The organism is Rhizorhabdus sp. P4_G5, assembly GCF_056401065.1.
Genome location: NZ_JBFUKB010000006.1, coordinates 166,837 through 219,976, shown reverse-complemented (window position 1 = coordinate 219,976; position 53,140 = coordinate 166,837). Strand labels below are relative to the sequence as shown.

The 53,140-nt window shown below is 65.9% G+C and carries 62 protein-coding genes, 1 tRNA gene and 1 pseudogene (2 of these 64 running past the window's edge); 36 read left to right on the top strand and 28 right to left on the bottom strand.

Features of this window, described 5'->3' with window-relative positions:
- Positions 1-1,573: the 3' portion of an FtsK/SpoIIIE family DNA translocase gene (locus AC1DQK_RS13505; protein WP_477871292.1), read on the top strand. It extends 806 nt beyond the left edge of the window; 1,573 of the gene's 2,379 nt are visible here — the last part of the coding sequence; the start codon falls outside the window, past its left edge; the stop codon is at positions 1,571-1,573.
- Between the two features lie 59 nt (positions 1,574-1,632).
- Here the strand turns inward: AC1DQK_RS13505 and AC1DQK_RS13500 are convergent, their stop codons facing one another.
- Positions 1,633-2,556 carry an EamA family transporter gene (locus AC1DQK_RS13500; RefSeq protein ID WP_477871290.1) on the bottom strand — a complete coding sequence of 308 codons (924 nt, stop codon included), beginning with the start codon at positions 2,554-2,556 and terminating at the stop codon, positions 1,633-1,635.
- Between the two features lie 83 nt (positions 2,557-2,639).
- On the opposite strand from AC1DQK_RS13500, the gene AC1DQK_RS13495 reads away from it, so the two are divergent.
- Positions 2,640-3,122: an Lrp/AsnC family transcriptional regulator gene (locus AC1DQK_RS13495; protein WP_477871288.1), complete on the top strand. Its 483-nt coding sequence runs from the start codon at positions 2,640-2,642 to the stop codon at positions 3,120-3,122.
- A 12-nt stretch (positions 3,123-3,134) separates the two neighbouring features.
- Here AC1DQK_RS13495 and AC1DQK_RS13490 read toward each other — a convergent pair whose 3' ends face one another.
- Both AC1DQK_RS13490 and AC1DQK_RS13485 read right to left on the bottom strand, forming a co-directional pair.
- Positions 3,135-3,353, bottom strand: a complete 219-nt coding sequence (locus AC1DQK_RS13490) for a hypothetical protein (protein ID WP_477871286.1) — start codon at positions 3,351-3,353, stop codon at positions 3,135-3,137.
- Positions 3,350-3,550: a hypothetical protein gene (locus tag AC1DQK_RS13485; protein WP_477871284.1), complete on the bottom strand. Its 201-nt coding sequence runs from the start codon at positions 3,548-3,550 to the stop codon at positions 3,350-3,352. The genes AC1DQK_RS13490 and AC1DQK_RS13485 overlap by 4 nt, the downstream gene beginning before the upstream one ends.
- Before the next feature lie 241 nt (positions 3,551-3,791).
- Here AC1DQK_RS13485 and AC1DQK_RS13480 point away from each other — a divergent pair, with 241 nt between their 5' ends.
- From AC1DQK_RS13480 to AC1DQK_RS13450, 7 genes are all read left to right on the top strand, one after another.
- A complete protein-coding gene (locus AC1DQK_RS13480; RefSeq protein WP_477871282.1) occupies positions 3,792-3,962 on the top strand; it encodes a hypothetical protein in 171 nt (56 codons plus the stop codon).
- 71 nt (positions 3,963-4,033) lie between these two features.
- The gene (locus AC1DQK_RS13475; RefSeq protein WP_477871280.1) at positions 4,034-4,318 is read left to right on the top strand and encodes an SWIB/MDM2 domain-containing protein; all 285 of its coding nucleotides are present in this window, start codon (positions 4,034-4,036) and stop codon (positions 4,316-4,318) included.
- 44 nt (positions 4,319-4,362) lie between these two features.
- Positions 4,363-4,875 carry an NAD-dependent epimerase/dehydratase family protein gene (locus AC1DQK_RS13470; protein WP_477871278.1) on the top strand — a complete coding sequence of 171 codons (513 nt, stop codon included), beginning with the start codon at positions 4,363-4,365 and terminating at the stop codon, positions 4,873-4,875.
- 140 nt (positions 4,876-5,015) lie between these two features.
- Positions 5,016-5,783 carry a Crp/Fnr family transcriptional regulator gene (locus AC1DQK_RS13465; RefSeq protein ID WP_477871276.1) on the top strand — a complete coding sequence of 256 codons (768 nt, stop codon included), beginning with the start codon at positions 5,016-5,018 and terminating at the stop codon, positions 5,781-5,783.
- Positions 5,783-6,487 (top strand): HWE histidine kinase domain-containing protein, encoded by a 705-nt coding sequence (locus tag AC1DQK_RS13460; protein WP_477871274.1) that lies wholly within the window; start codon positions 5,783-5,785, stop codon positions 6,485-6,487. Before AC1DQK_RS13465 ends, AC1DQK_RS13460 begins: the two co-directional genes overlap by 1 nt.
- Positions 6,488-6,608: 121 nt before the next feature.
- A complete protein-coding gene (locus AC1DQK_RS13455; protein WP_477871272.1) occupies positions 6,609-7,151 on the top strand; it encodes a hemerythrin domain-containing protein in 543 nt (180 codons plus the stop codon).
- A gap of 40 nt (positions 7,152-7,191) precedes the next feature.
- Positions 7,192-7,503 (top strand): hypothetical protein, encoded by a 312-nt coding sequence (locus AC1DQK_RS13450; RefSeq protein ID WP_477871270.1) that lies wholly within the window; start codon positions 7,192-7,194, stop codon positions 7,501-7,503.
- Between the two features lie 18 nt (positions 7,504-7,521).
- Here the strand turns inward: AC1DQK_RS13450 and AC1DQK_RS13445 are convergent, their stop codons facing one another.
- Both AC1DQK_RS13445 and AC1DQK_RS13440 read right to left on the bottom strand, forming a co-directional pair.
- Complete coding sequence (locus AC1DQK_RS13445; protein WP_477871268.1) at positions 7,522-7,890, bottom strand: response regulator; 369 nt, start codon at positions 7,888-7,890, stop codon at positions 7,522-7,524.
- Positions 7,883-9,229 (bottom strand): sensor histidine kinase, encoded by a 1,347-nt coding sequence (locus tag AC1DQK_RS13440; RefSeq protein ID WP_477871426.1) that lies wholly within the window; start codon positions 9,227-9,229, stop codon positions 7,883-7,885. Before AC1DQK_RS13440 ends, AC1DQK_RS13445 begins: the two co-directional genes overlap by 8 nt.
- Here AC1DQK_RS13440 and AC1DQK_RS13435 point away from each other — a divergent pair.
- On the top strand, positions 9,116-9,652 hold the full coding sequence (locus tag AC1DQK_RS13435) for a hypothetical protein (protein ID WP_477871434.1): 537 nt from the start codon (positions 9,116-9,118) through the stop codon (positions 9,650-9,652). The two genes, AC1DQK_RS13440 and AC1DQK_RS13435, sit on opposite strands and share 114 nt — an antisense overlap.
- Before the next feature lie 60 nt (positions 9,653-9,712).
- On the opposite strand, the gene AC1DQK_RS13430 is transcribed toward AC1DQK_RS13435, so the two are convergent.
- The gene (locus tag AC1DQK_RS13430) at positions 9,713-9,904 is read right to left on the bottom strand and encodes a hypothetical protein (RefSeq protein ID WP_477871432.1); all 192 of its coding nucleotides are present in this window, start codon (positions 9,902-9,904) and stop codon (positions 9,713-9,715) included.
- Between AC1DQK_RS13430 and AC1DQK_RS13425 the strand changes: the two genes are divergently transcribed.
- The 5 genes from AC1DQK_RS13425 (at position 9,833) to AC1DQK_RS13405 (ending at position 12,144) form a co-directional block, all read left to right on the top strand.
- Positions 9,833-9,988, top strand: coding sequence for a hypothetical protein (locus AC1DQK_RS13425; protein WP_477871424.1), 156 nt, complete (start codon positions 9,833-9,835; stop codon positions 9,986-9,988). The two genes, AC1DQK_RS13430 and AC1DQK_RS13425, sit on opposite strands and share 72 nt — an antisense overlap.
- A 161-nt stretch (positions 9,989-10,149) precedes the next feature.
- Complete coding sequence (locus AC1DQK_RS13420; protein ID WP_477871266.1) at positions 10,150-10,434, top strand: hypothetical protein; 285 nt, start codon at positions 10,150-10,152, stop codon at positions 10,432-10,434.
- A 103-nt stretch (positions 10,435-10,537) separates the two neighbouring features.
- Complete coding sequence (locus tag AC1DQK_RS13415) at positions 10,538-11,623, top strand: ATP-dependent DNA ligase (RefSeq protein WP_477871264.1); 1,086 nt, start codon at positions 10,538-10,540, stop codon at positions 11,621-11,623.
- 119 nt (positions 11,624-11,742) lie between these two features.
- Entirely contained in the window at positions 11,743-11,946 is a 204-nt protein-coding gene (locus AC1DQK_RS13410) for a hypothetical protein (protein ID WP_477871262.1), read from the top strand.
- Positions 11,947-11,958: 12 nt separating this feature from the next.
- Positions 11,959-12,144, top strand: coding sequence for a DUF465 domain-containing protein (locus AC1DQK_RS13405; RefSeq protein ID WP_477871260.1), 186 nt, complete (start codon positions 11,959-11,961; stop codon positions 12,142-12,144).
- Positions 12,145-12,180: 36 nt separating this feature from the next.
- On the opposite strand, the gene AC1DQK_RS13400 is transcribed toward AC1DQK_RS13405, so the two are convergent.
- Positions 12,181-12,483 carry a hypothetical protein gene (locus tag AC1DQK_RS13400; protein ID WP_477871258.1) on the bottom strand — a complete coding sequence of 101 codons (303 nt, stop codon included), beginning with the start codon at positions 12,481-12,483 and terminating at the stop codon, positions 12,181-12,183.
- 132 nt (positions 12,484-12,615) lie between these two features.
- On the opposite strand from AC1DQK_RS13400, the gene AC1DQK_RS13395 reads away from it, so the two are divergent.
- The 4 genes from AC1DQK_RS13395 to AC1DQK_RS13380 all read left to right on the top strand — a co-directional run bounded on the left by AC1DQK_RS13395 (position 12,616) and on the right by AC1DQK_RS13380 (position 15,559).
- On the top strand, positions 12,616-13,137 hold the full coding sequence (locus tag AC1DQK_RS13395; RefSeq protein ID WP_477871256.1) for a hypothetical protein: 522 nt from the start codon (positions 12,616-12,618) through the stop codon (positions 13,135-13,137).
- Positions 13,138-13,395: 258 nt separating this feature from the next.
- Positions 13,396-13,920: a hypothetical protein gene (locus AC1DQK_RS13390; RefSeq protein ID WP_477871254.1), complete on the top strand. Its 525-nt coding sequence runs from the start codon at positions 13,396-13,398 to the stop codon at positions 13,918-13,920.
- Between the two features lie 84 nt (positions 13,921-14,004).
- Positions 14,005-14,190: a hypothetical protein gene (locus AC1DQK_RS13385; protein WP_477871252.1), complete on the top strand. Its 186-nt coding sequence runs from the start codon at positions 14,005-14,007 to the stop codon at positions 14,188-14,190.
- Positions 14,191-14,338: 148 nt separating this feature from the next.
- Complete coding sequence (locus tag AC1DQK_RS13380) at positions 14,339-15,559, top strand: UbiH/UbiF/VisC/COQ6 family ubiquinone biosynthesis hydroxylase (RefSeq protein ID WP_477871250.1); 1,221 nt, start codon at positions 14,339-14,341, stop codon at positions 15,557-15,559.
- 30 nt (positions 15,560-15,589) lie between these two features.
- On the opposite strand, the gene AC1DQK_RS13375 is transcribed toward AC1DQK_RS13380, so the two are convergent.
- The 3 genes from AC1DQK_RS13375 to AC1DQK_RS13365 are packed head-to-tail and all read right to left on the bottom strand — an operon-like array spanning position 15,590 to position 17,285.
- On the bottom strand, positions 15,590-15,763 hold the full coding sequence (locus tag AC1DQK_RS13375) for a Trm112 family protein (protein ID WP_477871248.1): 174 nt from the start codon (positions 15,761-15,763) through the stop codon (positions 15,590-15,592).
- Positions 15,760-16,386, bottom strand: a complete 627-nt coding sequence (locus tag AC1DQK_RS13370) for an LON peptidase substrate-binding domain-containing protein (protein ID WP_477871246.1) — start codon at positions 16,384-16,386, stop codon at positions 15,760-15,762. The genes AC1DQK_RS13375 and AC1DQK_RS13370 overlap by 4 nt, the downstream gene beginning before the upstream one ends.
- Before the next feature lie 2 nt (positions 16,387-16,388).
- Positions 16,389-17,285, bottom strand: coding sequence for a tetratricopeptide repeat protein (locus tag AC1DQK_RS13365; RefSeq protein WP_477871422.1), 897 nt, complete (start codon positions 17,283-17,285; stop codon positions 16,389-16,391).
- A 175-nt stretch (positions 17,286-17,460) separates the two neighbouring features.
- On the opposite strand from AC1DQK_RS13365, the gene AC1DQK_RS13360 reads away from it, so the two are divergent.
- A tRNA-Gly gene (locus AC1DQK_RS13360) sits at positions 17,461-17,535 on the top strand.
- Between the two features lie 391 nt (positions 17,536-17,926).
- Here the strand turns inward: AC1DQK_RS13360 and AC1DQK_RS13355 are convergent.
- Complete coding sequence (locus AC1DQK_RS13355; protein ID WP_477871244.1) at positions 17,927-18,511, bottom strand: TetR/AcrR family transcriptional regulator; 585 nt, start codon at positions 18,509-18,511, stop codon at positions 17,927-17,929.
- Between the two features lie 150 nt (positions 18,512-18,661).
- Between AC1DQK_RS13355 and AC1DQK_RS13350 the strand changes: the two genes are divergently transcribed.
- From AC1DQK_RS13350 to AC1DQK_RS13335, 4 genes and pseudogenes are all read left to right on the top strand, one after another.
- Complete coding sequence (locus AC1DQK_RS13350; RefSeq protein WP_477871242.1) at positions 18,662-19,513, top strand: TauD/TfdA dioxygenase family protein; 852 nt, start codon at positions 18,662-18,664, stop codon at positions 19,511-19,513.
- Between the two features lie 42 nt (positions 19,514-19,555).
- Positions 19,556-20,302, top strand: coding sequence for an alpha/beta fold hydrolase (locus tag AC1DQK_RS13345; RefSeq protein WP_477871240.1), 747 nt, complete (start codon positions 19,556-19,558; stop codon positions 20,300-20,302).
- Between the two features lie 26 nt (positions 20,303-20,328).
- Positions 20,329-20,684: pseudogene (locus tag AC1DQK_RS13340) on the top strand (DUF932 domain-containing protein); the annotation flags it as partial.
- A gap of 162 nt (positions 20,685-20,846) precedes the next feature.
- On the top strand, positions 20,847-23,273 hold the full coding sequence (locus AC1DQK_RS13335) for a membrane-bound PQQ-dependent dehydrogenase, glucose/quinate/shikimate family (protein ID WP_477871238.1): 2,427 nt from the start codon (positions 20,847-20,849) through the stop codon (positions 23,271-23,273).
- Positions 23,274-23,316: 43 nt separating this feature from the next.
- Here the strand turns inward: AC1DQK_RS13335 and AC1DQK_RS13330 are convergent, their stop codons facing one another.
- Positions 23,317-23,940 (bottom strand): TetR/AcrR family transcriptional regulator, encoded by a 624-nt coding sequence (locus AC1DQK_RS13330; protein ID WP_477871236.1) that lies wholly within the window; start codon positions 23,938-23,940, stop codon positions 23,317-23,319.
- A gap of 164 nt (positions 23,941-24,104) precedes the next feature.
- Here AC1DQK_RS13330 and AC1DQK_RS13325 point away from each other — a divergent pair, with 164 nt between their 5' ends.
- The 6 genes from AC1DQK_RS13325 (at position 24,105) to AC1DQK_RS13300 (ending at position 30,293) form a co-directional block, all read left to right on the top strand.
- A complete protein-coding gene (locus AC1DQK_RS13325) occupies positions 24,105-24,725 on the top strand; it encodes a hypothetical protein (RefSeq protein ID WP_477871234.1) in 621 nt (206 codons plus the stop codon).
- The gene (locus tag AC1DQK_RS13320) at positions 24,725-26,251 is read left to right on the top strand and encodes a pyruvate, phosphate dikinase (RefSeq protein ID WP_477871232.1); all 1,527 of its coding nucleotides are present in this window, start codon (positions 24,725-24,727) and stop codon (positions 26,249-26,251) included. The genes AC1DQK_RS13325 and AC1DQK_RS13320 overlap by 1 nt, the downstream gene beginning before the upstream one ends.
- Positions 26,248-27,216 (top strand): DUF7065 domain-containing protein, encoded by a 969-nt coding sequence (locus AC1DQK_RS13315; RefSeq protein ID WP_477871230.1) that lies wholly within the window; start codon positions 26,248-26,250, stop codon positions 27,214-27,216. Before AC1DQK_RS13320 ends, AC1DQK_RS13315 begins: the two co-directional genes overlap by 4 nt.
- A 30-nt stretch (positions 27,217-27,246) precedes the next feature.
- Positions 27,247-28,842, top strand: coding sequence for a PEP-utilizing enzyme (locus tag AC1DQK_RS13310; protein WP_477871228.1), 1,596 nt, complete (start codon positions 27,247-27,249; stop codon positions 28,840-28,842).
- Between the two features lie 225 nt (positions 28,843-29,067).
- Positions 29,068-29,460: a carboxymuconolactone decarboxylase family protein gene (locus AC1DQK_RS13305; protein ID WP_477871226.1), complete on the top strand. Its 393-nt coding sequence runs from the start codon at positions 29,068-29,070 to the stop codon at positions 29,458-29,460.
- Positions 29,461-29,465: 5 nt separating this feature from the next.
- Positions 29,466-30,293 (top strand): NAD(P)-dependent oxidoreductase, encoded by an 828-nt coding sequence (locus AC1DQK_RS13300; protein WP_477871224.1) that lies wholly within the window; start codon positions 29,466-29,468, stop codon positions 30,291-30,293.
- 561 nt (positions 30,294-30,854) lie between these two features.
- Here the strand turns inward: AC1DQK_RS13300 and AC1DQK_RS13295 are convergent.
- Positions 30,855-31,301 (bottom strand): cupin domain-containing protein, encoded by a 447-nt coding sequence (locus tag AC1DQK_RS13295; protein WP_477871222.1) that lies wholly within the window; start codon positions 31,299-31,301, stop codon positions 30,855-30,857.
- A 223-nt stretch (positions 31,302-31,524) separates the two neighbouring features.
- On the opposite strand from AC1DQK_RS13295, the gene AC1DQK_RS13290 reads away from it, so the two are divergent.
- Positions 31,525-32,649: a Gfo/Idh/MocA family protein gene (locus AC1DQK_RS13290; protein WP_477871220.1), complete on the top strand. Its 1,125-nt coding sequence runs from the start codon at positions 31,525-31,527 to the stop codon at positions 32,647-32,649.
- Positions 32,650-32,781: 132 nt separating this feature from the next.
- Here AC1DQK_RS13290 and AC1DQK_RS13285 read toward each other — a convergent pair whose 3' ends face one another.
- Positions 32,782-34,266, bottom strand: a complete 1,485-nt coding sequence (locus tag AC1DQK_RS13285) for an ATP-binding protein (protein WP_477871218.1) — start codon at positions 34,264-34,266, stop codon at positions 32,782-32,784.
- 302 nt (positions 34,267-34,568) lie between these two features.
- Between AC1DQK_RS13285 and AC1DQK_RS13280 the strand changes: the two genes are divergently transcribed.
- Both AC1DQK_RS13280 and AC1DQK_RS13275 read left to right on the top strand, forming a co-directional pair.
- Positions 34,569-35,519, top strand: coding sequence for an isopenicillin N synthase family dioxygenase (locus AC1DQK_RS13280; RefSeq protein WP_477871216.1), 951 nt, complete (start codon positions 34,569-34,571; stop codon positions 35,517-35,519).
- A gap of 69 nt (positions 35,520-35,588) precedes the next feature.
- Positions 35,589-37,094 (top strand): S10 family peptidase, encoded by a 1,506-nt coding sequence (locus AC1DQK_RS13275; protein WP_477871214.1) that lies wholly within the window; start codon positions 35,589-35,591, stop codon positions 37,092-37,094.
- On the opposite strand, the gene chrA is transcribed toward AC1DQK_RS13275, so the two are convergent.
- Positions 37,095-38,471: a chromate efflux transporter gene (chrA, locus tag AC1DQK_RS13270; RefSeq protein ID WP_477871210.1), complete on the bottom strand. Its 1,377-nt coding sequence runs from the start codon at positions 38,469-38,471 to the stop codon at positions 37,095-37,097.
- Positions 38,472-38,918, bottom strand: coding sequence for a preQ(1) synthase (gene queF / locus AC1DQK_RS13265; protein ID WP_477871208.1), 447 nt, complete (start codon positions 38,916-38,918; stop codon positions 38,472-38,474).
- Between the two features lie 183 nt (positions 38,919-39,101).
- Between queF and sseA the strand changes: the two genes are divergently transcribed.
- Together sseA and metC are read left to right on the top strand one after the other, a co-directional pair.
- A complete protein-coding gene (sseA, locus tag AC1DQK_RS13260; protein WP_477871206.1) occupies positions 39,102-39,965 on the top strand; it encodes a 3-mercaptopyruvate sulfurtransferase in 864 nt (287 codons plus the stop codon).
- Positions 39,938-41,137, top strand: coding sequence for a cystathionine beta-lyase (gene metC / locus AC1DQK_RS13255; protein WP_477871204.1), 1,200 nt, complete (start codon positions 39,938-39,940; stop codon positions 41,135-41,137). Before sseA ends, metC begins: the two co-directional genes overlap by 28 nt.
- Before the next feature lie 73 nt (positions 41,138-41,210).
- On the opposite strand, the gene AC1DQK_RS13250 is transcribed toward metC, so the two are convergent.
- Positions 41,211-41,591, bottom strand: a complete 381-nt coding sequence (locus AC1DQK_RS13250; protein WP_477871203.1) for a hypothetical protein — start codon at positions 41,589-41,591, stop codon at positions 41,211-41,213.
- Between the two features lie 312 nt (positions 41,592-41,903).
- On the opposite strand from AC1DQK_RS13250, the gene AC1DQK_RS13245 reads away from it, so the two are divergent.
- Positions 41,904-42,671, top strand: a complete 768-nt coding sequence (locus AC1DQK_RS13245; protein ID WP_477871201.1) for a TorF family putative porin — start codon at positions 41,904-41,906, stop codon at positions 42,669-42,671.
- Between the two features lie 94 nt (positions 42,672-42,765).
- On the opposite strand, the gene AC1DQK_RS13240 is transcribed toward AC1DQK_RS13245, so the two are convergent.
- From AC1DQK_RS13240 to recQ, 11 genes are all read right to left on the bottom strand, one after another.
- Positions 42,766-44,316: an ATP-binding cassette domain-containing protein gene (locus tag AC1DQK_RS13240; RefSeq protein WP_477871199.1), complete on the bottom strand. Its 1,551-nt coding sequence runs from the start codon at positions 44,314-44,316 to the stop codon at positions 42,766-42,768.
- A complete protein-coding gene (locus AC1DQK_RS13235) occupies positions 44,313-45,095 on the bottom strand; it encodes an ABC transporter permease (protein ID WP_477871197.1) in 783 nt (260 codons plus the stop codon). Before AC1DQK_RS13235 ends, AC1DQK_RS13240 begins: the two co-directional genes overlap by 4 nt.
- Before the next feature lie 145 nt (positions 45,096-45,240).
- Positions 45,241-46,161: an ABC transporter permease gene (locus tag AC1DQK_RS13230; RefSeq protein WP_477871195.1), complete on the bottom strand. Its 921-nt coding sequence runs from the start codon at positions 46,159-46,161 to the stop codon at positions 45,241-45,243.
- Positions 46,162-46,216: 55 nt separating this feature from the next.
- A complete protein-coding gene (locus tag AC1DQK_RS13225; RefSeq protein WP_477871193.1) occupies positions 46,217-46,648 on the bottom strand; it encodes a DUF3035 domain-containing protein in 432 nt (143 codons plus the stop codon).
- Complete coding sequence (lspA, locus tag AC1DQK_RS13220) at positions 46,638-47,159, bottom strand: signal peptidase II (RefSeq protein WP_477871191.1); 522 nt, start codon at positions 47,157-47,159, stop codon at positions 46,638-46,640. The genes AC1DQK_RS13225 and lspA overlap by 11 nt, the downstream gene beginning before the upstream one ends.
- Positions 47,152-50,082 (bottom strand): isoleucine--tRNA ligase, encoded by a 2,931-nt coding sequence (gene ileS / locus AC1DQK_RS13215; RefSeq protein WP_477871189.1) that lies wholly within the window; start codon positions 50,080-50,082, stop codon positions 47,152-47,154. Before ileS ends, lspA begins: the two co-directional genes overlap by 8 nt.
- Before the next feature lie 138 nt (positions 50,083-50,220).
- The gene (locus tag AC1DQK_RS13210; protein ID WP_477871187.1) at positions 50,221-51,162 is read right to left on the bottom strand and encodes a bifunctional riboflavin kinase/FAD synthetase; all 942 of its coding nucleotides are present in this window, start codon (positions 51,160-51,162) and stop codon (positions 50,221-50,223) included.
- A 35-nt stretch (positions 51,163-51,197) separates the two neighbouring features.
- Complete coding sequence (locus AC1DQK_RS13205; protein WP_477871185.1) at positions 51,198-51,683, bottom strand: dihydrofolate reductase; 486 nt, start codon at positions 51,681-51,683, stop codon at positions 51,198-51,200.
- Positions 51,680-52,606: a thymidylate synthase gene (gene thyA / locus AC1DQK_RS13200; RefSeq protein WP_477871183.1), complete on the bottom strand. Its 927-nt coding sequence runs from the start codon at positions 52,604-52,606 to the stop codon at positions 51,680-51,682. The genes AC1DQK_RS13205 and thyA overlap by 4 nt, the downstream gene beginning before the upstream one ends.
- Positions 52,607-52,672: 66 nt before the next feature.
- A complete protein-coding gene (locus AC1DQK_RS13195; RefSeq protein WP_477871181.1) occupies positions 52,673-53,092 on the bottom strand; it encodes a protein tyrosine phosphatase family protein in 420 nt (139 codons plus the stop codon).
- Between the two features lie 11 nt (positions 53,093-53,103).
- Positions 53,104-53,140: the end of a DNA helicase RecQ gene (gene recQ, locus AC1DQK_RS13190; protein ID WP_477871179.1), read on the bottom strand. 1,733 nt of this gene lie beyond the right edge of the window; only the last 37 of its 1,770 coding nucleotides appear in the window; its start codon lies off the right edge, out of view — the gene reads right to left on this strand; it ends in the stop codon at positions 53,104-53,106.

The following is a 53,140-nucleotide window of genomic DNA, read 5'->3' as shown; positions in this document are numbered from 1 at the left end:
GCCCTCGGCCAAGGCGGTCGCGCGCGAGCGGCAGAACAGCCTGCCGCTCGGCGACACCTACAAGCTGCCCAGCCTCGGCCTGCTCGCGCCGCCGCAGCCGTCGAACAATAAGGTAATCGACAAGGCTGCGCTCGAACGCAATGCACGGCTGCTGGAAACGGTACTCGACGACTTCAACGTCAAGGGCCGGATCGTCGAGATCCGCCCAGGCCCCGTCGTCACCATGTACGAGCTCGAGCCGGCGGCCGGCATCAAGGCAAGCCGGGTGATCGCCCTCGCCGACGATATCGCTCGCAACATGTCGGCGATGTCGGCACGTATTGCGGTCATCCCGGGACGCACCGTGATCGGCATCGAGCTGCCCAACGCGAAACGTGAATCCGTATCACTGTCCGAACTCATTGCCAGCGACGCGTTCGAGGACATTACGGGGCTGGGCCTCGTCCTCGGGAAGAATATCGGCGGTGATCCCGTGGTCGCCGATCTCGCCCCGATGCCGCACCTACTCGTCGCAGGCACCACCGGCTCGGGCAAGTCGGTCGGGCTCAACTCGATGATCCTGTCGCTGCTCTACCGGATGACGCCGGATCAGTGCCGGATGATCATGATCGATCCGAAGATGCTCGAACTCAGCATCTACGACGACATCCCGCATCTGCTATCCCCGGTCGTCACCGATCCGCCCAAGGCGGTGCGCGCGCTCAAATGGGCGGTCGAGCAGATGGAGGACCGTTACCGGATGATGTCCTCGATCGGCGTCCGCGGCCTCGCCAGCTTCAACGAGAAGGTGCGCGCCGCCAAGACCAAGGGCCAGCCGCTCGGGCGGCGCGTCCAGACCGGCTATGATGCCGAAACCGGCCAGCCGATCTACGAGGAGGAGAAGCTCGAATTCGAGCCGATGCCGCAGATCGTCGTGATCGTCGACGAGCTCGCCGACCTGATGATGACCGCCGGAAAGGAGGTCGAGTTCCTGATCCAGCGGCTCGCACAGAAGGCGCGCGCGGCCGGCATCCACCTGATCATGGCCACCCAGCGGCCGTCGGTCGACGTCATCACCGGCGTCATCAAGGCGAACCTGCCGACCAGGATCAGCTTCCAGGTGACCAGCAAGATCGACAGCCGCACCATCCTCGGCGAGCAAGGTGCCGAACAGCTGCTCGGCAAGGGCGACATGCTCTACATGCCGGGCGGCAAGCAGATCATCCGTGTCCATGGGCCGTTCGTCTCCGACGACGAGGTCCGTGCGGTCGCCGACCACTGGCGCAGCCAGGGTACGCCCGATTATATCAATGCGGTTACCGAGGAGCCCGAGGACGGCGGCTTCGCGATGGAAGGCGGCCCCTCCGGCCCCGACGACCCCGAAACCCAGACCTATCGCCGCGCCATCCAGCTGGTTGTCGAGAACCGCAAGGCTTCGACGAGCTGGCTGCAGCGCCAGCTGCGCGTCGGCTATAATTCGGCGGCGCGGCTGATCGAGCGGCTCGAGAAGGACGGCATCGTCTCGACGCCCGACCATGTCGGCCGCCGCGAGGTGATGATCGAGGTCGCCGATCTGGGGCGCTTCTTGAGTTAAAGTGCATCCGATCTTCTCGGACCCGGCCCGTCGCCCCGGCGGAGGCCGGGCCGCGGTCGTCAAGCGCCTCGCGCTGCGGCAAGGGTAGCAGGTGCCTCGCCGCCTTCGGACCCTTTGCGCGTCGACAGGATCATCCCGATCGACGCGACGACCACCAGCGTCACCGCAAGCCACTGCAGAACGGTCAGCTGCTCGTGCAGCAGGACGGCGCCCGTAATCGCGCCGATGGCGGGCTCGACGCTCAGCAGCACGCCGAAGCTGTTCGACGGGATGCGCTTCAGCGCCACCATCTCGAGCGAATAAGGTATCGCGCTCGACAGGATTGCAGTGACGACGCCAAGCAGCAGCAGGCCGGGCGCCAGCAGCGCGCTTCCCGCCTGGTAGACGCCGACCGGCACCACCAGCAGCGCCGCGGTCGCCATGCCGAGGGCAACCGACTGGCCGCCATGGAGATGGCCCGTCTGCTTGCCGAAGACGATATAGAGCCCCCAGAACAGCCCTGCGGCGAGCGCGAAGAGCATGCCGGTCGAATCGAGCGCATGATCCGCCGCGCGGATCGGCAGCAGCAGGAGCAACCCCGCCACCGCCAGCCCGACCATGGCGAAATGGACGGGACGGCGGGAGGTCAGCAGCGCTACCGTCAGCGGCCCGAGAAACTCGATGGCGATCGCCAGGCCCAGCGGGATCGTCCGCAACGCCATGTAGAAGCACAGGTTCATGCTGCCCATCGCCGCGCCATATCTGACCGTGGCAAGCAGGTCGGCGCGGGTCAGCCCAGCCTGCCAGGGGCGCCAGATCAGCATCAGGAGCAGTGCCGAGAATCCGACACGATAGGCAGTCGTCGCCTCGGCGCCGACCAGCGGGAAGAGCTGCTTGGCGAAGGAGGTGCCGATGCAGAAGGCGAATATCGATCCCAGCAGCGACAAATAGGGTAGCGCGGGATAAAGGCCGGCGAGCCTGCGCGGAATTATCGTGGTGAACATGGGGAGTGGATAGCCGAAATGCTCTGACGGTGTTCGGCGATTTCTGCCATGAAATGGCGGAAACAGGCGGACTGGCACCTCTTATGACTGAATCCATTGAAATCGATTCTTTCGATCGGCGAATCCTGGCGATCGTCAGGCGAAACGTCCTGGAGCCCGCGCGCGTGATCGCCGAGCAGGTCGGCCTGTCGGAAAGTGCCGTGCTGCGCCGCTTGCGCAGGCTGCGGTCCAGCGGTGTGATCATTGCCGACGTGGCGCTGATCGACACGGCCCGATTGGCGCCAGCCATCACCATCCATGTGCTTGTCGAGTTGATCCACAGCGGCCTGAAGGCAGAGCGCGCCTTTGCCGCGACCCTCGAACAGCGGCCAGAGGTGATAGCGGCATGGAATGTCACCGGCCGCACCGATTTCCTGCTGATCGTGTCGGTGCCGTCGATCGAAGCCTATCAGCGCTTCGCCGACGACGTGCTCGCCTCAGATGACAATGTTCGCGCCTTCGAGACGCTGGTCAGCCTGCGCGAGATCGTCCGGTTCGATCCGTTGCGCGCGGGCGAACCGGCCTGAACCGGCGACGGATCACCGGGTTACCGGGTCGCGCGGCTCCACGGTGCTGTTGTCGGGCGCCGCGCCCGGCGTCGAGCTGATCGGTGTACGGTCGATCGGTTCGACGGTGCTGGCATTGTCGGCGCGTTTCGATTCGCTGCTGTTGGGGCCGGCCATGTCCTGCCGCATGTTGCAGCCCGCCAGCGCCACGACCGACAACAACAGGGCAGCGGCCGCCTTGCCGCCGGTCACGAGTCCGCCTCGATATCCTCCCCGGCGCCCAGCACATCCTCCTCGTCGCGGTCGAGCTGTCGGTCGATCTCCTCCGCGATCAGGTCCATCTGGTCGTAACTGGCAACGATCTCCACGGTATTGCCGTCGTCCGTGTTGAAGTGGATCAGATAGTCGTCGTCGCGCTTGGTGATCTCGAACCCGGTGAGCGGTGGCATGAGCTATTCCTTTCGGCCTTGAGGATGGTGCGCACATCGTGGCGGCGGACGCCCTCTCAAACGGCCGAGATCACGCGGGGTTCAAGCGTGTCAGCGAAACAATCTGAAAATTATCAATATCTTATCGTGCATCAGTAGCGAAAGGGTGGAGGCTGCTGCAAGGTCGTCGAACCAAAATCGGGCGCGGAGCCATGACGGCTGGCAAGCCGTTGTCAACTGGACCGCTTCATGAGGAACAACCATGGGGCGGACCATCATCGGCCGGTTTGAAACCCGGCGGGGCGCCGAACTGGCGGTCGAGCATCTCGCCCAGGATCTCGGCGTCGAACGCAGCGACATCTTCATCGATCTACGCGGATCTTGCCCGGCCCCGTCACGGCGGCTGCCGACATCATCTTTCCGCTCATCCTAACCTCGCGCGCTGGATGGACCCGCACAGCGCGAAGGAGCGTTTGAGCGGCTGCCTGAAATGGGAGAACGACTATGCCAGCGACCAAGAAGAGCGGTGCGAAGGTTGATGGCCTTCACCGGCCGGTACAGCCATCCGATGAACTGGCCCAGATCGTGGGCTCCAAGCCGATGACGCGTGCCGACGTGGTCAGCAAGCTATGGGAATATATCAAAAAGCACGACCTTCAGGACGCGAAGGACCGCCGCAATATCAAGGCCGACGACAAGCTGGCCAAGGTGTTCGGCAAGAAGGAAGCGTCGATGTTCGAGATGAACAAGCATCTGGCTGCACACCTCAAGCCAGTGGTCGGTTCATAGGACCGTCGGCGAAGCCGACATCGTCAATCCGTTGCCACTCGATATTGGAGTGCACGCGCCGCATATCGCGTATATACAACCTTGCCTGCGCGGCCTCGCCGCAACAATGTCAGGCAGATCCGGAGCATATGATGCTCACCAATGTAGTCGGCACCGACCATCTGCTGAGACTTGCCGAGCGCGCCGGCGCACGCTTCGTGCTGAGTTCCACCAGCGAGGTCTATGGCGATCCCGAGACCCATCCGCAGCATGGGGATTACCGCAGAAGGGTAAGCTGCACCGGCCCGCGCGCCTGCCATGACGAAGGCAGACGCGCCGCCGAAACGATGACCTTCGATTTCGCGCGAATGCGCCGTGCCTGGGTTCGCGCAGCCAGGATCTTCAATAGCTACTGGCCACACATGCACCCCGACGACGGTCACGTCGTTTCCAACCTGATCTGCCAGGCGCTGCGGGGAACGACATCACTATCTATGTCCACGGCGCACAGCGCCTGGTTTGCGCGGGAGATCGGCAGCTGGTGGAACATGACAGGCTCCAAGGGTGCCGCAGCCTGAGCGCAATCCTCCGGCGCCCGGCGCCGACATGCCATTCACGTTAGCTTTTGGCCCGCCTCGTCACTGCGGCCGGGTCGGGCAGCAGGCGGTTAACTTATGTCAATCCTCTGTATTTTGTAATGGCTTAGGGTTGGCTGCACATGACAAATGAAGATGTACTCGCCACCAGGCTTAGCAATTTTACAAAGCTGTCCGACGAAGAGTGCCAGGCATTGCGCATGCTCGCACGCGACCGGGTCCGGCGGGTCGGCGCGCGCGTTGATCTCGTCCGGGAGGGTGAACGGCCCCGCAGCGTATTCCTGATTCTCTCGGGCTGGGCCTACCGCTACAAGACGATGGAAGACGGACGACGGCAGATCGTCAGCTTCCTGCTGCCCGGCGACCTGTGCGATCTCAACAACTTCGTCCTTGCGGAGATGGATCACACGATCAGCGCCCTGACCGCTCTGCACTTCGTCGAGCTGCCGCACGAGCGCGTCGCTCAGATCTGCGAGGAATTCCCCCGCATCGCACGTGCACTGTGGTGGCATATGCTGTCAGCGATATCGACACAGCGACAGTGGACCGTCAGCCTGTCGCGCAGCGCGCACGAACGCATCGGCCACTTGTTCTGCGAACTGTTCCTGCGGCTCCAGACGGTGGGGCTTACACGCGGCAACATGTGCGATCTGCCGCCTACCCAGACCGAACTGGCAGAGGCGACCGGCTTGACCCCGGTGCACGTCAACCGGACCCTTCAGGAAATGCGCGCCGAAGGATTGATCGTGCTGAAGGACAGGATATTGGAAATCCCTGACCTTGCGCGACTACAGCACGCGGTGCTGTTCACGCCGAACTATCTCCACCTTGGCCAGGCGGAGGCTGGGACGAGTGTCGAAAAGGACGTCGCACCCGCGGTGGAGATCTGATGAACCAGCAGGAGATCGAGATCGCTGCACTGCGAAGCGCCCTCAAACAGGCGCAGGTGCGGCACGAGGAAGACGCATCGAGGATCGCCGAGCTGGAGGCTCAGGCGGTTGCCGCGCGCGCCGATCTTCAGCATTATGTTCGGAATACGCTGGCCGTGGTCCGGTCGATCGCGCGCCGTACCGCCGCCAATTCCGAAAGCGTCGAGGACTATCAGGATAATCTCGATGGCCGGATATCGGCATTTGCCCGCGTCCAGTCGGTGTTGATGCGCAATCCTGGCAGCGGCATCGATCTCGGATTGCTGATCGCCGACGAACTGATCGCCTTTGGAGTGGGGCTCGGGAAGGAGGCGCGACTGGACGGCGCTCCGCTCCGGCTCAAGCCCAAGCCCGCCGGGCTGCTGGGTCTGGCCATTCACGAACTGGCGGTGAACTCGATCAAGGTCGGCGCGCTTGCCGTCGGCGGCAGCATCGCCGTCGCCTGGTCGGTAGAGCCTAATGGTTCGGAACCGGGCCTGCGGATCAACTGGTCGGAAGCCGGCAAGGTCCCCGGCGCGGACATGAATGAGAAGAAGCAGGGATTTGGCCCCGAGGTGCTCAAGGAAGCCATTGCCTACGAATTGTCGGGATCGGCCATCATCGATGTCTCTTCCACCGGTCTGATGTGCCGCATCCACCTCCCGCTCGAATGTCTGCTGAACTGAACGCGCGGTGATGGCGGGCGGGGTCCGCAACGGGTGGCCTCTTCCTGATGCAGTCCTGTCGCGAACGCCGGAACCATCATGCCCGCCGCGCGATTCCCGGAAAAGCACCAGGAGCCCGTAAATGTCCTTCCTCGACAGGATCATCGCCATCGTAACGCCGGGCGAGAGCGAGCAGGATCGCGCCGCAGCCCGCCATAATGCACGCCAGGTGGCAAGCCCCGGCGACTGGCTGAACATGGTGCTCGATCATCATGAGCAGATCGAGGCGGCCTTCGCGAAGGTGCTGCGGGCCGTGGATTCCCGTGCGCGAACCACTGCCCAGAAAGATCTTGCGGTGCTGTTGACCAGCCATTCCAATGCGGAAGAATCGGTGCTTTATCCGGCTCTGGCCGAAAGTGGCGAGAAGGGCGCGGCCAGCCTGGCCTATGAGGAGCAGGCCATGGCCAAGGTCCAGATGGCCCTGATCGAGAAGATGGATCCTGCTTCGCAGGACTATATCGAGACGCTCGAGCATATTCGCGGCGCGGTGATCCATCACATGTACGAGGAGGAGAGCCACTGGCTCATCGAACTGAGGCAGCATGCGCCGGCCGGTGACCATGAGATGCTGACGTCGCGCTATGCGGAAGAGATCGCGCGCTATTCAGGCGCGGAACTGGCTTGATGGCCAGGGCGGTGCTGGCACCGGCTGAGAGAACGAGACTATGACGGACCGCGACAAGAAGACCGGACGACCGGAACTGAAGAGCGGCTATACGGGCGACGAAGAACCGAGCGAGCCCGAACCGGGCTCGCCGATCCGCACCGAAAGCTTTACGGCCGAACAGAACCGCGGCCTGCGGCCACCCCGGGAGGGGAGCGGCGTCGTCATTGGCAGCGGAGCCGCGGCAGGCGGCGGTGGCGGCGCGGAGGACCATGACACGGACCCACAAGCGGGAGACGGCGCGCGGCGCGTCAAGCATGCGGAACGGCGACCTTCAGAGGGCGGCGACGCGCCCGTCGGAGGCAGCCGGTAGTAGGCGGCGGCCTTTAGCTCAGGCAAGCATGGTCTGCACCAGATCGGCGATACGACACGCCTTCAGCGGCTTTTCCACCCGCATGATGTCGGCGAAGCGGTCGGGAACGGCCCATTCGTCGTAGCCGGTGGCGAAGAGGAACGGAATGCCGCGCTCTTTCAGAAGATCGGCGATTGGAAAGATCATCTTGCCCCGCAGGTTGATGTCCAGCACCGCCGCATCGATCTTGGTCTGTGCCCGGATCAGGGTGGCAGCTTCATCTACCGACGGCACGGGACCGAGGATATCAGCGCCAAGCTGGCTCAGCTCGTCACGCAGATCGTCGGCGAGAAGATACTCGTCTTCGGCGATAAGAATCTGGCATCCCTTGAGTTTCTGATCAGCCATTGCTCGTCTCCAATCGAATGTCCTCGCAGGGAACGTTCACCTCGATCGTACAATGTACGCCGTCAGGCTCGAACGCGTAGCTCGTCCGCGCACCAAGCGAATAGGGCAGTGCACGCTCGATCAATTCCCTACCATAGCCACTTCCCCGCGAGCACTCGTCGCTCGGTATCGCGCCGACGCCACGCTCCCGCCAGTCAATCCACAAAGGGCGCTCGTCCCCTTTTGCACCTCCTACGCGCCAACACACCTGAAGGCCTCCTTCTGCCCTTGAAAAGGCACCATATTTCACAGCATTTGTCGTAAGCTCATGCAAGGCCAGCGCGAGCGTCTGAACCGCGGCTGAGCGGAGCGATACCCCTTTCGGGCCGTCAAGCGAGATCCGCTCGGCCCATTCAACACTGTTTAGCGGCACCTGTGCAGCAAGCTCCGACCGCAGCAGCGCATCGAAGGTAACTCTCATGCCGTCACGTTGCGACAACAGGCCCTGCACGCGCGAAAGGGCCTGGAGCCGGTCCTCGATGCACTTCTGGAACTCTTCAAGGGTATCGCTGTCCTTCAGCGTCCGGGTGGTGACGGATTGCACCACCGCCATCAGATTGCGCGTCCGGTGTTGCAGCTCGGCCACAAGCACCGCCTGTTCCTGCTGCAGCTGAAGGATGTCGTCGACGTCCGTTGAAGTGCCGAGCCATTCCACAGGGCCGCCATCGTCGCCGCCGACCGGCAATGCGCGCGTGCGGAAATGGCGATAGCGACCTTCGTCGAGGTGTAGGATACGTGCCTCGAACTCGAGCACGCCGCCTCCTACAGCATTGCCCCATGCTGCCAGCGCGTCACTGCGATCGTCGGGATGGAAAGCGTCCAGCCAGCCCATCCCTCGACACTCATCGGCGGTCTGGCCGGTATAACTCGTCCATTGCGGGCTGGACCATGTCCACTGTCCTCCATCCAATGCGCGCCACACGAGTTGCGGCATGCCTTCGATCAGGGTGCGGAAGCGCAACTCGCTCTGCTTGAGCGCGTCGAGCATGGTGCGCTGGTCGTGGATGTCCGTGCCTGCCGCGAACCACGCGATGATCTTGCCCTGATCGTCGCGCAGCGGCTCCGCCCTGATCAGCAACCAGCGGTAACCGCCTTTCCTGTCACCGATCCGCAATTCGGCCTGATAGGCCCAGCCTTCGGATATGGTGGTGGCCCAGGCGGCGCGGGCCGCATCGCGGTCCATGGGATGAACCATGTCGATCCAGCCGCGGCCATGCGCTTCCGCTTCATTCTGCCCGGTATAGGAGAACCAGCGCCGATTGAACCAGTCGGCATCGCCAGCGGCATCGGTACGCCACAGCAGATCGGGCACGAGATCGGCAATCGCGCGGAGCGACGCTTCCGTGCGCAGCAATGTTCGATTGACCTCCTGCACCTCGCGGGTCCGTTCCTCAACACGCCGGTCGAGGTGCTGGTTGATCTCGTGGAGTGTGTTGTTGGCGGCTTCCAGCTCCTCGGCGAGCACCTGCATCTCCTCGAACGCTACGCGCAGTGCTTCCTCGCTTTCGTTCAGCCGCCGCGCGGCTGCATGATCGGTTGGTTCCTCGGCCAGGCGCCGCAGGGCGAACTGCCTGTGCGCCTCGCGCAGTTCGTGCGACAGGTCCGCGACGCGCCGGAGCAGCCGATCCCGATCCTCGACGAGGCGTTCATTCTCCTCGAACGCCGACTCAAGCGCAGCCTTCAATTGCTCAACCTCATCGAGCAATCTCACATCGCTACGTGACCTGTCATAATCCGCGGTCATATTCGAACCCTGTTACAGGCAGGATAACGCAAGAGCACGTCAAAAGACGCCAAAAATTAATCCACTGCGAACCCCCAAAGTCGTTTGCATCGTTATCGAGGGGAAGGAGATTGTCCTGTCTACCAAGGACATCATCGTAATTGCTTGTCCGCCGGCGGGATCGAGGCTCTGCAGCGCCTGTGTGCCAGCCTGCGTGGTGACCTTCCATCGGCGATCTTCGTCGCCCGGCATCTTTCGCCTTCCACCCGCAGCGTCCGGCCAGAGCTTCTCGCCAAGGGGCCCGCTTCGCGCCGTATCGCCGGCGGAGGGGCATGAGATCGAGCCCGTCATATCCATGTGGCGGCGCCCGATAGTCCGAACAAGATTTCTGCGAGGAGGCGGCGCGCGACGACGAGCCGACCTCCTGCTGCGGTAAGCCGTTCAGATGATTAACCCTGCTTAGGGGCACCCGTTGCCGCTGGACTAATCTGCACGCTATGATCGATCGGGTGATATTGGAGCACCGCAGTCTCGACATTTCCAAGCCGGTGCTCTGCGGGCAAGCGGGCAGCGAGCGGATACTCGTCGAGCTGGATACCAGCGCCACGATGAAGCTGTGCCCGCAGGGCAGCAGCGCCGACACGCAGCGTGTCATCGACCAGGGTTATGACCGGATCGTGCGCGCAGTCGAGCGGCTGCTCGAGGCGCGCTGTTCCGAGCGCTCGCGCGTCGATCACAGAACCCACATCATCGTCTCCGCACTGGATCTGGACGCGGAATAATCTGATTTGCCACCTTGTGGAAAAGTCGTCGTCGACGCCGCAACGATAGGAACGACCTCGTCGCTCATGCGATTGAGCCGTTTCCTCGAGCGGAGGAGAGAACATGGACACGCCGGCAAGGTCGCGCGCGACGGCCGACGCCGCCCGACCGGCTGCTGGCGATCCGCCGATCCAGCCGATGGAGGCGCGTCTCGCCGATACGCTTCCCGTGGGAGCAGGCTGGCAATATGAGCCCAAATGGGACGGTTTTCGCGCGATCGCGGTACGGCGTGGCGGGCCTGTCTCGCTGACATCGAAGTCCGGCAAGCCGCTCGACCGCTATTTCCCGGACATCGTCGCCACACTCGAAGCCGTGGCCGAATGCGAGTTCGTCCTGGATGGCGAACTGGTGATCCCGGTAGGCGATCATCTCTCCTTCGGAGCGCTGCAGGCGCGCCTCCATCCGGCGGCCAGCCGCGTCGCACGCCTGGTGCGCGAAGCCCCTGCCCAGTTCATTATGTTCGATTGCCTGTCGTCGCGCGGCAACCGGCTCGACGGAGCGCCATTGCGCCGACGGCGCGCGGCGTTGGTAGCGCTATTCGCTGATCTCGACCGGCCCGACCTGCTGCTGTCTCCGGCGACAACGGACGCCGGCATCGCGCAGCGCTGGCTCGACGACAGCGGCGGCGCACTCGATGGCGTCATCGCAAAGCCCCTTGCCGAGCCCTATCGCGCCGGGGAACGCGCGATGGTGAAGGTCAAGCAGCTACGCACCGCCGACTGTGTGGTCGGCGGCTATCGCGAAACCGACAACAGGGAGGTCGCGTCGCTGCTCCTCGGGCTTTACGACGAAGCAGGACGGCTCGATCATGTCGGCTTCACTTCGGCATTCGCCGCGGAGGATCGCCGGCAGTTGAGCGCCGTCGTCGAGCAGCATCGCGGCGGGCCCGGCTTCACCGGCGACCGGCCCGGCGGCCCCAGCCGGTGGAACGCCGGCAAGGAGAAGCCATGGATTCCGCTCCACCCCGAACTGGTAGCGGAAGTGATCTACGATCAGATCACCGACGGCCGCTTCCGCCACGGCACGCGCTTCCTCCGCTGGCGCCCGGACAAGAATCCCGCGCAGTGCGATCGCAGCCAGTTGGTTCGCGAGCTGCGCCCCAGCGAGCTCGCCGATGTCATCGCGCCTTCACCGGCCCGACTGCGATAAAGCAGAGCTACATTTTCCAGCCTTTGGAACCACTTGACGATTTAGATGCAATCACCAAAATATCGAATCGGCGGTTTCGCCATTTTGGAAGGAGTGACAGGAAGAAAGGAGGCAGATCCATGTCCCTCTCCCATTTTCGCCATCCCCTCGATGTCGCCGAACATCCCAGCCTCGAACCTGAGGTCAAGCGCGCCATCCTCGCATCCTGGGCTTCGGATGCCGCAGCGATATCCGGAAAGCCGGCCTTGCGGCGCCCGGCGGGACTCGGCCGTCCCGTTCCGGTGGACGACGTCCTCGACGCGCTGAAGTCACTCGATAGCTGAGAGGAGGAAATCATGTCGAACAAGTTCCTCACCTATCTCGAGCGGGAACATGCGCGACTGGAGCAGCTTGTCGCGAACGAAGCCCGCAAGCTCCAGCCCAGCCAAATCGAACTCGCGCGCCTCAAGAAGATGAAGCTGGCGGTGAAGGACCAGATCGCCGCGTGGCAGCACGACAGCCGGGCGCTTGCCAGCGCCTGAAGCGCCGGGGCGGGTCGCCCCGCCCCGGCATGCGCATCATTGGCGATCGGGATCATCGTGGACCCAGGCGGCGATCTGGTCCTGCTGCCCTTCCGACGGCGGCGGAACATCGCCTTCCTCGTCGGGGCCGAACCAGGCCTGCTCGTCGTCATCGCTGCCGCGCGGTATCGGCGGCGTGCCGTGCCGAGCCCTCACGATCGGCAGGTGATCCTGGATCGCCTGCTCGCGACGTCCGAGACGACGGGCGATCTCCGACACCGGCGCGCCGGCGGTGTCGAGCTGCTGCACCAATTCCAGATCGGCCTGGGTCCACTCGGGATCGCTGACATCGTCAACCATGATCTTCTCTCCGCGCATCCGTCGCGCGGACGACGAGGCATGCCGTGTAAACTTAGCATGGCCCGGTGCGTTCCACCCCAGAGCTGAGCCGTTCGGGCTACAGGCACAGGGCGAGAAGCGGCGGAGCTGGTGATGGCAGCAAAGAAGCTCAAGGTCTTCAGGACGACGATCGGCTTCCACGACGCCTATGTGGCCGCGCCCAGCCAGAAGGCGGCGCTCGCAGCCTGGGGCAGCGACCATAATCTGTTCGCGACCGGCGCGGCCGAACAGGTCAGCGACGCCGCCCTGACCGCGGAACCGCTGGCGAAGCCCGGCGAGGTGATAAAGAAGGTGCGCGGCTCGGTCGGTGAACATCTCGCCGCACTCACGGAAACGAGCCGGCCACGCCGCAGAGCCCGGCCCACCCCTGCCGCGACACCCGTCCTCCCGCGCCCGAGCCGCGCAGAACTGGATCGCGCCGAACAGGCGCTGGAAAAGGCGAAGGCCGCTCGCGACGAAACCATGGAGCAGCTTGCCCGGGAGGAAGCAGACTTGGCGCGCCGCCGCCGGAATCTGGAGCGCAGGCATGAGCGCGAGGCAGAACGGCTTGCCTGCATCCTCGACGAAAAACGCAGCGAATATTACAAGGCGATGGCCTCATGGCGCAGCGGATGAGCCTTCATCGGCACGAATTCGCCGCCTCAACAGCCAATCGCCAGGCCGCTACGGGGGAGAAGCGACCTGGCGACATCATGGGCATACCAGATATCTGGGGGGGTAACTGGCAGCTCCATAGATAGATGGTACCGCCGATGCAGCGCTAATCCATGATGGCGCGTTTATACGTCTCGGCGCGTGCAGGCGCCCGCTTGGCGCTACGCGGCGGGAATAGTTGATGATATCGGCGATGGTCCTGGTTGCGAAGAGGGAAGCATGAAGAAGATTGGCCTTTTGATCCTGCCTGCCGTGCTGACGCTGGGAGCGGCGCAGCCTGGCGCGATCGTCGACGGCAACCAGACGAAGCCCGCGGAAGGCGAACGGATGAGGTCGGTTCGGGACAGCGCCGGGCGGATCGCGTCCCAACCGGTGAAGGATGTCGGCGTGGTGCGCACCAATTTCCCTCCGGTCCTGCTCGCGGCGCGCGAGGACCCCTACAGCCTCAACGGCATCAAGACGTGCCGACAGATCTCCGCCGCTTTCGCCGAGCTCAGCGAAGCGCTCGGCCCCGATTTCGCCGCAGGGCCGGCCAAGAAGGAAAACCGCGCCGGCAAGCTTGCCGAAGCAGGCGGGCAGACGGTGGTCAACTCGCTTATCCCATTTCGCGGCCTGGTGCGGGAGATAACCGGTGCCGCACCGGCGCAGCGCCGGCTGAACAGCGCCATCGACGCGGGCTACGCCAGGCGGGGATTTCTGCGCGGGCTGCACACCGCCCGTCGATGCCGGACACCGCTGAGCTGAGGCTTAAGCGTCGGCATCGATTATTTGCTGGCCGCGGCTGGCCAGCACGCTATCGTCATCGCTCAGCAGAGGGAGAGGAAGCCAATGCTCGTCATGTTCGTCGGTACCGACAGGGTCGAAACCGCGGTCAATGCGTCGCAGATCACCTTCATATCCTCGGTGACCGAGGGAACCCGCATCCGCTTCGGCGAAGGCCGCAGCGTCACGGTCACCGAACCGATGGCGGAAGTTGTCGAAAAACTCAACGAGATGCTGAGACCGCACGAATAGGACGCCGTGGTCCTGATACCGAAGAGCATAGCTTGGGCGTAGCGCCCGCGTGATCAAGGTCCAAACCATCGACGAGAGCCTGATTCACGCTTTCGGTGGGAAGCGCATAGCGCTTCCACCTCAAACGATCAGGCTCTAAGACGGCCAAATGGAACGCCAAGACGTCATCATCCTCGGCGGTGGGCTGGTCGGCCTTACGCTCGGCATCGCGCTCGCCCGTCACCAGATCAGCGCGGCCGTCATCGATCCGGCCGATCCCGACCGGACGCTCGACGCCGGTTTCGACGGCCGTGCCTCGGCTGTCGCGAGCGCACCCTGGCGGATGCTGCAGGCGATCGGCGTGGGCGCCCTGCTGGAAGGCAAGGGCTGTCCGATCCAGTCGATCAAGGTGCAGGACGGGCTGAGTCCCGAGGCGTTGATGTTCGAACCATCGGCCGACGACGGCGCGTTGGGCCATATGTTCGAGAATCGCGACCTGCGGCGTGCGCTCGATAGCGCCGCGCGAGCGACCGAGGGTCTGACATTGTTGCGGCCATCGCGCCCTGTCGACGTCCAGCGCGATCTCGACGGGGTTCGCGTGACGCTCGCCGATGGGCAGGTCGTCACCGGTTCGCTGCTCATCGGTGCCGAGGGCCGCCAGTCGCCCAGCAGGGAAGCGGCCGGGATCAGCGTCGCCCGCTGGAGCTACGAGCATGTCGCGATGATCGCGTCGATCGCGCACGAAAAACCGCATGGCGGGGTCGCCCATGAGATATTCTACCCGGCCGGGCCGTTTGCGATCCTGCCGCTGATCGACGGGCAGGAGGGCGAGCACCGTTCGGCGCTGGTGTGGACCGTCGACAAGAAGCAGGCACCCGCGATGCTCGGCCTGCCCGACCGCGCCTATCAGGCCGAGGCCGAAAAGCGGATGGGCGGCATATTGGGGCAGGTGAGGATGATCTCTCCACGCAGCTCCTTTCCACTCGGCTTCCATCATGCCGCGCGGATTACCGACACGCGCTTTGCGCTGGTCGGCGACGCTGCGCACGGGATCCACCCGATCGCCGGGCAGGGCGTCAATCTCGGCTATCGCGATGTCGCGGCTCTGACCGAAGTTCTGGTCGAGGGCATGCGCCTTGGCCTCGATCCGGGCGACGCCCAGCTGCTCGCGCGCTATCAGCGCTGGCGCAGCCTCGACAGCTTCATGGTCGCCGCCTCGACCGACGGCCTGACCCGGCTGTTCGGCATTCCCGGACGCACGGCAAGGACGGTGCGGCGGATCGGCCTGGGCGCGGTGCAGCGCCTGGGGCCATTGAAGGGGCGGTTCATGTCCGAGGCGCGCGGCGAGACCGGCGCGTTGCCAAGGTTGCTGCAGGGACTGGCGATCTAGGGATTGCGCGTCTTTGCGGGGAGGGAAGGTCTATTTCCGAATCTTCCGAGCCTCTTCGACCAGCATGACCGGCACGCCCTCGCGCACCGGGAAGGCCAGACCCGCTGCTTCGGACACCAGCTCACCCGCCGCTTCGTCATAGCGTAGCGGCGTCCGGGTCACCGGACATACCAGCACAGCGAGCAGTTCCGGATCGAGGGTCATTGGAGCGTCGCGGGTTCGTCGTCCCCGCGACGGAAGAAGCCGAGGAACTGAGCGAGCAGATCGGCACGGTCGGCAAGGGTTGCGGATTCGAGCAGCGCCTGCTTGGCCGCCGCGTCGAATGGCGCGATCGCCGCGATGGCGTTGACCAGTGTCTCGTCATCGAGCCGGCTGACCGCGGTCCAGTCGACCGCGACCCCGCGGCTGTCGGCGAAGCGCCGCGCCTCTCGCTCGATTTCGGCACGGACGATGCTGGGCAATGGGTCGGGAGCCTCGGCATCGGCAAAACCCGAAAGGTCGGCCTCGACTTGCCGAAACGGAGTCGAGACTTCGAGTTCGCGCAGCACGCGGAAGCGGCTGATTCCGTCGAGCACCAAGTTGAAACGGCCGTCGTCGAGCCGTTCAATCTCGCGGATATGGCCGATGCAGCCCACATCGAACAATGGTGGGGGCTCGCCCGGTCCGCGCGGCTGGATCATCGCGATGCGCCGGTCGCGCGCCAGCGCGTCGGACACCAGCGCCCGATAGCGGGGTTCGAAGATATGGAGCGGCAACTGGCTGCGTGGAAACAGCAGGGCGCCTGCCAGCGGAAAGATCGACAGGCGTTGCCCCACCAGCTGCGCCATGATCAGGTGAACAGGATAGCCGAGAGCCGGCGGCGCTGGTCGCGCACCCATCCATCCTCGAGGCCAACCACCTCCATCAGCTTGAGCAGTCGGGCGCGTGCGGCACCCTCGTTCCAGTCGCGATCCCGGGCTATGATTTCGAGCAGCTCATCCGCGGCGCCATCGCGATCGTTGGCCGCCATCAGCCCGCCCGCCAGGTCGAAACGGGCTTCGTGGTCGTCCGGATCGGCTGCGACCCGCGCTCGCAGCGGGCCGAGATCGTCGACCGGCTGCGCCTCGCGGGCGAGCGCCACGGCGGCCAGGGCACGTGCGATCGGCGCGTCCTTGGTCTTGTCGGCCGGCACCGTCGCAAGCAGCGCATCGGCCTCGTCGAGTTCGCCGGCCTTGACCATCGCGCGAGCAAGGCCCGAAATCACGCCGGAATCCTCCGGTGCCATCTCGATCAACTGGTTGAACACCGACAGCGCGCGCTCGACATCGCCAGCCTCGAGCACCTCCTCGCCCATCGCGATGAGCGGCGCGATATCCTCTTGCAGCCTGCCGGCCGCGCCCTGGACCGGCACCTGGCGCAATATCTGGTCGAGCATCTGGGTGAGCTGGCTCTCGGTGCGCGCCGGCGTCAGGTCGGCGACAAGCTGCCCCTGGAACAGCGCATAGACGGTCGGGATCGACTGGACGCGAAACTGCGCCGCGATCATCTTCTGCTCGTCGACGTTGATCTTGACGAGGATTACGCCCTTGTCGGCATAATCCTGCGCCACCTTGTCGAGCATCGGTGCGAGCGCCTTGCACGGCCCGCACCATTCGGCCCAGAAATCAAGGATTACCAGCGAGGTCATCGACGGTTCGACCACGTCCCGCTTGAACGCTTCGATCGCTTCCCGTTCCGCCGCGCTCATCCCCAACGTCGCCACCAATGATTCTCCTGCAGGCCTTTGGTCTGCCCCCTTATGTGGGAGGCTGCCGCCCGATGCCAAGTCCCCGATATTTTATGCGAATCAGGCTTGCGGAGGAAACACCCCCACGCTAATAGCCGCGCCTCGACCGCAGGCAGGCCCTGCGGACGGCGCCAGAGCGGGCGTAGCTCAGGGGTAGAGCACAACCTTGCCAAGGTTGGGGTCGAGGGTTCGAATCCCTTCGCCCGCTCCAGTTTCTTCATTACATATCAACCACTTATGCTGTTACCCACAGCCGCTAAGTGTTTGTTGATTGGTGCCAGCCACCACCTCACCACCACGGATAGGTTGTGGCGCGTCGGCCTCGGTTTGGCACACATCACACCGAAATCTGCAAGAACGGGAGGGGAAAGCATTCCCCTGCCGCCGCGCCAATGTCGCGGCAGACCCTTTCTGCGGGCGGCTCCGCCCCCCAGGCTGTGCAGAAACTCGCAGGCCGCCCCCGAAAAATCGGCCCAAAAGATCTTAAGATCAGGCGACCCCGATCAATTTCCGGTGGCCAAAAGCATTCACGGCATGGAGGGCGTTAAATGCCAGGCTCGACAGAGCAGCGTCCGCTATCACGGCCCTTACTCTCACTCCGCTTATGCGGCAGCTTCATGAGGCCTGTCGAGGATGAGCCGAACAGATGCCTCAACGTCGAGCAGTATTTCCTTTAACGAATCGCTTTTCGGATGACCCGGCAGGCTGTCCATATGTATCGCGATCGCGTTCCAGAACATAAGCCCACATAGGCCCACGCGTGCCTGGGCGATGTGCGGAGGCAGATGAGACAAGCTGATCCGGATGCACTCCAGCCAGAATTCCAGCGCGGGCGTGCCGGAGCGGTCGACGGAGGAGTCGAACGGATCGCTAAGCAAGCCTGCCAGCCGCATGTGCAGCAGGAAACGGACATGCGCATAGGGTGCCAGTTCGTCCGCCGCATCGAGGGCGGGCCTTGTTACCCAAAGCCAGGCGATGAAGGCGTCGATTCCATCCGGGTTGGAGCATTTGTCGATCGCTTGGCCCCGGATAGCTTCAGCTTCTTGTAAGCGCATCTCGACCGTGGCGCGCAGGAGCTGTTGGATGGTACCGAAATGATAGGTGACCGCCGCCACGTTGCGCTGGCCGGCAATTTGCGCGACCCGGCGAAGCGTGACCGCCTCGAGCCCATGTTCGGCGACCAGCACCTCCGCGGCAAGACACAGGGATCGGCGTGCGGCGCTACCTCTTTTTTCGTTCATAACCCTTCATTCCATCACAAGCGCGCTGATTCAATTAAATCCTTTGATTTAATCTCCACGCCCCTTATCCACAGGACGCAATCGAGGGAGAGGGATATGGAGATCAAGCAGCTTCCTGGGCCGTTCGGCGTCGCGGTCGAAGGTATCGATCTTAGCTGCGATATGTCGGATACGACCATTCGCTCGCTGATCGGCTTGCTGCATGAGAACCAAATTCTCGTCATTCGGAACCAGCGCCTTAGCGATGAAGACTATGTACGCTTCGGCTACAAATGGGGCCGCCCGCTGTCTTTCATGATCAAGTCGCATACCCAGAACGAACATCCTGAGCTGATCCGCGTTAACAACGCCGCGTCGACGCCCGCGCGCTACCGCGACGGTGCAATGCATTGGCATGCCGACAGCACTTACGAAAAGGAGCCGGCGAGCGTCACGATGCTGTACGGCGTTGAAGCGCCCGAGGTTGGCGGCGAGACATTGATCGCCAGCGCGCGCTTTGCCTATGACGCTTTGGACGAAGAGACCAGGCAGCGTATCGACGGGCTGACCGCTCAGCATTGCCTTGGCGGATCACCCGAACTGCCGGGCGAGAAGATCCCTATTGTCGCCGACCAGATCGCCATGCAGGGCGTGCAGCAGCACCCGCTCGTGCTGCGCCATCCGGTGACGGGCACGAAGGCGATCTTCACCTCCGGCACGGCCTTCGGTGCGGTCGGCCTGGAACGCGAGGAAGGGCGCGAGCTCATCGACAAGCTTCGCCGCCACATTACTCGTCCGGAGTTTGTCACCAGCTACAAGATCGAGGCCGGCGACGTCTTTCTGTGGGACAATTTCCAGGTGCTGCACAGTGCGACCCCGATCGAATATTCTGACGAGGATGGGAAGCGTCGCCTGCTCTATCGGATCAGCACCAAGGGGCTACCGGAGCTCTGTCAACAGGCGGCCTGAGGCGGCAGCACTGCACGTCGATTCGGCAATCAGGAGATCGGTATGGCGCGTTTCATTCTCGTTCATGGCGCTTGGCACGGCAGCTGGTGCTGGGAAGAGATCGTGCCCCGGCTACAAGCTCTCGGCCACGAGGTGAACGCGCCGGATTTGCCTGGCATGGGAGCCGATGCCGCCTCGGGTCACGTCGCCACGCTGGACGAATGGGGGATGTTCATCGCGGGCATGGCCAGTGCTCGGGATGAGCCGGCGATCCTGGTCGGGCACAGTCGCGGCGGTATCGTCGTTAGCCGGGCTGCAGAGATCGCACCGGGCGCGGTGCGACGGCTCGTCTATCTGGCCGCGATGATGCCGATGCCGGGTGAATCAATGGGCGATATTTTCGAGCGCCCGGAGAGTGGCCATGGCTCGGGCATCGCGGCGGCGATAAGCGTATCTGGGGACGGCAACACGATGATCCTGCACGGACGCGAGGCGGCGCTCGCGGCCTTCTACGGCATGACGCCTCCAGATCAGGCCGAAGCTGCATTCACGCGTCTAACGCCCGAACCGACAAGCATGCGGGCTGCTCCGGTCAATCTTTCCGACTCACGGTATGGAACGGTTCCTCGCAACTACATATACTGCGAGAGAGATCAGTCCGTCCTGCCTGAGCTGCAGCGATACATGGTGAGCCGTCAGCCTTGCGACACCTATGTGCTCGAGACGGATCATTCGCCGTTCTACTCGGCGCCTGACGAATTGACTGCCATGTTGCACGACCTCGCGGCTGCCGAAGGACAACCCGGATAATAAGGGCAGGGACGATTTGCTGCGCATCGACGCTCTGTGCGAGCGATCGCGACGTCTTCCTGTTCCTCGTCGACGACCTCCACCCGATGGAGGCCGGGCGCCGCCCAAACGGCGACCCCGATCTCTTCTTCCGCGGTTTCTACGCCCGGAACAGCGAGGTGGGCTCGAAGACACTCGGCATGGCCTCCTTGCATCTCCGGACGGTGTGCATGAACCGCAACATCTGGGGCGCGGACCGCTTCGAGGAAATCAGCATCAGGCACAGCAAGTTCGCCGCCAACCGCTTCGCGCATGAGGCGGCGCCAGCGCTGGAGAATGTCGCATCATCGTCGCCGGCCCCGTTCATTCAGGGATCAAAGCGGCGCGCGAACGCATCGTCGCTTGCAAGGCGTGAAAAATCAATTTGGATCCGCTATTTACACGGGCCGCGCGAGGAGCTTGGGTTCATGCATGCCAGCTTTGCACCTGCCCCGCCGGTGCTTGCGCGTTTGCACCATCCATGAGAGGGGTCGCCAAAGGCTCGCATGATGGGCTGCAGGGGGGTATGGCTATGGCGGCAGTGGCACCGACAGCAGGATCGCGTGGCGTCGCCCGTCCGATCGTTCGCCGGATTTTCGCCGCGTGCCTCATGGTCGTGGCCCTGCCGCTTTGCCTGGGCGGCGCCTATCTGCTCTTTCTCGGCGGCTCGCCCTATTATGCCCTGGCCGGCCTGGCGACGCTGGCCTCGGGCGTGCTGACCTGGCGAGGCGACCGCCGCGGCGCGCTCCTCTACGCCGCGCTGCTGGTCGTCACGGTCCCCTGGGCGATATGGGAGGCGGGCTTCGATGGCTGGGCGCTCGCCGCCCGGCTGTTCGCTCCGGCGGTGCTCGGGCTCGGGTTCCTGCTGCCCGGGGTTTCACGGGGGCTGTCGGCAGAGCGCCGCCCGGCGTTCCGCACCGCCCTGCGCTGTGCGGCAGCGCTTGCCGTCGCCGCGTTGCTCGGCGCCATGATGCACGCGATCGGGCCGGGCGAGCTGCCCGATCCGCTCTATCAGACAGGCGGCCCCGTCGCCGCGCCGCCGCCGCTGCCGGCGGCGCAGATCGCGAACGCCGCGCCTGCCGGAGAGTGGCACAACTACGGAAACGACCCGGCGGGCAGCCGCTTCAGCGAGCTGGCCCAGATCAACGCCGGCAATGTGAAGGATCTGCAGGTCGCCTGGACGATCGAAGCCGGCACGCGCCCTGCCAAGGTGGTGGCTTGGCTGCAGACGACGCCGCTGATGGTCGACGATACGCTGTATCTGTGCACCGGCGCGAACGATGTCCTCGCCGTCGATCCGGAGACGGGCCGTCTGCGCTGGCGATACGAAGCCGGCGTCGATCGCGCGATCAGCTCGCACATGGTCTGCCGCGGGGTCGCCTATTATGCGGTGCCGAATGCCGCTGGTCCTTGCGCCAAGCGCATCTTCACCAACACCAGCGACGCGCGGCTGATCGCGCTGGATGCGCTGACCGGCCGGCCCTGCGGGGGGTTCGGCGTCGGTGGCGCGGCCGATCTCACGGCGGGAATGGGCGCGGTGAAGCGGGGCTACTATGCGGTGACCTCGGCGCCCACGATCGTGCGCGGCAAGATCATCCTGGGCGGCGCCGTAACCGACGGCCAGTACTGGGGCGAGCCGTCGGGCGTCATCCGGGCGTTCGACGCGGTGACCGGCAAGCTGGCCTGGGCCTTCGACATGGGACGCCCGCACGAGCACGGCGAGCCGCAGGCCGGGCAGCACTATACCGAGGCGACGCCCAACAGCTGGGCCCCGATGAGCGCCGATCCGGCGCTCGGCCTCGTCTATGTGCCGACCGGCAACGCCACGCCTGATTATTACGGCGCGCAGCGGCGCCCCTTCGACGATGCCTACTCCAGCTCGGTGATCGCGCTCGACGTCGACAGCGGGGAGGTGCGCTGGTCCTTCCAGACGGTGCACCACGACCTGTGGGACTACGACGTCGCCGCCCAGCCGACCCTGGTCGACATACGCCGTGCCAATGGCGTCGAACATGCGCTGCTCCAGCCCACCAAGCGCGGCGAGATTTTCCTGCTCGACCGGGCCACCGGGCGTCCGCTCGCCCCGGTCGAAGAGAAACCGGTGTCGCAGAGCGGCGCGGCCCCCGGCGAGCGTCCCTCGAAGACCCAGCCGTTCTCTCTGGGCATGCCCTCCTTCAGCGGCGCGCTGTGGCGCGAGCGCGACATGTGGGGGCTCACTCCGCTCGATCAGCTGTGGTGCCGCATCCAGTTTCGCAAACTGCGCTACGAAGGCCGAATGAATCTGCCGGGCCTCGATCCGTCGCTCACCGAACCCGGGTTCATGGGCGGCATCGACTGGGGCGGCGTGTCGGTCGATCGCGATCGCGATCTGATGATCGTGAACTCCAATCGCATTGGCAACGTCAATCGGCTCATTCCGCGCCGGCAGGCCGACGCGATGGGGCTCAGCAAGGCCAGCCTGCGCGGCGAATCGGCAGGCGCCGTGCCGCAGATGGGCACGCCGTTCGCCGTGACGGCCACACCCTTCCTGTCGCCGCTCGGAGCTCCGTGCAACGAACCGCCCTTCGGCCTGATCTCCGCGGTCGATCTGCGGACCCGCAGGGTCGTCTGGTCGCGTCCGCTGGGCACCGCGCAGGACAGCGGCCCCCGTGGCCTCGCCTCGATGCTGCCGATCACGATGGGCGTGCCGAACGTCGGCGGATCGATCGTGACGCGCGGAGGCCTGGCCTTCATCGCCGCAACCCAGGAACGCGCGATCCGCGCGATCGACGTGCGCGACGGCACGCTGCGCTGGAAGGCCCGCCTGCCAGCGGGCGGCCAAGCGACGCCGATGACCTTCTGGTCGCCCCGTTCGCAGCGACAGTTCATCGTCATCGCGGCGGGCGGGCACGCCTATTACGGGACCAAGCCGGGCAACTACATCGTCGCCTTCGCGCTGCCGCGGCAGCCTTAGCGCAGCGGCGGAAGTCCCGCCTCCGTCTGAGCGCTATCGCCGCTCATCCGCATGGGGTGCGGCCCGCTCCCGCATCTGTTGCCTGCAATATCGTTTCCAATCGAGCGAATTCCACTATCAGGTAGCCGTAGATGGGGAGCCGGGCCCCCTCATCACGCCAGGTCTGCATGGCGAGGCGCAACGCGCCCACTGCGACCATGGCGGTCGTCTTCAGTTCTTCGTTCAAAATCGCCGGCCACATCCGACACAGGCAGCCGAACATCGTCTGCTCCAGCCTGAGGAACATCGCCTGCTTGTGTGCGGCGAGCGTGACATTGGATTCGAGCAGGGCATCCACCGTTGCGGCCTGGCGCAGGTCCTGTTCTGCGCTGAGCCGAAGCAGACTGTTTCGCGCCGCCTGCAATGGCCCCTGGTCTGCCGCCTCGCTGCTCATGATCCCCGGCAGATCGTTGACGAAGCCTTCCTGCCAATATTTGAGGGTGTCCTCCTTCGTCCGGAAATGCAGGTAGAGCGTGCGCGGCGAAATCCCGGAAGCCGCCGCGATGGCCGCCAGGGTCGTGTTCTCGTAGCCTTGGCCGACGTAGAGTCGCAGGCTCTCCTCGGCAATCCGCCTGCGTCTCGCCTGGTTCTTGCGTGCCCTGAGTCCCGCGCCCTTCGCGTCCATCATTCCTCTCGAAATCGCCTATTTTCGACGCGGACCAGGTCCGCGCGCGGCACGACTAGCACACGCCGTCCGTCCTCATGCAATTCCGTTTGGCGGATGGCACGGAACGGTGTAGAGATAAATGCAGTTACTGCACTTTTTAGATGCAGAGCGCGGTGGAGCGGATGATGGCGGTGACCGACCTTGGGCTCTTGAGGGTGCTTTCGCTCAAGGGTTTGGCAGGCGAGCAAGCGGTGCACGATGCGCTGCGCACTGGCGACAGCCGGGCGCGCATCGACGCTGCCTTGGCCGCAGGCGACGTGCGAGAGCTGCCGCGGGGCTTTGCGCTGACGCCACAAGGCCGCGCCGGAGTGGCTGAAGGCATTGCGGCGGAAGCCGGCGCGGTCAATGGACCGGCGATTGATGCGCTCTACGAGCGCTTCTGCACGTTGAACGCCGCGTTCAAGGCGCTGATGCGCGACTGGCAGGTGCGTCAGACTGCCGATGGCGAGGTGCCCAACGACCACGGCGATGACGCCTATGACGACGCGCTGGTCGAGCGCCTCGGCACGATCGATCAAGAGCTGACGCCGCTGCTCGACGCGATCGTGGCGGTTGCGCCGCGGCTGGCGGGCTGTGCCTCGCGCTTTGCCGATGCGCTCGCGGCTCTCCGTGCGGGGGACAAGGCCATGATGGCGCGGCCGATGATCGACAGCTACCACACGGTCTGGTTTGAACTGCACGAGGACCTGATCGGCCTCACCGGCAGGACCCGCGCCGCCGAGGCCGCCGCCGGGCGGGGAGATTGATGGGGCGCTACGTCTTCGGCATGGGCGACGCGATCCCCGCGGATACTGCCGTTGCCCGCGCGCTGCTGGGCGGCAAGGGGGCAGGCCTGTTCGAGATGCGGCGTCTGGGCATCGGCGTGCCCCCCGCGTTCGTCATCACGACAGAGGCATTCGCCAGGTGGCGGTCATCGGGATCGATCGCCTTCCTCGACGAAGAGCTCGCCGAGCAGCTTGGCGAGTTGGGGAGGGAGCTCGGTCGCACATTCGGTGGGCGCGAGCGCCCGCTGGTCGTCAGCGTTCGCTCCGGTGCTGCGGCGTCGATGCCGGGCATGATGGACACGATACTGAACCTTGGTCTCGACGACGCGTCTGTGGCGGGGCTGGCAGACATGGTGTCGCCGGATCGCGCATCGCGCGCTTACGATCGCTTGCGCACCACCTATGCCGAGATCGTCGGCGCCTCCTTGCCGCCCGATCCGTTCGATCAACTGCGAGGCGCAATCGCCGCAGTCTTCTCATCGTGGGATAGCGCGCGCGCGCGCACCTATCGCACGCGTGCCGCGATTTCGGACGATCTGGGCACCGCGGTCACGGTGCAGGCGATGGTGTTCGGCACCGCGCCCGGCTTTTCCGGAACGGGCGTCCTGTTCACGCGCCACCCCTCGACAGGCGAACCGGAGCCGATGGGGGACTGGCTTCAGGATGCGCAGGGCGAGGATGTCGTTGCCGGTGGACACCAGACCGAGCCGCTCAGCGTCCTCGCCGCAGCGCGCCCCGATCTCTGGGCGGATCTCCGTCGGGTCGCCGCCACCCTGGAGGGGCATGTTCAGGACATGTGCGACATCGAGTTCACGGTGGAAGCCGGGGTGCTCTGGGCACTGCAGTATCGCCGCGGCAAGCGCAGTCCGCTCGCGGCGGTGCGCATAGCAACCGATCTGGCCGACGATCCGGCCATGAGCTTCTCCCGGCGTGATGCGGTAGCGCGGATCGCGCCGGAGACCATTGCAGCGCTGCTCGCCGAACGCGACGCGTCAACCGCAGCCGAACCCTTGGCTACGGGGCTGGGCGCATCCCCGGGTGTCGCATCGGGCAAGGCTTGCTTCAGCGTCAACGCCGCGCTCGATGCGGCTGACCAGGGCGTAGCCGTCATCCTCGTGCGGCCCGAAACCTCGCCCGACGACATTCCGGGAATGGACGCGGCGGAAGGGATATTGACCGCCACGGGCGGCCTGGTCAGCCACGCCGCCATCGTCGCGCGCGAATGGTGCAAGCCGGCCGTGGTCGGCACGACCGCCTTGTCGTTCGACGGCGCGACGGTCCGCATCGCTGGCCAGATTCTTTGCGAGGGCGACGAGCTGACCATTGACGGAACGAGCGGGCACATATTCCGCGGCCAGGTCACCGCAACCGCGGCCGCATTGCCGCGCTGCGCCGAACGGCTGATCGGCTGGGCGGGCGAGATTGCCGGGCGATCGGGTGGAGATCCCATCGCGCTGCTCAGCGATGCGCATTCGCGGCTGGCGCCGCGTTCAAAGGAGAACGCATGATCGACGCGGCAGATGAGGGACTGCACCTTCAGGAATGCGACCCGCAGATGAATTGGATGGAGAACATGTGCTTCTTCGGCTTCGACGAGGCCGCCGACGCCGGGTTTCTCATCCACGTCAAGCACCGGCCGAACGAGGGCATCGTCGAATTCCGGTTCGGCGCGAAGATCGGCGGGCAATCCTGCAGCTATGGCGTGGTCCACCCGATCAACGGAACGCTGGCCTACCCGGAGTTCCAGCTGGCGTGCTGGGAGCCGGACCGGCTCTGGACCATCACGGGTCAGGGGCAGGGCTGGCCGATCGAGGCGGTCGGTGGGGTCATGGGCCTCCCGGCGAGCCGCGCCGCGCCGCTGGCGTTCTCGATCGACCTCGAATGGAGCGCGACGATCCCGTCCGTCCACTGGGGGGTGATCCACGACGAATCGACCAGTGCACCGGGCGGGGCGCACTATGACCAGGGCGGGCGCTTTACCGGAACCATCCGGATCGGCGATGCCGAGGCCCGGGTCGATGCGCTCGCCTATCGGGATCACAGCTGGGGGCCGCGAAACTTCATGCAGATGAAGTGCGTGCGCTACATGGCGTTCGTCTCCGCGGACATGCGGACCTATTACGACGGCCTGCTGATGGATCACGGCGACCGGCAGACCGGCTTTTCTTATACCGTCGAGGACGGCGTCGGGCGACGCGGGCCGACCCCGCACTACGAGGTGCTCGAGGGCGAGGACTGGGACAATGCCTATCGCAAGATCGCCTATACGGTCGATGGCCGCCGCTATGTCGCGACGACCATCTGGAACCTGATGCTGCCGCTGGTGCCCGAGCGCTACCTGTCGAACGTCGCGATGGTCCGCATGGATCTGCCCGATGGCGGAACCGGTTTCGGCATCGTCGAGCGAGGGCGGCTGTTCGGGGATGACGACCTGAACCGCTGGCAGTCCGCGGCCCGCGCGCCGGCCGCCTGACCGTCCCGGAAACAGCCGACTGGAACCGCCATGCAGTTCGAACCCGCCAACGAAATCCATGTCATCAGCGAGCCGGGGGTGCGCTGGTCGCGCGTCAACGTCTCCGAATCCTTTCCGAACGTCGCCAAGCCATTGAGCTGGGCGTTCTTCGGGGAAGGGGCCAACCTCTCCTGGCGGCCGATTTTCGAGAACTTCGGGCTGATCGCGCCGGGCGAGCCGCTCCCGGGCTCGCGTGATACCGGATACATCCGGCTCTTCTTCGGCCGCTGCGCGATCAACATGGATGCGATGAGCACCGACGTGAAGCTCATGCCGGGCGATCACAGCGCCGATCATGCCCGGGACCTGTTTTCCGAGAATTTCGACGCGTCGCCGCAGTTGGAGGGGGAGCGCTTCTACGACCGGGAGAAGTTCCTGGCCTATTGCCACGGCGTCGCCGACATCGTCGTTCGCGAGTTCGACGAGATCATGGTCTTCTGGCGCGAGCATGTCGGGCCGCAAGGGCTGGTGGAAGGCAAGGATCCGGTCGCCACGTACCGCGATGCGTTTGCGCGCTACGTGCGGGTCCAGACCAATCATTCGGCGAATTCCTCGCTGAGTCAGCAGCATTTTTCCCGCGCGACCGCGCTCGCGCAGGATGCCGGCCTGCCCGAGCTCGCCTCGAGCCTGACGACCGGGATCGGCGATACCTTCGACACCCGCGCGATGGCGGGCCTGTGGGCGGTCAGCCGCGGGCAGCGGACACTGGAAGACTACCTGGCCGAACTCGGCTTCCAGGAGACCTCCGGGGACGACATCTCGACCGCCTCCTGGCGCGAGAGTCCCGGGGCGATCCGGGCGCTCGTCGAGAACTACCGCAAGATGGACGAATCCGCCTCGCCGCTGGCCAGCGAACATATGCGGGTGGCGCAGCGCCGAGAGGCCGAGGCCCGGATCATCGCAGCGCTCCCGGAAGGCCGGCGCGAGGAAGCGCGCGCGCATTTCGCGGACCTGTCCCGGGCGATGCGGGTCCGAGAACTGGGCAAGGCGTCCTACCGCGTCGCCATCGACGTGGGCCGGGCGGCGGCCCGCGCGCGGGGCCGCGACCTGCAGCGTCTGGGCTGCATCGATGCCGCGGACGACGTGTTTTTCCTCACAGTCGACGAATGCATCGACGGTCCGCCGCGCGATTTCCGCGATGTGGTGGACGAGCGCAAGGCGATTCACGCCCGTTATGCGCAGCTGGACATTCCCGGCTCGTGGACCGGCAACCCCGAGCCGATCGCGTCGGAGACACGGATGGGCTCGGTCGAAATCGTGCGCGGCATTGGCGTATCCGCCGGGATCGCGGAGGGCCCGGTCCGGGTGGTCATCGACCATATCGCCGCCGAGGAGATGGAACCGGGCGAGATCCTCGTCACCAGCACCACTGATCCCAGCTGGGGGCCGTTTTTCGTGATGGCCGGGGCGCTGGTGATCGACATCGGCGGCCCGATGAGCCACGGCGCGATCATCGCGCGCGAACTCGGTATTCCCTGCGCGATCAACACCCGCGACGGTACCCGCCAGCTGCGCGACGGGATGATCGTGCGGGTCGACGGCGGCACGGGCGAGGTCCGCGTCCTCGCCGAGGCCGACACGCGCTGACGCCAACGGAGCCATGGTGCGCCTGGACGGCGAGCGGGGACTCGTCGCCCTGCTATAGCTGGGCAGCGGCGCGACGGGATCGGCAACAGGCTCGTCCGGAAGCCGGTTCTGTTTCCCGCCTGCATTTCCGAGCCGAATCAATGTTGCGCGCCGCTGCCGGAAGCGCTTTAGTGCGCCGGCGCCCGCCCAACGCCGCGCCAACAACCACCATCGGGAGACAGCTCCATGTCGATCAATGACCACGATTCCCTCACCGCGCGCGCCGAAGCCGGACGGGCGATGGCGCGGCAGGTGCTGAGCGGCATCGATATCGGCGGCATCGCCGGCTGGAGCGACTATCAGTGGATGACGATGAGCCAGCTGTTCGCGGAGATCTGGACGCTGCCGGAGCTCTCGATGCGCGACAAGCGGTTGCTGGTGCTGGGCGTGCTGGCCGCAGTGGGCAAGCAGGAGAAATTCGGCATCCATCTGACCTCGGCGCTGCGCAATGGCGAGTTCACTGCCGCGCAGGCGCGTGAAATCCCGTTGCTGCTGGTCCACTATGTCGGCCATCCGCTGGGCAGCGACCTGCCCGGCGTTGCCGAAGACTCGATTCGCGCGGCTGGCGTGACCGACTGAACCGGATGGCCGCCGCGGGCGAGACCCTGGGCTTCGTGGGCCTCGGCAACATCGGCGGGCCGATGGCGCGACGGATGGCCAGCCAGGCGCCGGGGGCGATCATATTCGACGCCGTGCCGGCAGCGATGACGGCGCTGGCCGGCCATGCCGAGCTGGCTGGGAGCAGTGCCGAGCTCGGCCGGCGGGCGCGGATCGTCGGCGTGTGCGTCCGCGATGATGCCGAGGTCGAGGCGGTGGTGGCCGGACCGGAGGGCCTGCTTGCCGGCATGGCGGCGGGCGGGTGCATCCTTGTCCACAGCACGGTGGGGCTCGACACGATCCGTCGGCTGCATGCGGTGGCCGCGGAGCGCGGAGTGGCGCTGCTCGATGCCGGGGTGACCGGTGGGGCGGTGCGCGCCGCCGAGGGCCGGCTGGTGACGATGATCGGCGGCAGCGCCGACGCGTTCGCACGGGCGCGGGTGCTGGCCGCGACGTTTTCCTGCGACGTGATCCATGCCGGGCCGCTGGGCACGGGGATCATCCTCAAGATCTGCAACAACGTGATCAGCTATGGCTTCGCAATGGCCGCCAGCGAGGGGCTGGGGCTGGCCGAGGCGGCGGGCATTGATGCCGAGGCGCTGCGCCGCGTGTTGATCGGAAACGGCAACATGAACGAACTGGTTGCCGCCTATCTGGCCGGGCGTGCCGGGGCCGGGCTGACCACGCGGGTCCATGCCCGGGCGCTGGCTGCCAAGGACCTGGGCCATGCCGCCGAACTGGCGCGCGAGGTGGGCTGGGCCGGCGAAGGGATCGAAGCGGTGCTTCGGCTGCTGCCGGGGATTTTCGCCGATTAGAGCGTAATGAGGAAAAGGCGTGACCGGTTGCGGGGCCATGGCGGGCGGCGGAAACATGAGCGACGCCTATGTCGAACAGGCCCGCTATCAGGGCGCATTCAACCTAACCGGGGAGCCGAGCCTGACCTTCCCCCGCCGGCAAGACCGCACAGGGCATGCCGATCGGCATACAGGTCGTCGGCCGGAGAATGGAAGACGAGGTGCGGCTACCTGTGGTCCACGCGTTCCAGCAAGCAACGGATTGGCATCGGAGGAAACCGGCCTCGCTTGGCTAGAGCCGCGTGCTTTAATCTGAAGCACTTCCCGCTCATCCTGAGTAGGCATTGAGCGAAGTCGAAATGGCGTATCGAAGGACGTCCTTCGATACGGGGCTTCGGCAAGCTCAGCCCCTACTCAGGATGAGCGGTTCATATTAAAGGCGGGACGCTCTAGATTTCGAGGCAGATGGGATCATCTGCCGGCTCGGAAATCACGGAAACGGACAAAATCTAGACTCGATCCGGTTCAATCTGAACCGGATCGAGTCTGGGCCCACTGCGCTTGCCGGACGAGGCAGGCAGGTCAGATCGTTGCGCCCGCGCCGACAGGTTCCGCGCCGACGTTCACGCAGACGAAGGTCACCGGCTCGGCCCCTTCGACGCGCCAGCCGTGGAGGATCCCGCGATCGACTACCAGATCGCCCGCTCCCAGCTCTACCTCGCCCGTCTCGAGGATCAGGGTGATGCGGCCGCTGAGAAAGAACATGTAGTCGATCGTGTTCGAGGCATGCATCGGAAAGCTCGAGCCGGGCTCCATCCTGGCGATCGAGAATCCTGTTCCGCCGCGCAGCAGATCCATGCTGGGCGGAACATTGCCCGTGTCGGTAGTGCCCTCGTTGCTGACCGGCAGCGCGGTACTCCAGGCGATGACTGTTCCGCCGTCCGGGGCGGAGAGGCGGTCGTCGAAGATGACGCTCGAGCGTCCCTGCTCGTCCAGTCCGGTGACGACCCGGCGATAGCCAGCGCTCATTTGACGATCCTCTGCGTTTGCGCCGGCATCGCGACGTTGGCCTTGCGGCGAGCCTATATTCGCGCTCGCGCGGTCACTCGCCCCGTCCGCTCGGACGAGGCCAGGAGCCTCGTGCGGGTGCAATGCGATCGCCCGGGTGGTATCAACTTGCCGGAAGGACCGGCATGGCGCGGTTCGTGCCGAAGGCCCCTGGCTGACGGCAGGTCGTGGGATGAAAGCAGCGATGACGGACGGACGGCGGCTTCGGATCGGTTTCGTAGGGGTGCAGCCGGGGCGGAGCTGGGCGGCGGTGGCGCACATTTCGGCGCTGCGCGCGCTGGAGCATGAGTTCGAGATCGCGGCGGTCGCCAACACCACTCTCGCCAGCGCAGAGGCCGCGGCCCGCGATTGCGGCATCCCCCGCGCCTTCGCCAGCGTGGACGAGATGGTCGCGTCGGACGCGGTGGACATGGTGGCCGTGACGGTCAAGGTCCCGTATCATTTCGACATCGTCAGCAAGGCGATTGCGGCGGGCAAGCACGTGCTGTGCGAATGGCCGCTCGGCAACGGGCTGGCGGAGGCCGAGGCGCTCGCCAAACAGGCGCGAGAGCGGGGAGTGCTCGCGGTCATCGGCACCCAGGCGGTGGCCGCACCGGAGATCGCACGGGTGCGGCAGATCATCGCCGAGGGGCGGATCGGCGCGGTCCACTCGACGAGCATCACCGCCTATGGCGGGGGCGTCGCGTCCGACGAGATCGCACAGATCTATGCCTATATGCTCGATCGGCGGAACGGAGCGAACATGCTGACCATCCCGGTCGGGCACGCGCTGGCGGCGCTGCGCTCGGTACTGGGGGACTTCGCCACGGTCTCGGCAATCCTGGCGACCCGGCAGACGAGCGTGCGGGTTGCGGAGACCGGCGAGACCATGACGAGGGACGCGCCCGACGAGGTGCTGCTCCAGGGACGGCTCGACAGCGGCGCGCTGGTCTCGCTTCATTACCGACCGGGGCCGAGCCGGGCGAACGGGTTCGTCTGGGAGGTCAGCGGCACCGAGGGCGCGATCACCGTAACCGGCGAGATGGGCAATCTCCAGATGACCGGGCTTGCGGTGACGCTGCTGCGCGATGGCGGTACGCCCGAGCGGATCGAGCCGCTCATGCCGGCTGGACTCACGCTGCCCGAGCACCCGATCCCGCGCAACGTCGGCTGCCTCTATGCGATGATCGCCGCCGACCTGCAGCGCGGAACCCGGACCGCGCCGGACTTCGACGATGCCGTGCGGACGCATCGGGTGATCGCCGCCATGGAGCGCGCGTCGGACGAGGGGCGCCAGATTCCGGTCGGGCAGGCTGGATCGACGGTCTGACCGACTGAATGACTGGCCGGCTGACGCCGGTAGGATCATGGCGAGGGGCTGAAGCCATCGGTCCTTCCACCCGTTCGAACAGCGCGCGGCAGGCGCCGATGGCGTCCGTCGGCAGCTGACGGCGGCGCGCAGCTACTCCGCGGCTTCGGGCAGTGCCGCTGCCGTCGTCCAGCCCAGTCGGGGGATCGTGATCGAGCGCTTGCCCGACAGGTCGGTGCGCAGCACGAAGATGCCCTGCTCCTCCATATAGGCGATCAGTCGGCGGACCCGCCCTTGCGAATGGGTGCCATAGACCTGCGCAAGCGCTGCATCGCTGGGCGCTTCGAGCGCGTCGCGGGCGGCGCGGGCCACCAGCAGGAACGGCGCGAGCATATCGTCGGGCAATGATGCGCCGAGCGCCATGGCGTCGAGCCAGCCTTCGTCCAGTTCACCGAACAGCCCCGCGCGCGCCATCGCCAGCCGGCGGCGGAAGCCGGCCAGATCGAGCCCGCTGTCGGCCAGCCGATGCATCCGGCAGCGCACGCCGAAATCCTGGAACAGGATCACGGGCGCGCGGTAGGTCGCGTCCGGATCGTCGACGATCTCGCGCAGCACCTCGTCGATCACCGCCTCGCGTTCCTCGTCGGCCAGCGCCGGCGTGTTCACCGGCGCCGCTGTCGGCGTCAGCGTAGGACCGCCGCGGCTGATCGCGCGGAGCAGATCGTCGCTGGTCGGTGCGGGTGTCCGGGGCGCGGGCGGAGGAGGGGCGGGCCGATCGTCGCCGGGCGCGAACAGCAGGCCCTGCAGCTCCTCTCGGCCGGCCGCGGCGGTCGGGAGCGGCACCAGCTTGGGACTGCCGCTGCGCGCCGAGGTGGCGACCGCCCCGACGGTCACCGCAACGGGCCGGCGGGACACGGCGGGGCCCAGGGCAAGGAACTGCCCGCGCGGCAGGTCGCGGATCTGCTCGGCCTGGCGGCGCTCCATGCCCAGCAGGTCGGCGGCGCGGGCCATGTCGATGTCCAGGAAGGTCCGCCCCATCATGAAGTTCGACGCTTCGGCGGCGACATTCTTGGCGAGCTTGGCAAGCCGCTGGGTGGCGATCACCCCGGCAAGCCCGCGCTTGCGGCCGCGGCACATGAGGTTCGTCATCGCTCCCAGCGAGGCGCGGCGGGCCTCGTCCGATACCTCGCCGGCGACTGCGGGCGCAAACAGCTGCGCCTCGTCGACCACCACCAGCGCCGGATACCAATGATCGCGCGGAGCATCGAACAGCGCCGCCAGGAAGGTCGCGGCGCAGCGCATCTGCGCCTCGATCTCGAGTTCGTCGAGCGCCAGCACAACCGACACGCGATGCTCGCGGATCCGGGCGGCGAGGCGGGCGATTTCGATTTCGCTATGGTCCCCGGCCTGGATCGCAACATGACCGAAACGATCGGCCAGGGTCACGAAGTCGCCCTCCGGGTCGATCACCACCTGCTGGACGACATCGGCCGATTCCTCGAGCAGCCGGCGCAGCAGATGCGACTTTCCAGACCCCGAATTGCCCTGGACGAGCAGGCGGGTGGCGAGCAGCTCCTCGACGTCGAAAAATACCGATTGTCCGGGGCTGCTGGTGCCGATGTCGATTCGTGCGGTCACGCTGCCGTCTTGGCGGATCGGTGGCACGGTTCAAGGGGCTGACCGAGAAAACTGTGGATGACTCGGGCTATGAGGAGCGGCCCGGCTTCTTTCCGTCACCCCGGCCCTTCGACTGCCTGCAAGGCAGGCGCGGAGGATGAACTTCAGCCAAAGGCTGAAGGCCGGGGTCCCGGTCGTCAGGGACAAAGTTTAGGCTGCGCGCCTCTCCTGAGATTCCGGCCTCCGCCGGGTGACGAAGAGAGTTGGGCATCTGTCCAACGGCCCGCTTCCGCCGGCCTGGCGGGAGTCCTATATCCTCGCCCATGACCGATGCCGCAGAACTGCCCGCTATTCCCAGCCTGTCCCTGGCCACCGCGGACACCGATCCCGGCGCCTTCGCTCAGGCGATCGGCCGGTCTTTCGAGCGATTCGGTTTCGCGGTCGTGGCCGATCACGGCATTCCTGCAGAGCTGATCGCTCGCGCCGAGGAGACGGCCAAGCTGTTCTTCGCGCTGCCGGAGGAGGTGAAACGCAGCTACCATATTCCGGGGCAGGGCGGCGCGCGCGGCTATACGCCGTTCAAGGTCGAGACTGCCAGGGACGCCAACCATCCCGATCTGAAGGAGTTCTGGCATATCGGTCGCGAACTGCCGCCCGGCCACCGCTTCGAGGAGGTCATGCCCGCCAATATCTGGCCGAACGAGCTGGAGGCGTTCCGCGACACCTATCTGGCGCTGTTCGGCGTCTTCGACAGGGCGGGGCTGCGCATCCTGTCGGCGATCGCGCGCTACCTTGGCCTCGCGCCCGACTTCTTCGACGACAAGGTCGAGGACGGCAATTCGGTGCTGCGCCTGCTCCACTATCCGCCGATCGGCGCCAACGCGTCCGGCATCCGCGCCGGCGCGCATGAGGATATCAATGCGATCACGCTGCTGCTCGGCGCGGAGGAGGGTGGGCTGCAGCTCCTCGACAGGGATGGCCGCTGGCTGTCTGTGGACATCGCGCCAGGCGAGCTGGTGGTGAACATTGGCGACATGCTCCAGCGGCTGACCAACGGGCGGCTGCCCTCGACCAGCCACAGGGTGATGAATCCGCCGCCCGAACGACGCGGTGTCGCACGCTATTCGATGCCGTTCTTCCTGCATTTCCGGCCGGACTACCTGATCGAGACGCTGCCGCAGACGATCACGCCGGACCGGCCGGACCAGTTTCCGGAACCGATCACGGCAAACGAGTTCCTGTTGCAGCGCTTGCGCGAGATCAAGCTGATGTGACGAAGAAGATGGGCTTTCACTCGTGTCAGCTGTTGCGCTAGCCTGATCCCCGATAAAAAAGGGATCCCGATGCGCATCACCACCTGCCTCGCTGCCCTCGCGATGGTCATCCTGCCGATCTCGGCTCATGCCGCCGACGACAAGAAGGCCGAAGCGCCCGACAGTCCGGTGCCACCGCCGATCGTCGCGGTGACCAGGCACAAGGGCAGCTTCGGCGGCCAGTCGATCGCCTACACGGCAACGACCGGCGAGACCTATCTGAAAGACAAGGACGGCAAGCCGCTCGCTGCGATCTTTTCGACCGCCTATGTAAAGGACGGCGGCGATCCCAGGACCCGGCCGATCATCTTCCTGTATAATGGCGGCCCCGGATCGGCGTCGCTCTGGCTGCACATGGGTGCGTTCGGGCCGAAGCGGGTCGTGATCCCCGAGGCACGCGACGATGGCGCGCCACCCTATCCGCTGGTCGACAATCCCGACAGCCTGCTCGATGTCGCCGATATCGTCTTCATCGATCCGGTCGGCACCGGCTTCGCCCATGCAATCGGCAAGAAGGAAGCCAAGGATTATTGGGGCGTGTCTGCCGACGCCAAGTCGGTTGCCGAGTTCATCCGCATATGGCTGAGCGACAATGGCCGCTGGAACTCGCCCAAATATATCGGCGGCGAGAGCTATGGCACGACCCGCTCGGTCGCCTTGGTGAGCGAACTCGAGGGCCAGTATAACGACGTCGCGCTCGACGGCATCATCCTGATCTCGACGGTTCTCGATTTCGGCGCGACAGCGCAGGCGCAGGGCAATGAGATGCCCTATATCCTCAACCTGCCGTCGATGGCGACGACCGCCTGGTTTCACCATAAGATCGCCAATCCGCCCGCCACCGCCGCGGAGGTCGCGGCCCAGGCCCGCGCCTTCGCGATCGGCCCCTATGCCGCGGCGTTGCTCAAAGGCAACCAGCTGGGCGCGGAGGAGCGCGCGTCGGTGCGCGCGGAGCTCGCGAGGCTGAGCGGCCTGTCCGAGCAGTTCGTCGACAACGCCAATCTGCGCGTCAGCCCAGGCCGCTTCTACAAGGAGCTGCTACGCGACAAGGGGTTGACCATCGGCCGCCTCGACACCCGCTACACCGGAGCCGATTACGACCGTGCCGGCGAGGAGCCCGATAATGATCCCAGCTTCTACGCGATCGACGGCGCCTATACCGCGGCGATCAACAGTTATCTTCGCGAGGACCTGAAGCTCAAGATCGATCGCCAATATGTGACGATCGGCGGCGTCAGCGACTGGGACTGGAAGCTCGCCGACCAGAAGGGTCGGGACGGCGAGGTCTATGTCAATGTCGCGCCCTATCTGGGCCGGGCGATGCGCGAGAATAGCGGCCTGCGGGTGTTCGTGGCCCAGGGCTGGTATGATTTCGCGACGCCCTTCTTCGCCGCCGAATATTCGATGAGCCGGCCGGGCTTCGATCCGGCCCGGATCCAGTTTCATTATTACGACGCGGGTCACATGATGTACGTGCGGCCCGACGATCTGCACAAGCTGAGCACGGACGTGCGGGCGTTTATCCGGGCGCGGTGATCAGAGCACATATCGCATCGCAAGCCCGCCCAGCGCGGAGCCGCCGAGCAGCCCGAACACCCCGACCCGGAACCGCAACATCGTGACGACCGCCGCACCCGACAGCGCCACGGCCGCCCAATCGACCGTCGCAAGCTCGGGCCGCGCCAGGTGCAGCGGCCCGAGGCGCAATTGCCCGACTGCCCCGAACCAATAATGCAGCGCGAACCAGCAGGCGAGATTGAGGATCACGCCGACCACCGCCGCGCCGATCGCCGCCAGCGCCGAGGCCAGCGCGCGGTTGCCGCGGAGCCGTTCGACGAAAGGTCCGCCGACGAATATCCACAGGAAGCAGGGCACGAACGTCACCCAGGTGGTCAGCAAGCCGCCGAGCGTGCCCGCCAGCAGCGGATCGAGCCCGCCGGGGTGGCGATAGGCGGCGAGGAACCCGACATATTGGGTGACGATGATCAGCGGCCCTGGCGTGCTTTCCGCAAGCCCCAGCCCATCGAGCATCTCGCCGGGCGTTATCCAGTGATATTGTTCCACCGCCGCCTGGCCCACCCATGCGAGCACCGCATAGGCGCCGCCGAAGGTAAGCATCGCCATCCTGGAGAAGAAGGTTGCGATCGGCGCGAGCGCGCTGTCGGCAGGCGCATGGAGCAGCAGCAGTGCGACCGGAATCAACCATGCGGCGAGGAGCGTCGCCGCAACGCCTGCGAGCCGGCCGAAGCTCTGGCGGGAATGGTCGGGCATTTCCGTGCCGAGCGCACTGTCGGCATCGCTGAGCGACCCGGTCGAGCCGGGGTGACTCGATCCAGGGGTGAAGAGGGTGAGATGCCTCCATCCCGACACCCAGCCGGCCAGCCCGGCGGCGAGGATCACCAGCGGGAAGGGCAGGTGGAGCAGGAAAAGGCCGAGGAAGGCGAAGAGCGCCACCGCCATGGCGGCGCGGTTGCGAAGAGAGCGCCGCCCGATCCGCACCACCGCCTGGAAGACGATCGCGACCACCGCGGCCTTGATTCCGAACAACAACGCCGCGACCGGTGGCGCGGCGACCGCGAGCACATAGAGCCAGGACAGCGCCATGATCGCGATCATGCCGGGCAGCACGAACAACACGCCCGCCGCCAGCCCGCCTTTGATTCGATGGAGCAGCCAGCCGATATAGATGGCGAGCTGCTGCGCCTCGGGGCCGGGGAGCATCATGCAGAAGTTGAGCGCGTGAAGGAAGCGCGCTTCGCCGATCCATTTCTTTTCGTCGACGAGAATGCGATGCATCACCGCGATCTGGCCTGCCGGCCCGCCGAAGCTGAGGAGTGCGATCCGGGCCCAGACGCGCAGTGCCTCGCCAAAGCCGATGCCGTGCCCGGGCGAGCCGGTGGCGCCCTGGTCCATCTAGCCTCGACCGCGATAGCCGGGCACGCCCTGGTCGGGTACCCACAGCCCCGCGGGCGGTGCACCCGATTGCCAGAAGACGTCGATCGGGATGCCGCCGCGCGGATACCAGTAGCCGCCGATGCGGAGCCACTTGGGCTGCATCTCCGCAAATAGACGCTCGCCGATACCCACTGTGCAATCCTCATGGAAGGCGGCATGGTTGCGAAAGGCGCCGAGAAACAGCTTGAGCGATTTCGATTCTACGATGGTCTCGCCCGGCGCATAGTCGATAACCAGATGCGCGAAATCCGGCTGGCCGGTCACCGGGCAGAGCGAGGTGAACTCGGGCGCGGCGAAGCGTATCAGGTACAGCGCGGCGGCACGCGGGTTGGGAACATAGTCGAGCACTGCCAGTTCGGGAGAGGCGGGCAGGCTGCTGGTCTTGCCAAGATGGATGGTGGACATGATGCGCTCTTAGACGACTTGGGCGCACCGTGCCAACGCGTACCAAAATTACAATTTGAACAATATCGATGGAACATACTTGCTATCTTGATGCCGTTGCTATAATAAAAGATCACCTCCCCGGGTATTGATTCGCTGCCGCTGTGGCCGGATGATGCACTGTGCCCTTTAGAGGAGGTAATTATGGAAATGCTGGTTTCGACGGAGTGGCTCGAAGGCGAACTTGGCGCCAACGATCTGCGCGTCGTCGATGCGACCTATTTCGCGCTGGATCCGGCGCGCGATCCTCTCGCCGAATATGAGGCCGGTCACGTCCCTGGTGCGATCTTCCTCGATCTCGGCAATCTCAAGGACGACAACTCGGACTTGCCGGGCATGCTGCCCCCGGCGGAGAAGTTCGCGAGCCGGATGCAGTCGCTGGGCCTTGGCGACGGCAGCCGCATCGTCCTGTACGACAACAGCCCGCACCGGACGGCGGCGCGTGCCTGGTATATGTTCCGCATGTTCGGCGCGAACCAGGTGGCGATTCTCGACGGCGGCCTGCATAAATGGGTCGCCGAGGGGCGTCCGCTCGAACAGGGCAAGGTCAAGCTGCGCCACCGTCACTTCACGGTGTGGCGCGATCCGGCCGCCGTGCGCGATATCGACCAGATGAAGGCCAATGTCGCGAGCGGCGCCGAGGAGGTTGTCGACGCCCGTTCGGCGGCGCGCTTCACCGGCGAGGAAGCTGATCCGCGCGGTCTCGCATCGGGCCATATCCCGGGGTCGCGGAATCTGCCCTACGACCAGCTTCTCAATGCCGATGGTACCTTCAAGAGCAAGGACGAGATCCGCGCCGCCTTCGAGGCCGCCGGCGTGGACCCGGCCAAGCCGCTCGTCACGACCTGCGGTTCCGGCATAACCGCCTCGGTGCTGCTGTTCGGCGCGGCACTGCTCGGGCGCGAGGATATTGCGCTCTATGACGGGTCGTGGAGCGAGTGGGGCTTGCGCCCGGACACCGAAAAGGAGATCGGTGCCGCGTGCAAGACGACGAGCGCAGCAGCCTGAAGCCCGGTACCCGGCTGGTGACAGCCGGGCGCCACGCGTCCACTGGGGGCCGGGGGATCGTCAATCCCCCGGTCTGGCGCGCCTCGACGATCCTGTTCGACAGCGTGGCCGATCTGCGCGCCGCGGTCCGCAGGCCGAATGACGGCCTATATTATGGCCGGCGCGGCACCCCGACACAGTGGGCGCTCGCCGATGCGCTGACCGAACTGGAACCTGGCGCGGAAGGGACGATGCTCTATCCGTCCGGCGTGGCTGCAGTCACTTCGGTGCTGCTGTCGCTGCTGTCGCCGGGCGACGATCTGCTGATGGTGGACAGCGCCTATGAGCCGACCCGTGCGATCTGCAACGGCCTGCTCAAACGGATGGGCGTAACCACCCGATATTATGATCCGATGATGGGTGGCGGCATATCCGCCCTTATCGAGGACCGGACCCGGGCGATCTTCCTGGAAAGCCCGGGCAGCCTCACTTTCGAGGTGCAGGACGTGCCGGCGATCAGCGCCGCTGCCCGCGCCCGCGGCGTCACGACCGTGCTCGACAATACATGGGCGACGCCGCTGTTCTTCCCGGCCATTGCGCATGGCGTCGACATCAGCATCCTGGCCTGCACCAAATATATCGTTGGCCATTCGGACGTGATGATGGGATCGGCCACCGCCGGCCCGGGCCATTTCGAGGCGCTTCGCCGTGCCAGCCTGTCGCTGGGCCAGTGCGTCAGCCCCGACGACGCCTATCTGGCTGCGCGCGGCCTTCGCACACTGGGCGTCCGGCTGCGCCAGCACCAGGACGGGGCACTCGCCATCGCCCGCTGGCTCGAACAGCAGCCGCAGGTCGCGCGGGTGCTGCACCCCGCCTTGCCGGGCTGTCCCGGCCATGATCTGTGGCAGCGCGACTTTTCGGGCGCAGCCGGGCTGTTCAGCATCGTGCTCGATGGCGGGGACGATGCGGCCCGGGCGGCGATGATCGACGGGCTCGCCTTGTTCGGAATCGGTTTCTCCTGGGGCGGCTATGAAAGCCTCGCGCTGCCTGTCGATCCCGTCGGGCTCCGGACCGCCACCCGATGGGACGCCGAAGGCCCGGTCGTGCGGTTCCACATCGGCCTCGAGGACCCCGCGGATCTCATCGCGGATCTCGCGCGGGGGCTGGCGCGATTCGACGCTGCGCGAGGATGAAGCGATTCTGAACGAAGCTGACCGGGCGATCGATTTTTCCGCTGAGCCCGGCAGAGTGACATTCCGCTCCTGCTCAGATGGCCGGCGTGGAAACCAGCATTTCGAGCCGGCGGAGCGCTGATCCGAGCGAATTGCCTAAAAAACGGGCGGCCGCGGCAGTCGCTGCGTCGGCCCGGTCTGCCCGGCCGAGGATCAGTCCCAGACCCGCCATGCCGGTTGTTTCCGCCTCGCGCAGAATGGCGTCGAAACGCCGACGCGTGATCGAGTTCGCGGCAGTGTAACGCGCGGCGAGCGTTGCCCTACAATCCGCGCTATTTCCGTATTGCGGCGCGTCATCATCACGCCTTGCAACCGCCATGTCGTTGAGGAGTCCGAGCGCCAGATGGACCGGCGCGAGAATGTCTTCAGCGGCCGCAGGCACGGCGTTCTCGGTGGAGATGCGGCGATCGAGCATGGGAGGCACCTGGCAACAAGCTGAAATAGACAGCAATCACTAGTGGATATTGCTTAATATTCGGTCAATCCCGGCTGCACCCGTTCGCGCGCCACGCACCGTCACAAATCGGAAATATCAGTGTTGCGGTATGGCAACACTGTTGACCCAAGATGGGGCGTCTAACCGGATAAGCGTTGTGCAACGCAAGATGCTGCTGCACAAACGCACCGCTTCGTGCAGCAGTCGGCTCGTCCCTCTTTCGAGGGTTCAAAGAAGTCTGGCGCGGACGAGCAGGGGAACGGATCGAAGTTTTATATAAGGGGAATACCTATGCGCGCTTCCATGATCGGTCTTTCGGCCCTTGCGTTGGTCGCTTCCGCCGCACCTGCCCTGGCGCAGGACGACGTCAAGGATTTCACGCTGACCGGCAGTGCTGCCATCGTCAGCGACTATCGTTTCCGCGGCATCTCGCAGTCGGGCAAGCGCTTCGCTGCCCAGGCGAGCGCCACGCTGACCCACAGCTCGGGTTTCTACGGCAGCTTCTGGACCTCGTCGATCGATGATTATGTCGCGGCGGGCGCCGACGCCGAGCTCGATCTGATCGCAGGCTACTCCACCACCGTCGAAGGCTTCACGCTCGATGGCGGCGTGCTCTACTACGTCTATCCTTCGGCTTCGAAGGGCGTGAACACCGACTTCTTCGAGCCCTACGCCTCGATCAAGTACACCGTCGGCCCGGCAACCCTGAAGGGCGGCGTCGCCTATGCTCCCAAGCAGAAGGCGATCGCATCGCCGATCCTGGGCGGCACCAAGGACGACAACCTCTATCTGTATGCCGAAGCTTCGGGCGCGATCCCGGACACCGGCTTCTCGCTGACCAGCCACGTCGGCTATTCGAAGGGCCGCAGCTTCCTGACCGCTGGCCTGAAGGACTATGTCGATTGGAACCTCGGCGCCGCCTACACCTGGCGCAACGCGACGTTCGCCGTGTCCTATGTCGATACCGACGCCAAGAAGGGCGAGTTCGTGGGCAATGCTCCGGCGTTCCGCAACGTCGCCAAGGCCGGCGTCGTCGGCTCGGTGACCTACGCCTTCTAAGATCGCGCGTCACGCGTAACAGGGAAGGGGTCGCGGCATGCCGCGGCCCCTTTTTTGTCGTCCGGCCATTCCCTTGCGAGGGAAAACCCGTGCGTCAGCGGCTGGCGGCGACCAGCTTCCGTGTCACCGGATGGCAAGGCGCGGCGATCAGTCGCTCGGTCGGGCCTTCCTCGATGATTACGCCGGCATCCATGACCGCGATCCGGTGGCACAGCCGCCTTGCCACGGCGAGATCGTGGGTAATCATCAGCACCGCGAGACCGCGGCTGCGTTGAAGCTCGGCGAGCAGGTCGAGGATCGTGCCTGCGACCAGCACATCGAGTGCGGAGGTGGCTTCGTCGAGCAGCAGCAGGGCGGGATCGGGGCCGAGCGCGCGGGCGATCGCCACCCGCTGTGCCTGGCCGCCGGACAGGCCGCCAGGCCGGCGATCCGCAATAGCGGGATCGAGCCCCACCTCGCCAAGCACGGCGGCGACCCGCCTGGCCACCGCGGCCCTGTCCAGCTCCGGCCGAAGCCGGCGGAGCGGCTCGGCGACGATGTCGGCGACCCGCCAAAGTGGATCGAGGCTGGCGACCGGATCCTGGAAGACCGGCTGGAGGCCGGCGCGGTCGCTAGGTCGCATCGCGTGGCGTGGCGGCAGCGGCTGGCCGCGCCAATCCACGTCGCCGCGCTCGATCTGGCCGAGCCGGGCAATGGCGCGCGCCAGGGTCGACTTGCCCGATCCCGATCCGCCGACGATCGCCAGCGCTTCGCCTTCGGCGATAGCAAGATCGGCGCCCGCCACCGCCTGGAACCGGCCGCGCCGCCAGCCCGGCCGCGCGAACGACACCGCGACACCGCGCGCCTCGACCAGCGGCGCTCCGATCGGCCCGAGCGGCGGCGGCGGGCCGTCGAGCCTGGGGCTCGCCGCGATCAACGCGCGCGCATAGTCGCTGGCGGGATTGCGCAGCAGCATCGGCGCCGGGCCGGTCTCGACGATCCGCCCGTCGTGCAGCACCGCCACCTGATCGGCGTGATCGGCGACGGCGGCGAGATCATGGCTGACCAGCAGCAATGCCATGCCCTGTTCCGCACATAGCTGTCCGAGCAGCGCCATGATCTCGATCCGCAGCATCGCGTCCAGCGCGGTCGTCGGCTCGTCGGCGACGAGCAGCTTCGGGCGATGGGCAATCGCCATCGCGATCAGCGCGCGTTGCCGCTGGCCGCCAGACAGGCGGTGCGGATATTGATCGAGCCGCTCGGCCGCCCGGTCGAGGCCGACCCGTTCGAGGGCCGCCACCATCTCCGCGCGTGAAGGGCGGCGTGCGCCTGCCTGGGTCCAGGCCTCGCGCAGCTGGGCGCCGATCGTCAGGTGGGGGGTCAGCGCGGTCAGCGGCTGCTGGAACACGAAGCCGACATCCCGTCCGCGGATGATCCGCAGCCGCCCCTCATCGGCGCCGACCAGCTCCTCGCCGGCCAGTCGGAACGAGCCTTCGACCACCGCAGGCGAGAGACCGAACGGCGCAAGGCAGGTCTGGCTCTTGCCCGATCCCGATGCACCGACCAGCGCAAGCGACCGGCCCGCCTCGATGCGGAAGCCGATATCATGCACGATCGGCCGGCCGGCGATGGCGATACGCAGGCCTTCGGCCACGAGCAGGCTCATAGCGCGAACCGGTCGCGCAGCGTCTCACCGATGCGGGTCAGGCACAGCAGGATTGCCACGAGAACGATGCCGGGCAGCAGCAGCGCGTGCGGGGCGATGTCCATGTCATCCGCCCCGTCCTTGATCAGGATGCCGAGCGATGTCATCGGCTCCTGCACGCCCAGGCCGAGGAAGCTGAGGAAGCTCTCGATCATCACCACCTGGGGGATGGTCAGCAGCAGGTAGGCGATGGCGACCCCGGCGATATTGGGCAGCATGTGGCGCAGCACGATCGCGGCCGGCGGGACGCCCGCGGCCTCGGCGGCGGTGATGAACGGGCGCTGCTTGAGCGCGAGCATCTGCCCACGCACCACCCGCGCCATGGTCAGCCACTCGACCGCGCCGATGCCGAGGAACACCAGCAGGATGGATCGGCCGAATACCACCATCAGCAGGATGACGACGAACATGAACGGCAGCGCGTAGAGGGCGTCGACCACGCGCATCATCGCCTCGTCGATCTTGCCGCCGGACCAGCCGGCGATGGCGCCCCATGTGACGCCCACGATCAGCGAGACCAGCGCCGCCGCGGCCGCCACGCCCAGCGTCACGCGGGTGCCGACCAGGGTGCGCGCGAGCAGGTCGCGGCCCACGCTGTCGGTGCCCATCGGGTGGCCTGCGGTCAGCGGTGCGGCGCGCACCGCGTTCCAGTCGATCATGTCATATCGCCAGTCGAGCGTCAGCGGGCCAAGCGCCGCGGCGATGGCGATGATGGCGAGGATCGTGAGCGCCGTCCTCATCGCCCTAATCCACCACCGCTCATCCTGAGGAGCCACTGAGCTTGCCGAAGTGGCGTCTCGAAGGAGCCAGCGGTCCTTCGAGACGGGCCTTCGCCTTGGCTCAGTCCCTCCTCAGGATGAGCGTTTGGGGTTGATCCCAGCCCGTTCACCGCCGCGCCCGCGGGTCGAGCCAGCCATAAGCGAGGTCGGCGAGCAGGTTGAACAGGATGATCAGCGCCGCGTAGAGCGTGACCACCCCGAGCACGAGCGGATAATCGCGGTTGAGCGCGCCCTGCACGAAATAGCGGCCGAGCCCCGGCAGCGCGAAGACCGTCTCGATTACGACGGCTCCCGTCAGCAGCCCGGCGGCGGCAGGCCCCAGATAGGAGGCGACCGGAACCAGCGCCGGCCGCAGCGCATGGACGATCAGCACGCGTCCTCGGCCCAGGCCGCGCGCCCGTGCCATGCGGATATGGTCCTGGCCCAGCACTTCGGCGAGCCCGGCGCGGGCCAGCTTCGCAATGGCGCCCGCGGCCGGCAGGGCAAGCGCGATCACCGGCAGGATAAGGTGCGCCGCGTCGCCATCGCCCCAGCCGGAGACGGGAAGCCATCCGGCCCACAGACCGAGCAGCAGGGCCAGCAGCGGGCCTGTGACGAAGCTCGGCAGGGCGGTGAGCAGGGTCGCTACGAGCATCAGGGTCCGGTCGAGGGGACCGCCCGCTTTCGCCGCCGCGCTCAACCCCGCGCCGAGCCCGAGCAGCAGCGCCAGCAGCAGTGCCAGGCCGCCCAGGGTGAGCGAGATCGGCAGCCCGCGGGCGATGAGGTCGGTGACGGTGAAGTCGCGGTAAACCAGCGAGGGGCCGAAATCGCCATGCAACAGCCGCCAGAGATGGCGGCCGATCTGTTCCGGCAGCGGCCGATCGAGCCCGTAGCTGGCCATCAGCGCGGCGCGCGTTTCGGGATCGAGCGGGCGCTCGCCGTCGAACGGACCGCCCGGCGCGACACGCATCAGCAGGAAGGAGAGGATCACAACCGCCGCCAGCGTCGGCAAGGCGGTGAGCAGGCGGCGACGGATCAGGTCAAGCATGCTGTTAGCCCTTCCCCTTCAGGGGAGGGGTGAGAAAGGCGAAGGCGCGTCCCCCTCAGTTGCCGAGGGAGACGCTGGCGTTGGCGCCGTTCGTCGCGGCGGCGGCGAGGATGGTGCGGGTGGCGGGGCCCTTGTCGACCAGGTTGTCGCGGGTGTCGGCTACCGACGAGCGGATGCCCGGCTCGGGCACCGTCCTGGTCAGGCCGATGATATCCTTCTCGGTCTGGCTCTTGGCCGGCTGGGTGCCGGAGAACATCGCCGACAATGCCTGCTGGCTCGAATCGGCCTCCTGCGGGCGGGGCGCGCCGGGCTTGGGCGGCACCAGCACGAAATCGGGCGGGATGGTGAGCGGGGCGCGCTTGGACACGGCGAAGGCGTCCAGGGTGGTGCGGCCGGCCATCACGCCAGGGCGATCGCCCCGGCTGCTGCACCCGGCGAGCAGCGCCATGGCGACGAGCGCCGAACCGAGAAGCAACTTAGACCGCATCGACATTCTCCGCAGGAGCCTTGGGTTCGCGCACCAGAAGGGCGCGCGCCACCAGAAGCAATACACCAATGGTAATCGCGGCGTCCGCGACATTGAAGACCAAAAAGGGATGCCAGTTCCCGATATGCAGATCGAGGAAGTCGGCGACATAGCCGAGCCGCGCCCGATCGGTGATATTTCCCGCCGCACCGCCGAGGACAAGGCCGAGCGCCGCGACCTCCGGCCGCGCTTTCTCGCGGCAGATCCATAGACTGATGGCGGCTGCGATCAGCGCGGTCATCGCCACCAGGATCCAGCGCTCCTTGTTGGAAGCGGCGATCAGGAATCCCATCGACACGCCGTAATTCTCGACCCAGCGCAGATCGAAGAAGCTGGTGAGCGTCACCAGCCCACGCTCCGGCAAGGCGAGCGGCGTCATGATCAGCCATTTCGACAGCTGATCGATGACGAAGATCGCGGCGGCTATGCCGAAGCCGAGCGGGCGATGGGTTATGCGGGCGAGCTCAGCCATGCACCACCGTCTCGCAGCGACTGCACAACGTACCTTCGCTCTTCACCTCGGGCAGGTGCCGCCAGCAGCGGCCGCATTTCTCATATTCGGTTTTCTGCACTTCGAACGCGATCGGATCGGCACCATTGGCCAGGTCGGCGGCGGCGGCGTCCCCGTCGCAGACCTCCACCCTGGCGACGATACCGATCTCGGCCATGTCGGCCGTGCGCAGCAGCGCGGCTTCGCCGGGCGCGTAGCTGATGGCGGTCACGTCGACCTCGAGGCTCGATCCGATGATCTTCTCGCGGCGCAGCGGCTCGATCTCCCCGGTCAGCTTCGTCCGGTAGCGGCGCAGCAATTCCCAGCGCATCCGAAGGTCGTCATTGGCCCAGCCGGCGTCGACCTCGGGCCAGGTGAGCAGGTGGACCGATCCGGCGTCCGGAAAGCGCGTCGTCCACACCTCCTCCGCGGTGAAGCAGAGGATCGGCGCGGCATAGCGGACCAGCGCATGGAACAGGATGTCGAGCACGGTGCGATAGGCGCGGCGCTTGAGATCGTCCGGGGCGTCGCAATAGAGCGAGTCCTTGCGGATATCGAAGAAGAAGGCGGACAGGTCGTTGTTCGCGAAATCGACCAGCGCGCGGGCATAGCGGTTCAGCTCGAACGCGGCCGTCGCATCCCTGAGCTCGGCATCGAGGCTCGCGAGCAGATGGAGTATGTAGAGCTCCATCTCGGGCATTTCGCCGACCGGGAGCTTCTCGGCATCGCTGAAGCCCTCGAGCGCGCCGAGCAGGTAGCGGAAGCTGTTGCGCAGCTTGCGATAGGCGTCGGAGGTGCCGGCGAGGATCTCCTTGCCGATGCGGACATCCTCGAAATAGTCGGTCGAGGCGACCCACAGGCGCAGGATGTCGGCGCCGCTCTCGTTGATGATCTTGAGCGGATCGACGACATTGCCCTGGCTCTTCGACATCTTGCGGCCCTGGCCGTCGAGCGCGAAGCCATGGGTGAGCACTGCGTCATAGGGCGCGCGGCGGCGGGTGCCGCAGCTTTCGAGCAGCGACGACTGGAACCAGCCGCGATGCTGGTCCGATCCTTCGAGATAGAGATCGGCGCGCGTGCCGACGCCATAGCGCGCCTCGACGGTGAAGGCATGGGTCGAGCCGGAATCGAACCACACGTCGAGGATGTCGTTGACCGGCTCAAAGTCGGCGGCGCTGTAGTCGGGGCCGAGCAGATCCTGGTGGTTCGCAGTGAACCAGGCGTCGGCGCCGCCGGCCTCGAACGCCGCGACGATGCGGGCATTGACGGCCGGATCGCGCAGATAATCGCCCGACTTGGCGTTGACATAGAGCGCGATCGGCACGCCCCAGGCGCGCTGGCGGCTGATCACCCAGTCGGGACGGCCGGCGACCATCGCATGGATGCGGTTGCGCGCCTTCTCGGGCACCCAGCGGGTCTGCTCGATCGCGTCGAGAGCGACGTCGCGTAGAGTCGCGCCATTGCCCTGCGCCTTGAGGATCGCTTCCTCCTCGGCGCAGCGCGGGGCGATGCCGTCCTCGATCGGCCGGTCCATCGGGATGAACCATTGCGGCGTGCAGCGGAAGATCACCTTGGCCTTGGACCGCCAGCTGTGCGGATAGCTGTGCTGGAAATTATCCGCTGCACCCAATAGGGCGCCGACTTCGCGAAGATCACGGCAGATTGGGCCTTCCTGCAAATTGGAAAGATTGCCCGACGCGTTGAACTTCGGATTGATCACTGTGCCCTGACCGCCGAGCCATAGCCAATCGGAGCGGTACTTCCCGTCACCCTCGACTGCGAAGACCGGTTCAATCCCGTGTTCCTTGCACAGGAAGAAGTCGTCTTCGCCGTGGTCGGGCGCCATGTGAACGAGGCCCGTGCCAGCGTCAGTGGTAACAAATTCACCCGCCAGCAAGGGGCGATCCTTTGCGAAGAATCCCCCCAGTTCGTGCATCGGATGTCGAGCTACTGCGCCGTTCAGATCGGAGCCTTTGCCCCGCCAAACAGGTTCCTCAACAAACGTCATCCCGATTCGCTGCATTACAGATTGCTGGAGTTCTGCCGCCACGATTATGAGGCGGTTCAACCACGGGCTGGCAACATTGTCTTGGCGAACAACTGTCTTGACGCGGAAGGCCACATACTCAACCTCCGGCCCATAGGCCAAAGCCTGGTTCACCGGAATCGTCCAAGGCGTCGTCGTCCAGATCACCGCATAGGCGCCGACCAGCTCGGCGATCGGGCTCTCGACGATCTCGAACGCCACATCGATCTGCGTCGAGACGATGTCCTCATATTCGACCTCGGCCTCCGCCAGCGCGGTCTTCTCGACCGGGGACCACATCACCGGCTTGGCGCCGCGGTAGAGCTGGCCGCTCTCGGCGAACTTGAGCAATTCGCCGACGATCGCCGCTTCCGACGCGTAGTTCATCGTCAGATAGGGATCGTCCCAGTCGCCCTGGACGCCCAGCCGCTTGAACTGCTCGCGCTGCACGCCGACCCATTTCTCGGCATAGGCGCGGCATTCGGCGCGGAACTGGACGGGGTCGACCTCGTCCTTGTTGAGCTTCTTGGCGCGATAGGCTTCCTCGACCTTCCACTCGATCGGCAGGCCGTGACAGTCCCAGCCGGGAACATAGGGCGCGTCCTTGCCGGTCAGCGACTGGCTGCGGACGATGATGTCCTTGAGCACCTTGTTCATCGCATGGCCCATATGGATGTCGCCATTGGCGTAGGGCGGGCCGTCGTGGAGGATGAAGCGCGGGGAGCCGGCGCGCGCGGCGCGGAGCTTGCCGTACAGGTCGTCCGCCGCCCATTTCGCGAGGATCGCCGGCTCCTTCTGGGCGAGACCGGCCTTCATCGGGAAATCGGTCTTCGGCAGGAAGACGGTGGCGCGGTAATCGGGCGTCGAGCTGTCGGTCATCAAAACTATCTCAAACCCGCTCATCCTGAGGAGGGACCGAGCCTGGCGAGGGCCCGTCTCGAAGGATCCTTCGAGACGCCATTTCGCCTTCGCTCAATGGCTCCTCAGGATGAGCGGCGTAAATGGGTCGGGCAGGCCCTACGCGACCGGGCTGTACGCGGCAAGTATCCGCTTCGCCTCGGCGCAATCCTTGTCCATCTGCGCCATCAGCGGATCGAGGCCGTCGAACTTCGCCTCGGGCCGGAGATAGGCGATCATCTCGATCTCGATGCACTGGTCGTACAGGCTTTCCGAGAAATCGAAGAAATGCGCTTCGAGCAGTTCCTTCGGCGGTTCGAAGGTCGGCCGGATGCCCAGATTGGCCGCGCCGTTCAGCACCCGCCCGTCGGGCAGGAGGCCGCGCACGGCGTAGACGCCATATTTGGGCCGGAGATAGCGGTCCAGCGCGATGTTTGCGGTGGGATAGCCGATCGTCCGGCCGAGCTTGTCGCCATGCTGGACCAGGCCCTGGATCCGATAGGGGCGGGTGAGCAGCCGCGCCGCTTCGATCGGATCGCCACCCACCAGCGCCTGGCGAATGCGGCTCGACGAGATCGGTCCTCCGTCGTCCGTGACGGGGCCGATCGCCTCGGCCGTCAGGCCTTGCGGCGGGCCGAGTTCGGCGAGCAGCGCGACATCGCCGGAGCGAGCCTTGCCGAAGGTGAAGTCCTGGCCGGTCACGACATGCGCGGCGCCCGCGCGGCCGATCAGCCACTCGGAGATGAAATCGGCGGCCGAAACATTGGCGAGCGCGGCGTTGAAGGTGAATACCAGCATCGCGTCGGCGCCGGCCTTCGCGAACAGGTCCGCGCGCTGCTCCAGCGTGGTCAGCCGGAAGGGCGGCGTATCGGGCCGGAAATAGCGGACGGGGTGCGGATCGAAGCTGGCGACGAGCACCGGCCGGCCGGTCGCGCGGCCGTTGGCGATTGCCGCGCCGACAACCGCCTGATGCCCCCTGTGGAAGCCGTCGAAATTCCCCAGCGCCACCACGCCCCCACGCAGATGCTCGGGAACCGGGCGGTCGCATGTCAGCCGCTCCATGCCGCGCCTATAGGTAGTCGCGGGGGACGGCGCAATCAGCGGCGGTGCAAAGTGATGAAACTATAGCCGGGGCGGCCGTCGGCGGCCGGGTGATCCTCGCGCGCGGCCTCGCGCCAGGCGGCCGGATCGAAGGCGGGCACGATGGCGTCGCCGTCGGGCGCGGCGTCGATCTCGGTCAGCTCGATACGATCGGCGTGGGGCAGCAGCAGCGCATAGATCTCGGCCCCGCCGACCACCGACAGCCGATCGTTTTCGGCTGCGGCAATCGCCTCCGCCACATCATGGAAGACCTCCGCGCCTTCCGCCCGCCATCCCGTATCGCGCGTCAGGACGATGTGCCGCCGGCCGGGCAGCAGGCCGGGCAGGCTTTCGAAGGTCTTGCGCCCCATCAGCATCGGTGCGCCCTGCGTCAGCGCCTTGAAATGCTTGAGGTCTGCGGGCAGGCGCCAGGGAAGGTTGCCGTCGCGCCCGATCACGCCGTTCCGGGCGCGCGCCAGGACGAAGACGATCTCGGGTTTCACACCGCCACCTCGGCCTTGATGTGCGGGTGGGGATCATAGCCCTCGATCTCGAAATCCTCGGGCGCATAGGCGAACATGCTCGACGGCTTGCGCGCGAAACGCAGCGTCGGGAAGGCACGCGGCTGGCGCGAGAGCTGTTCCTCGACCAGATGGCCGTGGTTCGAATAGACATGGGTGTCGGCGCCCATCCACACCAGCTCGCCGGGCTCGAGATCGGTCTGCTGCGCCAGCATCCGGATCAGCACCGCCGCCTCGAAGATGTTGAACGGGAAGCCGAGGCCGAGATCGCACGAGCGCTGGTACAGGATGCCCGACAGCCGGCCGTTGGCCACATGATATTGATAGGTCATGTGGCAGGGCGGCAATGCCATTCCGGCCAGCTCGGGCACGTTCCAGCCGGTGAAGATCAGCCGGCGCGAGGCGGGGTTGCTGCGGATCATCTCGACGAGGTCGGCGATCTGGTTGACGCCCTTCTCCTCGCGCCGGAACAGCCCGTCGCCGGCCGGCGTGTAGCGCGGCCAATCGACCCATTGCTTGCCATAGACCGGGCCGAGATCGCCCCATCGGGCCGCGAAGTCCGGCTCCTCGACGATTCGCTGCTCGAAGGCATCGCGGTCGATCGCCTCGCCGGTTTCGCGGCGATATTTGTCGAGCGGCCAGTCGGTCCAGATATGGACGTTCTGGCCGACCAGCGGGCGGATATTGGTGTCGCCCGACAGGAACCAGATCAGCTCCTTGATCGCGCTCTTCCAGAATATCCGCTTGGTGGTGATCAGCGGCACCGTGCCGTCCGACAGGTCGAACCGCATCGTCACGCCGAACAGCGCCCGGGTTCCGACGCCGGTGCGGTCGGTCCGCTCGTCGCCGCCATACCAGGCGCGCGCCATGGCATCGAGATATTGTTGTTCGGGGTGATCGCTCATGAGGAGGGGGTAGCCGCTACTCGCGCCGACTTTCAAGGCCGGCGGGCACCGCAGCGGCAGCGAGCGTCAGGCCTGCCGGTTCAGCAGCGGCTTGATCGGGGAAATATCATAGCCGGCCCCCGCAGCCTTCTGCGCCAGCCGGTCGGCATCCTCGCCGTCGGCGCCCCGGGCCAGCGCCCAGCAGAAGGTGGAGCGGGTGCCCGAGCGGCAGAAGGCGAGCACCGGGCCCTCGGCCTTGGCGAGGGCGTCGCGCATCGCCGCGATCTGGCTGGGCGCGAAGCCGCCCGGCGTGATCGGGATGGCGACATAGGCGAGCCCGGCCGCGCGCGCGGCCTCGCGGATCACGTCGCCGCTCGGCTGGCCCGGCTCTTCCTGCTCGGGCCGGTTGTTGATGATCATGGTGAAGCCCTGCGCGGCAGCTACGGCGACATCGTCGGGGCCGATCTGCGCCGCTACCGATATGCTGTCGTCGATCTTGCGGAACATGGGGTCTCTCCTCAGCCTCGATAATCGCGAATGGCGGCGAGGAACGCG

What these genes read in the sequence shown, in the direction of transcription:
- AC1DQK_RS13225 (WP_477871193.1), bottom strand. Translation starts at nt 46,648, where the DNA reads ATGCGGTCTAAGTTGCTTCTCGGTTCGGCGCTCGTCGCCATGGCGCTG.
- AC1DQK_RS13240 (WP_477871199.1), bottom strand. Translation starts at nt 44,316, where the DNA reads ATGAGCCTGCTCGTGGCCGAAGGCCTGCGTATCGCCATCGCCGGCCGG.
- lspA (WP_477871191.1), bottom strand. Translation starts at nt 47,159, where the DNA reads ATGGCTGAGCTCGCCCGCATAACCCATCGCCCGCTCGGCTTCGGCATA.
- AC1DQK_RS13280 (WP_477871216.1), top strand. Translation starts at nt 34,569, where the DNA reads ATGACCGATGCCGCAGAACTGCCCGCTATTCCCAGCCTGTCCCTGGCC.
- AC1DQK_RS13295 (WP_477871222.1), bottom strand. Translation starts at nt 31,301, where the DNA reads ATGAGCGCTGGCTATCGCCGGGTCGTCACCGGACTGGACGAGCAGGGA.
- AC1DQK_RS13475 (WP_477871280.1), top strand. Translation starts at nt 4,034, where the DNA reads ATGCCAGCGACCAAGAAGAGCGGTGCGAAGGTTGATGGCCTTCACCGG.
- AC1DQK_RS13290 (WP_477871220.1), top strand. Translation starts at nt 31,525, where the DNA reads ATGACGGACGGACGGCGGCTTCGGATCGGTTTCGTAGGGGTGCAGCCG.
- AC1DQK_RS13250 (WP_477871203.1), bottom strand. Translation starts at nt 41,591, where the DNA reads ATGCTCGATCGCCGCATCTCCACCGAGAACGCCGTGCCTGCGGCCGCT.
- AC1DQK_RS13455 (WP_477871272.1), top strand. Translation starts at nt 6,609, where the DNA reads ATGTCCTTCCTCGACAGGATCATCGCCATCGTAACGCCGGGCGAGAGC.
- AC1DQK_RS13315 (WP_477871230.1), top strand. Translation starts at nt 26,248, where the DNA reads ATGATCGACGCGGCAGATGAGGGACTGCACCTTCAGGAATGCGACCCG.
- AC1DQK_RS13320 (WP_477871232.1), top strand. Translation starts at nt 24,725, where the DNA reads ATGGGGCGCTACGTCTTCGGCATGGGCGACGCGATCCCCGCGGATACT.
- AC1DQK_RS13450 (WP_477871270.1), top strand. Translation starts at nt 7,192, where the DNA reads ATGACGGACCGCGACAAGAAGACCGGACGACCGGAACTGAAGAGCGGC.
- AC1DQK_RS13405 (WP_477871260.1), top strand. Translation starts at nt 11,959, where the DNA reads ATGTCGAACAAGTTCCTCACCTATCTCGAGCGGGAACATGCGCGACTG.
- AC1DQK_RS13335 (WP_477871238.1), top strand. Translation starts at nt 20,847, where the DNA reads ATGGCTATGGCGGCAGTGGCACCGACAGCAGGATCGCGTGGCGTCGCC.
- AC1DQK_RS13400 (WP_477871258.1), bottom strand. Translation starts at nt 12,483, where the DNA reads ATGGTTGACGATGTCAGCGATCCCGAGTGGACCCAGGCCGATCTGGAA.
- AC1DQK_RS13430 (WP_477871432.1), bottom strand. Translation starts at nt 9,904, where the DNA reads ATGCCGGGCGACGAAGATCGCCGATGGAAGGTCACCACGCAGGCTGGC.
- AC1DQK_RS13275 (WP_477871214.1), top strand. Translation starts at nt 35,589, where the DNA reads ATGCGCATCACCACCTGCCTCGCTGCCCTCGCGATGGTCATCCTGCCG.
- AC1DQK_RS13435 (WP_477871434.1), top strand. Translation starts at nt 9,116, where the DNA reads ATGAACCATGTCGATCCAGCCGCGGCCATGCGCTTCCGCTTCATTCTG.
- AC1DQK_RS13210 (WP_477871187.1), bottom strand. Translation starts at nt 51,162, where the DNA reads ATGGAGCGGCTGACATGCGACCGCCCGGTTCCCGAGCATCTGCGTGGG.
- AC1DQK_RS13385 (WP_477871252.1), top strand. Translation starts at nt 14,005, where the DNA reads ATGCTCGTCATGTTCGTCGGTACCGACAGGGTCGAAACCGCGGTCAAT.
- AC1DQK_RS13330 (WP_477871236.1), bottom strand. Translation starts at nt 23,940, where the DNA reads ATGATGGACGCGAAGGGCGCGGGACTCAGGGCACGCAAGAACCAGGCG.
- AC1DQK_RS13245 (WP_477871201.1), top strand. Translation starts at nt 41,904, where the DNA reads ATGCGCGCTTCCATGATCGGTCTTTCGGCCCTTGCGTTGGTCGCTTCC.
- AC1DQK_RS13310 (WP_477871228.1), top strand. Translation starts at nt 27,247, where the DNA reads ATGCAGTTCGAACCCGCCAACGAAATCCATGTCATCAGCGAGCCGGGG.
- AC1DQK_RS13195 (WP_477871181.1), bottom strand. Translation starts at nt 53,092, where the DNA reads ATGTTCCGCAAGATCGACGACAGCATATCGGTAGCGGCGCAGATCGGC.
- AC1DQK_RS13235 (WP_477871197.1), bottom strand. Translation starts at nt 45,095, where the DNA reads ATGAGGACGGCGCTCACGATCCTCGCCATCATCGCCATCGCCGCGGCG.
- AC1DQK_RS13410 (WP_477871262.1), top strand. Translation starts at nt 11,743, where the DNA reads ATGTCCCTCTCCCATTTTCGCCATCCCCTCGATGTCGCCGAACATCCC.
- AC1DQK_RS13420 (WP_477871266.1), top strand. Translation starts at nt 10,150, where the DNA reads ATGATCGATCGGGTGATATTGGAGCACCGCAGTCTCGACATTTCCAAG.
- AC1DQK_RS13365 (WP_477871422.1), bottom strand. Translation starts at nt 17,285, where the DNA reads ATGAGCGCGGCGGAACGGGAAGCGATCGAAGCGTTCAAGCGGGACGTG.
- AC1DQK_RS13415 (WP_477871264.1), top strand. Translation starts at nt 10,538, where the DNA reads ATGGACACGCCGGCAAGGTCGCGCGCGACGGCCGACGCCGCCCGACCG.
- AC1DQK_RS13495 (WP_477871288.1), top strand. Translation starts at nt 2,640, where the DNA reads ATGACTGAATCCATTGAAATCGATTCTTTCGATCGGCGAATCCTGGCG.
- AC1DQK_RS13465 (WP_477871276.1), top strand. Translation starts at nt 5,016, where the DNA reads ATGACAAATGAAGATGTACTCGCCACCAGGCTTAGCAATTTTACAAAG.
- AC1DQK_RS13325 (WP_477871234.1), top strand. Translation starts at nt 24,105, where the DNA reads ATGGCGGTGACCGACCTTGGGCTCTTGAGGGTGCTTTCGCTCAAGGGT.
- AC1DQK_RS13485 (WP_477871284.1), bottom strand. Translation starts at nt 3,550, where the DNA reads ATGCCACCGCTCACCGGGTTCGAGATCACCAAGCGCGACGACGACTAT.
- AC1DQK_RS13460 (WP_477871274.1), top strand. Translation starts at nt 5,783, where the DNA reads ATGAACCAGCAGGAGATCGAGATCGCTGCACTGCGAAGCGCCCTCAAA.
- thyA (WP_477871183.1), bottom strand. Translation starts at nt 52,606, where the DNA reads ATGAGCGATCACCCCGAACAACAATATCTCGATGCCATGGCGCGCGCC.
- AC1DQK_RS13375 (WP_477871248.1), bottom strand. Translation starts at nt 15,763, where the DNA reads ATGACCCTCGATCCGGAACTGCTCGCTGTGCTGGTATGTCCGGTGACC.
- chrA (WP_477871210.1), bottom strand. Translation starts at nt 38,471, where the DNA reads ATGGACCAGGGCGCCACCGGCTCGCCCGGGCACGGCATCGGCTTTGGC.
- sseA (WP_477871206.1), top strand. Translation starts at nt 39,102, where the DNA reads ATGGAAATGCTGGTTTCGACGGAGTGGCTCGAAGGCGAACTTGGCGCC.
- AC1DQK_RS13395 (WP_477871256.1), top strand. Translation starts at nt 12,616, where the DNA reads ATGGCAGCAAAGAAGCTCAAGGTCTTCAGGACGACGATCGGCTTCCAC.
- AC1DQK_RS13380 (WP_477871250.1), top strand. Translation starts at nt 14,339, where the DNA reads ATGGAACGCCAAGACGTCATCATCCTCGGCGGTGGGCTGGTCGGCCTT.
- AC1DQK_RS13305 (WP_477871226.1), top strand. Translation starts at nt 29,068, where the DNA reads ATGTCGATCAATGACCACGATTCCCTCACCGCGCGCGCCGAAGCCGGA.
- AC1DQK_RS13480 (WP_477871282.1), top strand. Translation starts at nt 3,792, where the DNA reads ATGGGGCGGACCATCATCGGCCGGTTTGAAACCCGGCGGGGCGCCGAA.
- AC1DQK_RS13500 (WP_477871290.1), bottom strand. Translation starts at nt 2,556, where the DNA reads ATGTTCACCACGATAATTCCGCGCAGGCTCGCCGGCCTTTATCCCGCG.
- AC1DQK_RS13345 (WP_477871240.1), top strand. Translation starts at nt 19,556, where the DNA reads ATGGCGCGTTTCATTCTCGTTCATGGCGCTTGGCACGGCAGCTGGTGC.
- AC1DQK_RS13370 (WP_477871246.1), bottom strand. Translation starts at nt 16,386, where the DNA reads ATGGCGCAGCTGGTGGGGCAACGCCTGTCGATCTTTCCGCTGGCAGGC.
- ileS (WP_477871189.1), bottom strand. Translation starts at nt 50,082, where the DNA reads ATGACCGACAGCTCGACGCCCGATTACCGCGCCACCGTCTTCCTGCCG.
- AC1DQK_RS13230 (WP_477871195.1), bottom strand. Translation starts at nt 46,161, where the DNA reads ATGCTTGACCTGATCCGTCGCCGCCTGCTCACCGCCTTGCCGACGCTG.
- queF (WP_477871208.1), bottom strand. Translation starts at nt 38,918, where the DNA reads ATGTCCACCATCCATCTTGGCAAGACCAGCAGCCTGCCCGCCTCTCCC.
- AC1DQK_RS13350 (WP_477871242.1), top strand. Translation starts at nt 18,662, where the DNA reads ATGGAGATCAAGCAGCTTCCTGGGCCGTTCGGCGTCGCGGTCGAAGGT.
- AC1DQK_RS13300 (WP_477871224.1), top strand. Translation starts at nt 29,466, where the DNA reads ATGGCCGCCGCGGGCGAGACCCTGGGCTTCGTGGGCCTCGGCAACATC.
- AC1DQK_RS13390 (WP_477871254.1), top strand. Translation starts at nt 13,396, where the DNA reads ATGAAGAAGATTGGCCTTTTGATCCTGCCTGCCGTGCTGACGCTGGGA.
- AC1DQK_RS13445 (WP_477871268.1), bottom strand. Translation starts at nt 7,890, where the DNA reads ATGGCTGATCAGAAACTCAAGGGATGCCAGATTCTTATCGCCGAAGAC.